Raw genomic sequence first — 57671 nt, forward strand, 5'->3', positions numbered from 1 at the left:
ATATATAACATTACCAATCATCTTATACCTTTCGATTATCACTTTTTAAGTTGATTGCTTTAAACACAAAAAGAGAGCCTATTCAATAGATGCTTCCATTGAATAGACTCACTATAATACTACAATCTATCAATCTTTATTTAGAGTAAATGATAATCTTTAAGCAACGTTTCAATATATGTGCCTTTTATTTTTCTTAAGAAACCACTCAAAGCTACTTTTTGAATTTTACTATTTTCTGTGATTTCTTGTAGACTTTTACGATCATTTAATTCGTATGCCGCATCCATTAACACGCGCAAATCAAATTCAGAAGCTATGACTTCTGGTACCCCTCTATCAATATCTAATAATTGATAAACAGCTTCCATTGCTGTTCTAACCGAATATTCTGTTGTAAATACAGTATCTCTTTCAGTTTCTGCAAAGTTACCGATAAAGGCAAGGTTACGTGATTGATGTGGCACAACTAATGGTCTGTCACCTACTGCTCTTGGCATAAAGTAAGATGTAATATAAGGGAGATACGCAGGTATTGTATTTGCTTCTTCAGTTGCCAAGTATTCAATTTCTTCAGTAGGGACACCCATGTGGTAGAGCCATTCTTGACAGATTTCACTACCACTACATTCTGTAATTGGTTTTTTAATATAATCGCCATCAACATCAGAGTATAAAGCATAGATCCAAGTACTCACTTGATCATCAGGTTGACTTTTAAATTGTTGTTGACGGTTAACCGTAAAGCTCATTTGCCATGATGAGTCATTAACAGTAATAATACCACCTGTTACTGTTTTATGAGAAAGCGGGTCACGTTTACATAGTCTTTCAATGGCACCGATGATTTTTTTATTGTTTGTTGTCGCAGTCGCAGAAATGAACCAACTTCTTTTTGGTAAATCTTTATAGAATTTTTCTGGATTACCAAATTCTGGACTTTGCTTTGCCAAGTTATTCCATAATAACCAGCTACCACCAATGTCATCTGTAATAGGTGCAGGTGTGTCATTATCACCATAAGTTGAACTTTCTGTAATACTACCATTCGTTACAAACACTAAATCATTAGGTGTTAATTGAATGACATCATCTTTGCCATCTCGTTTAATAAGAATTTCTCGTGCTAATTTTTGAGAAGTCGTAACGTCTACTTTAATGTCTTCTACTTTGATATTATATTCAAATTGAACATCATGGGATTTCAAATATTCAACCATTGGTAATACGAGTGATTCATATTGATTGTATTTTGTAAATTTAAGTGCGCTAAAATCTGCAAGGCCGCCAATGTGGTGAACAAAGCGCATTAAATAACGACGCATTTCCATAGCAGAATGCCAAGGTTCAAATGCGAACATTGTTTTCCAATAAACCCAGAAATTGGATTTTAAGAAATCTTCAGAAAAAACATCTGTGATTTTGACATCATCTAAATCTTCTTCATTCATTAAACATAAATCTAAAATTTCTTTAATTGCTTTTTGTGTAAGCGTAAAATCGCCATCCGTATCAACACGGTGTCCTCTATTTTCAATCATTCGACAGCGTGAATAGTTTGGATCTTCTTTATTCAGCCAATAAAATTCATCTAAAACTGAAGCATTTTCGACTTCTAAAGAAGGAACCGAGCGGAATAAATCCCACAAACATTCGAAATGATTTTCCATCTCTCTACCACCGCGTACGACATAACCTTTATTAGGAAGTTCGTCACCATCAAGACTGCCGCCAGGCTTAGGTAACTCTTCTAAAATATGAACTTGTGAGCCTTTCATTTGTCCATCTCTAATGAGAAAACAAGCTGCTGCTAAAGCGGCTAAGCCAGATCCCACTAAATATGCAGATTTGTTTTCTACATTTTCAGGTTTTCTTGGGCGTGCAAATGCTTCATAATTACCTTTACTATAATACATAGTAAACACTTCCTTTTTTGGATTAAAAATCAGTATAATAAAAGACAAACAGGAAAATAAATGACTTCCTTCATTTTAAAATTCCCTTCAATATTATTATATCAACAGACCACATCCAATTAGGCGCCAATATTCACTATTTGTAACTTAAATGACAAAATCAAGAAATTGTTCGATATCTGAGGTGTTAAAAGATGAATAAACAGGATTTACGCGTAATTAAAACGCAAAACGCACTTATGAATGCATTTACGGAATTGTTAAAAGTAAAAGAATTTGAACACATTACAATACAAGACTTGTGTGACTACGCACTTATCCGTCGTTCAACATTTTATCGACATTACAAGGATAAGTATCATCTATTGAATCATGCGATTGAAAACGTCTTGAATCGTTTTAGACAAATTCATTTATCCGATATTCGTTTTGAAGACCCGAAGCCTTTCCTTGAGCGTTATATCCATGACTTATTAACCTTTATTAATGACAACAAAGTAATAGTCAACAGTGTAGTAACGCATCATTTATATGATGAAACATCACGGATTATTTATGAACAAATTTATCAAGCCATCAATAAGCAAACTCAATACGATATTCAAACTGGGGCCAGATTGGACGTAGATCCAACAATTTATAATCATTTTTTAACGGGTGGGGTGTTAAGTGTAGTCTTTAATTGGTCTAAAGAGACACACGCTGAACAATCACTCACAAGAGTTAAAAGTGATATTGTCAACTTGATATGCGGTATGAGAGAAACACACTTAAAACGTATCAATTAAGGTTCACAAATAGATGTTCTTTGTCACAAATCGCTTCCATTACAGTAGCTTGCATACGTCGACTTTGACTTGAATCATAAAAATTCATATTCATTGATTAAGGGGTGCCATTTGCATCTTGGTAAGTTTGATTAAACAGCTTATAATGAACATATTTTGAAAGTTCCGCTGACGCCGTAAGAACTAAAATTGTGTCATTCCCCCCGACTGTCCCCAGTACTTCGTTTAGCTCCATTTGATCAATATAATAATTAATGCTCTGTGCAAAACCCGGTGCTGTTTTTATAATTAAGTACGTGTCTTTGATTACGACAGAGGCGATTTCATCTTTATAAAAATTAATTAATTTCGCTTTGGCATCATTTTGCGCATTTTCATTATACTTTTGATAACACCGCTCTTGATGCGTGGATGGCATTTTATAAATCTTCAATTCATTTAAATCTCTACTAATTGTCGCTACACTATACCTTATTCCAAAATGTTTTTCTATATAATCCACAATTTCTGCTTTTGAATGAATGTCATGCTCTTTTACAATCATAGATACTAAGTCTAATCTTTTTCTTTTTTTCATGCATTTAAACTCCTTTGCCTCATAATCCCGCTGACAAATAACTGTGTATCTCTACCATAACAAAACATCTCATTGGTAAATGTGAAGTTTCTGACATCTCACATGAACCCTCACACGCTGTCAAACATTTAAGTGGCTTCATCTTCTTACAAAAAATCAATAAACATCTCTTTTCAAAAGATTGATGATTATACATACACATTTTTGAATAAAGAATAATATTATACATATCTCTTAATTTAATATTAACTTATTATTCATAAATACGCATGTTAAAAGGGTAAAGTATGCATAAGTTATCAGTATTGTGTATTGAATAAATCATTTGTATGAAGTTTTAGACATTTACATTGAGAAAACATTCACAGCTGGATAACTGAAAGCGTTTTATACTTTGGATGTAATCAATCAAAGGAGGAATAACAATGGAAAAAGGACCAATCCAAGTGAATAGTGAAATTGGCAGATTAAAAACCGTTTTACTCAAACGACCAGGCAAAGAATTAGAAAACCTTGTGCCTGATCATCTCAGCGGCTTATTATTTGACGATATTCCTTATTTGAAAGTCGCGCAAGAAGAGCATGATAAATTTGCGCAAGTTTTAAGAGATGAAGGGGTTGAAGTGGTTTACCTCGAAAAATTAGCCGCAGAAGCAATTGCTGATAAGGCTGTACGTGAACAGTTTATTGATGATATTTTAGCTGAATCTCAAAAAACAGTGCTCGGTCATGAAAAAGAGATTAAAACGCTATTTGAAACATTAAGCGATCAAGAACTTATAGATAAAATTATGTCAGGTGTACGTAAAGAAGAGATTCAATTAGAAATGAATCACCTTGTGGAATATATGGATGATAGATATCCATTTTATTTAGATCCTATGCCAAACCTTTACTTTACAAGAGACCCTCAAGCTTCTATCGGACGCGGTATGACGATCAATCGAATGTATTGGAGAGCACGTCGTAGAGAATCTATCTTTATGACCTATATTCTTAAACATCATCCACGTTTCAAAGATGCAGACGTTCCTGTTTGGTTGGATCGAAATTCACCATTCAATATCGAAGGTGGCGACGAATTAGTCCTTTCAAAAGAAGTGTTAGCCATCGGTATTTCAGAACGGACTTCGGCACAAGCCATTGAGCGCTTGGCACGCCAAATTTTATTTGATGATCAATCAACTTTTACAAAAGTATTAGCTATTGAAATCCCGAACAGTCGTAGTTTCATGCATTTAGATACCGTGTTTACAATGATTGATTATGACAAATTTACAATGCATGCTGCGATTTTCAAAGAAGAAAATCATATGAATATTTTTACAATCGAAAAAGATGAAGCAACAAACGATATTAAAATCTCACATTCAAGTCAACTTAAAACAACATTAGAAGACGCTTTACATGTCGATAACATTGAATTCATTCCTACAGGTAATGGCGATGTTATTGACGGAGCACGTGAACAGTGGAATGACGGCTCAAACACATTAACCATTCGCCCTGGCGTAGTCGTCACTTATGATCGTAACTACGTTTCAAATCAACTACTAAGAGATAAAGGAGTCAAAGTCATTGAAATCACAGGTAGCGAACTTGTGCGTGGTCGTGGCGGCCCTAGATGCATGAGCCAACCTTTATTTAGAGAAGACATTTAAGCATTCATTATCAAATTAAGAAAGGATTTTTTAAAATGACAGATATTCAAAAACCATTAGATTTAAAAGGTAGACATTTACTTAAAGAAGACGATTTTACTAAAAAAGAATTTTCAGACTTAATTGATTTTGCGATGACTTTAAAATCTTATAAACAACAAGGCATCCCACATCGCTATTTAGAAGGTAAAAATATTGCTTTATTATTTGAAAAAACATCAACACGGACACGTGCTGCATTTACAGTTGCTTCTATCGATTTAGGTGCACATCCAGAATTTTTAGGTAAAAATGACATCCAATTAGGTAAAAAAGAATCTGTCGAAGATACGGCAAAAGTATTGGGTCGTATGTTTGACGGTATTGAATTCCGCGGTTTCTCTCAAGACACAGTGGAAGCATTAGCAGCGTTTTCAGGTGTCCCTGTATGGAACGGGCTCACTGATGCTTGGCACCCAACACAAATGTTAGCAGACTATATGACGATCAAAGAAAACTTTGGTCATTTAGACGGTATTAAACTCACATATGTAGGCGACGGCCGTAACAATGTCGCAAATTCTCTTCTAGTCGCAGGTCCAATGTTAGGTGTCGATGTTACAATCTGCTCTCCTAAATCTTTATTCCCTTCTCAAGATTATATTGATATCGCTGAACGTCGTGCTAAACAAGACGGAGGTTCAGTAACAATTACCGATAATATTGATGAAGGCGTAAAAGGTGCTGACGTTATTTATACTGACGTTTGGGTTTCAATGGGTGAAGAAAGTGAATTCGAATCTCGTATTAAATTATTAAAAGATTATCAAGTGAACAAAGCTTTATTTGACAAAACAGGTAAAGACAGCACAATTTTCTTACATTGCTTACCTGCTTTCCACGACACAAATACAGAATATGGCCAAAAAATTAAAGATGAGTATGGCTTATCCGAAATGGAAGTCACAGATGAAATCTTTAGAAGCAAACATGCGAAAGTCTTTGATCAGGCTGAAAATCGCATGCATACCATCAAAGCTGTAATGGCCGCTACATTAGGTTAATTCAATAGATATGATATGATACAAAAGTCCAGTTATTCTTATCATAATAAAATACTATTAAAATATTTTAAAATAAGTTTTATGCCGGACTTTTTATCTATCTAAAGGAGACATGACATATGGGTGGAACAGATGAAAACAAATTAAATAAAACCTCCTTAATTGGTTTAGTCATTGGCTCGATGATTGGCGGCGGTGCATTTAACATCATTTCAGATATGGGTAAAGAAGCTGGCGGATTAGCTATCATTATTGGATGGCTGATTACTGCGGTCGGTATGATCTCACTTGCCTTTGTTTTTCAAAACTTAACCAATGAACGCCAAGATTTAGATGGTGGGATTTACAGTTATGCCCAAGCAGGATTTGGTGATTTTATTGGCTTTTCAAGTGCTTGGGGCTATTGGTTTGCTGCCTTTTTAGGCAATGTGGCTTATGCGACGTTGCTCATGTCCGCAGTAGGTAACTTTTTCCCAATGTTTAAAGGAGGCAATACCCTACCTTCTATTATTATTGCCTCAATCTTATTGTGGGGCGTGCATTATCTTATTTTAAAAGGTGTCGAAACTGCAGCATTGATTAATAGCATTGTGACCATCGCGAAATTGATTCCGATTTTACTAGTACTTGTGTGTATGATTGTCGCTTTTAACTTTGACACTTTTAAAGCAGGTATTTTTGGCATGACAAGTGGCCCATCACATATGTTTAGTTGGGGAGACACGCTTTCTCAAGTTAAAAGTACAATGCTCGTCACTGTGTGGGTCTTTACTGGTATTGAAGGCGCTGTCGTCTTTTCTGGACGCGCTAAAAATAAAAAAGATGTCGGTTCCGCAACCGTCATTGGTTTAGTTTCTGTGTTGGTCATCTATTTCTTAATGACCGTATTAGCACAAGGCGTCATCCAACAAAATCATATTTCAGAACTCTCTAACCCTTCTATGGCAGCAGTGTTAGAACACATTGTCGGTCATTGGGGATCTGTTCTCGTTAATATTGGCCTCATTATTTCAGTATTAGGCGCGTGGTTAGGTTGGACACTTTTAGCTGGTGAATTACCTTTTATCGTTGCGAAGGATGGCCTATTCCCTAAATGGTTTGCCAAAGAAAATGAAAACAAAGCACCTGTCCATTCATTACTCGTTACTAATATATTAGTTCAAATCTTTTTAATCAGTATGCTTTTCACACAAAGCGCTTATCAATTTGCTTTTTCACTTGCTTCAAGCGCCATTCTTGTTCCTTACATGTTGAGTGCTTTTTACCAAGTGAAATATACAATTCAAACGAAACATCGTGCAACAACGAAGCAATGGATGATTGGTATCATCGCTTCTGTTTACACAATCTGGCTCGTATACGCAGCGGGATTGGATTACTTCTTATTAACGATGCTGCTTTATATTCCAGGGCTCATTGTTTACACGATTGTACAAAGAAATAATCAAAAACCATTAAAACGAGTCGATTATTTATTCTTTGTCATTATTATCATTTTAGCCATTATCGGCATCTTGAGATTATTGAGCGGTGCCGTCGACGTATTTTAATGAGGAGTGAAATTTTATGCATAAAAAAATTGTAATTGCTCTAGGCGGAAATGCCATCCAAACAACAGATGGATCTGCAGAAACACAAAAACAAGCTATACGTAAAACAATGCAAACACTAAAGCCTTTATTTAATACAGACTACGATATTGTCATTTCCCATGGCAATGGACCACAAATTGGCAGTCTTTTAATTCAACAAGCGACTGCTGATAGTCCACAAACACCTGCGATGCCTCTGGATGTCTGTGGTGCGATGACACAAGGAATGATTGGCTTTTGGATTGAAACGGAAGTCAACCGTGTTTTAGCAGAGGTTAACAGCAATCGGAAAGCGGGTACAGTGATAACACGTGTGGAAATTGACGAAAATGATCCAAGAATGTCAAACCCGACAAAACCGATTGGGCCTTTTTATACAGAAGCTCAAGTTGAACAACAAAAAGCACAATATCGTGATTCGGTCTATAAAGAAGATGCGGGTAGAGGCTATCGTAAAGTCGTCCCTTCCCCCCTGCCTATATCCATTTTAGAGCATGAATTAATTAGTACTTTAGTTGAAAATAATAACATTATTGTCGCTTGTGGTGGTGGCGGTGTTCCTGTTGTTAAAAGAGGCGACACTTATGAAGGTGTGGAAGCTGTTATCGATAAAGATTTTGCAAGCGAACGTTTAGCACAACTCATCGATGCCAATACCCTTATGATTTTAACAAACGTTGAAAATGTTTATATTAACTTTAATAAACCTAACCAAGAAAAACTCACTGATATCGATGTCGAAAGTTTAAAACGCTACGCACAAGAAGGTAAATTTGCAGAAGGCTCTATGTTACCTAAAATTGAAGCGGCTATAGATTTTGTTGAAAACGGAGAAGGACGTCGTGCGGTCATCACGAACTTAGATAAAGCCTATGAAGCCTTTAAAGGAGAAGTCGGCACACAAATTTATAAGTAGCTATGAGGTGGTGGATTTATGGGGCAAAACCCGTATGATCACTCAACAATTGATAACTCACTCATTAAAAACAATGTGAATACCTATCTCGAGCAGTTTGCTGCCTTTATCAATATACCCACGGTTGCATTGCAGCCGTATAAGAATGAATTTATCGTCAGACAATACAATAAAGGCCAAGTGATTTACTATTCTTCTGATGAACTGACACATCTATATTATTTAATCGATGGTTATATATTAAGAGAGCATTACAGCGTGAATGGGGATGTCTATCGTGTACTAAATAAAGGCGAACATCTATACCCGCTTCACAACCTTTTTCAAGATAAAACAACAAATGAAATGTGTACTGCACTCACCGATAGCATTGTCATGGCCGTACCGATTGAACTGATAGAATATATATGTCGAAATCACGATAAAGTGTTTATTCAAATGTATAAATACCTTTGCGAAAATGAAAAACAATTAACAGAATATAACATGGCACTTAGTGCAAAAAGCGCTAAAGCACGTGTAGAGAAAGTACTCATTTATTTATGCCATACAATTGGCGAGGACCATGAAGAATTTTATGAGATTAAGCAATTTTTAACAATTCAAATGGTCAGCGATCTAGCTAGTGTTTCCCGAGAAACGACAGGGCACATTGTAAACGAACTAAAAACACAAAACCTCCTTTTAAAAGATCAGAAGAATTGGATGATTAGTAAAGCCATCTTGAAATAATATTTTTTGCATGATAAATCAATGGAATGGGATAAAAATTATTTCAATTTCTGTTCCATTCCATTATAAGCGTCTCTCGGTTTACATGAATCCCAAGAACGTATACAGCGATATATAAATCAGATAACTACTTCTTTTATGATTTTATATAGTTCAACTCATGGAATAAGCCATACATATAACGTTACTTTCATACGTTAAACGTGTGAAAGTAACGTTTATTATATTTGAAATGAATATTCTTATACGTCATCAATAACCACGTATCCTGCTTTAAAATAACAAAACTTACCTTTATATTTACGTACATCAACTAAAAAATAAAAATTTTGAAAATGTAGCACCTTCTTATAGATTGAATATAAACTAATATTAAATACATAATTTAAAACCCTATTTGAAATGCCAAAATACTTAATCTAGAAAAAATAAATATGTATTAAGCATATTTTTTATCATTTTAACGCACAAACTAAACCGTTTATTATAAATATAAACGTAATTTTAAAAAATATATACGAATAGACAATTTGTCTAGCCCTACATCAAAAGTCTTCGTCTTGCTTAATTCCGCTTTTCAACATCTTAATCATATACAATCTCTTTAAATCTTATATTTATGACATCTAAAATTTTTATATAAATCGATAATAAACAATCGAATATTGCAACAGTTGATTTTTAAAAATTTTAGAAATTTCACTATACAATTCTATTCTAATATTGTAGACTTATATCAAGCGTTACAATATATATTTTATATTTTAAGGGGTTGTAATCAATGGAAAACAAAAACTTTTTTAGTATTCGTAAACTTTCTATCGGAGTAGGTTCTTGCTTAATCGCGAGTTCTTTACTTGTAAACACACCAACTTTCGCTGAAGAATCAAACAATACGAATACTGCTGAAGATCAACAAAATGCTTTTTCTGAAGTAGTTAACTTACCAAATCTTAATGAAGATCAACGTAATGGCTTCATTCAAAGCATCAAAGACGATCCAAGTGCAAGTCAAGATGTGCTTAACGAAGCGAAAAAATTAAACGACAGTCAAGAGGGTTCTCAACCTGCGCCTGACCATAGCGAAGCACAACAAAATGCATTCTATGAAATTGTAAATTTACCTAACTTAACTGATGTGCAACGCAACGGTTTCATCCAAAGCCTTAAAGATGATCCAAGTGCAAGTGCAAATGTATTAATTGAAGCAAAAAATACAAACGTTGCTCAAGCACCAACACAACCTGCACCAGAGTTAAATGAGGATCAACAAAATGCATTCTACGAAATCTTAAACTTACCTAATCTTAAAGATGACCAACGTAACGGTTTCATCCAAAGCCTTAAAGATGATCCAAGTGTAAGTAAAGACGTGCTTGCTGAAGCGAAAAAATTAAACGACAGCCAAGCTGCTCCTGACTTTAGCGCAGAACAACAAAATGCGTTCTACGAAATCTTAAACTTGCCTAACCTTAGCGAAGATCAACGCAACGGCTTTATCCAAAGTCTTAAAGATGACCCAAGCGTAAGTAAAGACGTGCTCGCTGAAGCGAAAAAATTAAACGACAGCCAAGCTGCTCCTGACTTTAGCGCAGATCAACAAAATGCGTTCTATGAAATCTTAAACTTGCCTAACCTTAATGAAGAGCAACGTAACGGTTTCATCCAAAGCCTTAAAGATGATCCAAGTGTCAGCAAAGATATTCTTGCTGAAGCGAAAAAATTAAACGATATCCAAGCGAAACCAGATTATAGTGCAGAACAACAAAATGCATTCTATGAAATTTTACACTTACCTAACCTTACTGACGAACAACGTGATGGTTTCATCCAAAGCCTTAAAGATGACCCAAGTGTCAGCAAAGATATTCTTGCTGAAGCGAAAAAATTAAATGACAGCCAAGCACCTAAAGCTGAAGATAAAGGCATGCACAAAGATGACAGCAAAGCTGGAGACAAAAAAGCTGAAGATAAAGGCATGCACAAAGATGACAACAAAGCTGGAGACAAAAAAGCTGAAGATAAAGGCATGCACAAAGATGACAACAAAGCTGGAGACAAAAAAGCTGAAGATAAAGGCATGCACAAAGACAGCAAAGACATGAAAAAAGATAAAGACATGGGCATGGCTAAAGACCAGTCTGGTAACAATGGCATGAATCACACTGGCAACAAAATGATGCCTAATAGCGAAACGCATGTTGTTCAACCTGGTGATACTTTAGATAAAATCGCAAAAGCAAACCACACTACTGCCGATAAAATTGCGAAAGATAATGGCTTAGCTGATAAAAACATGATTATGCCTGGTCAAAAACTTGACATGGATAAATCAACAATGATGAATGAAAACAAAGCTGCAAAAGCGAATAATGAAATGAAAGCTTTACCTGAAACAGGTAGCGAAAGCGATGACGCATTATTCGGTACAACACTTGCAGGTGGATTGAGCTTAGCATTAGGTGGTTTCTTATTAAGCCGCAGCAGAAAATCAAACTAAGTTTTAAAATTTCCAACACATTACACAAAATATAAAACCAACTTAGAATATAAATAAACGGGATAAAAAAACTGTGCATGTCGTCAAAGTGGCGACTTCACAGTTTTTTTGATTTTCATCGATAAAATTGCGCTTCTACTTTTGATTGATTACAACGGGATACGCATGACATGCCCGCTGTTTATTGAGACCGTTTGATGCTAAAAAATTGTAAATACGTGGCTACTCTCAAAATATACTCAATCGGTCCATATTGAAAAAATCTTAACCAAATCATTGAAAAAATCATTTGCACAATCAAAATCACAAGACATGCAATGCCTGTTTGTGCAAACGTTAATGTCAAAAATTGACCCGCTACAATAATAAGTAACGTATTCATCAAATAATTGGTTAACGCCATTTGTCCATAATACTTCAATGGTAACAAGATTTTTTTAACCGTATCGTATTGTAATAAATAAGTTAACAATAATACATAAAACAGTGAAATAAATGGTGCTGTAAAAACGATAAGATCAGAAAATGTATTGTATTTTTCAACATACGCATTGAGGCTAATCTGTGATTTCGCCAATTCATACGTTGGAAGTACATTATGCTGATGCAGTACGACCATCGAAATAATAAAGCCACCAAATGATAGCAGCAATGCTACTATTAAAGATTTTGGACGATTGTAAATATTTTTGTGTAAGTCAAATTGGCCAATCGTGTATCCTAGAATAAACAAACCGGGGACGAAAGCGATTTTGTTCTCACCAAATAAAGCGACGAAGAGTAAAGCTAACCCAATAACAAGATTGAGTTTTTTATTTACAAAAGTAAAAAGTAATAGCGGTAGGCCAATGATGGCATAAAAAAGCAATGCTTCACCTGGTTGGAAGATTTGATGTATAATACCTAGCAATAGTAAAAAGAGGATTCTCCTCAAGTATAGAAAATATGGATTAACGTCTTTGCATTTGGCGCTATTAAAGAAGATTGAAAAGCCTATCCCGAATAGTAATGAGAAGATTGAAAAGAACTTCGCTTCAACGAGGATGTTTAAATATTTCATATAGTCAATATCAATTTGCCCATGAAAACCTTGAATCTTTAAAATAGGAATGATGTTCGCAAATATAATGCCTAATAAAGCAAATCCTCTCATATAATCCAATAACTCTATTCTCTTTTTTGTCGGTTCCATAAAAAACTCCTTTATTTAGTATACTGCTATCATAAACACTCATATACCATCTATCATGCGGCTCAAGGCGTATTGTCACTCGGGCAGAAGTCCATAATGCTTTTTATACATAACCACACAGCCCACATAAATTGAAAAAAGTATCATTGAAATCCATACACAGTCTCATTTCATTCTTTATTGACAACATATTTTCTAAAATCTATCTTTAAAATGCGCCCCCTATCAATGGTATCAAATTGAGCTGTAAATCGATTTAAATAATATTTATTGAGAATATTTTCACATGATAATATACTAAAAGTAGACATATCAACAGGAGGTCCTTAAGTTGACTCAAAGACAAATCGGTCTGTTATTTTATACTGGCATTATCGGAGGGCTGCTTTCCGGTATTGTCAAATTAGGTTGGGAAGTCATGTTCCCGCCCCGTACACCAGAACGCAATGCGACCAATCCACCGCAACAATTGTTACAACAACTCGGATTCAGTCATGATTTTACCCATCAAACCTACACATTCTCAGGCATGTCATTGCCTTGGGTGAGCTTTATCGTTCACTTTAGTTTTTCTATTGTCATTGCCATTATTTACTGTTTCTTAGTGAAGAAATATGCCTATATGGCAATGGGCCAAGGCGCTGTATTTGGGATTGTGATTTGGGTGTTATTCCACTTGATGATTATGCCGATTATGCATACCGTTCCTGCGCCTTGGGATCAACCCTTCCAAGAACATCTTTCTGAATTATTCGGTCATATCGTTTGGATGATGACCATCGATCTCGTTCGACAACTTTTTGTCCATCGCTATCAATTAGATTAAAACAAAACCGCTCATTTGTGATACACATGCATCACACGAGCGGTTTACTATTTTTAAAAATCACTGTCATTCAATTTTTTATTTTGTTTTAGAATCTTTACGAAATTGATAAAATGCAAAACCCATAAAAGCAATATTTAAAACGATGAACAAAGATAATGAAATAGTAAGATATTGTGTTCTTGAGCTATTTTGTGTTGTTAAAAGCGCAACGATATTCGGTAAGCAAACTAGAAATAAAATGACTGCATAGATTTTTTGTTTCAAAACGACACAGATGAGCATAACTAATAGGAGCAATATCACACCCGTTATATTACTTTGTTGTTGAGTCAATGTAACAATCTCATACAGTGGAAAGGTGTGTGCCAAAAACGCGCCAAATAAAATCAATCCAAATATCAATATACCGCCTATCGCTGCAAAAATATATGTTTTTTTACTATCACCAAAGGTTAAAATCAACTTTCGTATCATATATAAGCCAAGTATCACAGTGATTAAAAAAGTAAAAATCACATTTAAAATATCACTTGCTGTTAAAGTATAAGATTGTTCAAATAAATCGGGTATCGTAAATAAAGCAAGCAAAAATAGGACAAAGTATGCAACGTATTTTGTCAAATGATTGATAAAGGGCAAATGCTTTGAAAACTTGTCAGCATAGGCTTTAATCGGCATATCAATAATTGCCTGGACATCTTCACCTTGTTGCTCAGCAGTTGCTAAATGATCTCTTAATTCTTCTTCTATTTCTTCAATTTCTTCTTCCTTTTTACCCCTAAACAAAAGTTCAACTCTTAGCTTAACTAAAAAATCTTCCGACTGTTTGCTTAACATTTCTTACACCCTCCCAAAAAGATGATTCATACCTGTATTCAAATCACGCCATTTTGCTTTGAATTGTTCAAGCTCTTGTTTTCCACTTTCTGAAATCGTATAATACTTCCGCTTCGGTCCACCATTATCCGATTTTCGTGTCGTCGTATGGACATATCCCTTTTTGCTAAGTCGTAATAAGACTGGGTATATACTGCCATCACTAATTTCAGGAAACTGGTTTGCCTTCAACTTTTCTAAAATCTCATAACCATAAGTTTCACCTTGCGCAATTAAACCGAGTATCGCGCCATCTAAAAGCCCCTTCATCATTTGATTCGATACTGACATCGCAATCCTCTTTTCTATCAACTACCTTATAATATAAGATAGTTGAAAATTTAAAGTCCGTCAACCCTTTACAATAAATAAGGAGGTATTGACGGGTGTGATACATCACTTTCAAATTTAACGTCATACATTTTTGTATGTGTAAATGGTACATTTGTACTTAAACAATAAAAAACGGGGCTAGGCATCATGACCCAACCCCTCTACTTTTCGATTACGAATGCAATTATAAGATTAATAAATAAGGATTCTCAATATAACGCGCGAGTATTTTTAAGAATTCTGCTGCCCCTGCACCGTCTAAGATTTGGTGGTCAAAGGTTAAACTTAACGGAATGCGTGACACTTGTTTGACATTGTCATTTTCCAGTACGACCTCTTGGGTTAAAGCGCCCACGCCTAAAATACCCGTTTCACCTAGATTTAATATCGGTGTGAAGTATTCAATACCACTCGCACCCATATTCGTAATTGTGAATGTTGCACCACTGAGTTGCACTGCATTTGTATCGCCCGCTCTCACTGCTTCTGAAGCTGCTTTGATTTCTTTTGCGAGCGCGCCAACACTTTTCGTATCTGCTTGCTCAATGACAGGTACCATCAAGCCATCATCTAAAGAAGTCGCAATACCTAGGCGCACTTCATCATATTCTGTAAGTTCACCTTGCTCATAACGTGCATTCATTGCGCCATAATCTTTGAGTGCTAGAACGACTGCTTTTGCGAGTAAAGCAGTCACTGTGAGTTTAATGGCTTTATCTGCGTCATTAATTTCCTCTGATAATCTATTTTTAAAGTCCAATAAGCGATCGGCATCTACTTTGCGGTGTAGCGTTAATTGCGCTGTATTGTCTAAGCTTTGTCGCATATTTTGCGCGATACGTTTACGCATTGGATTTAAACCATCGCCAATTTGTTCTGCTGAGACAGCTTTAGGCGCAGTGGCTCCATTCGTTTCTTGTTCAAGGTCATAACCTTGTGATGCGACTCGTAAAATATCCAGTTTTGTAATACGCTGATTGCCACCTGTTCCTTTAATTCGTGTCACGTCTAAATCTTTGTCTTTAGCCATACGGCGTGCCAATGGCGATATAAAGATGCGTCCTTGATTTGGCGTTGCATTTTCAGAGCGTTTTATCGCTGTCTCTTCTGATGTATTTGATACCTCATCATCAGTTGGTTTTTCATCAGATTTTTCTGCATTTGAACTTTCCGATTGCGCTTCTTCGCTAGACGCTGCGTCAGTGTCTACCGCTTCATCTGGCTCACCGATAATACCTAAGACACCTTTGACCTCTGCTTCTTCACCCGCAGCGACTTTTATTTTGAGTAAAGTCCCACTCGCAGGTGCTTCAACATCTTGTGTCAGCTTTTCAGAGCTTATTGTTAAGAGACTGTCGCCTTCTTTTACTTCATCCCCTTCAGCAACAAACCATTCTTCCACTGTGCCCTCTTTCATCGTCATTCCGAGCTTTGGCATGATAATATTTTGACTCATATGTGTCCCTCCTTTCTATGATTTAACCTTTTTTAAGTCTTCAATCAGTTCTGAAGCGACATCAAGCACTTTATCTACGTTAGGTATATACGCTGCCTCTAAATTCGCCGCAAATGGCACGGGTGTATCTGGTGCAGTCACTTTTTTAATTGGACCATCTAAATAATCAAAACCACGATCTCCAATAACAGAAGCAACATCACCCGCAATATTACATTGAGGATTGGATTCATCTATAACGATGAGGCGTCCCGTCTTTTTCACTGACTCTAGGACTGTTTCCTCATCCCAAGGTGACACTGTACGTAAATCGATGACTTCAGCAGAGATACGATCTTCGGCAAGTTGATTAGCCGTTTCTTCTGCGACAGCAACCATTTTACCGATGGCGACAATCGTTAAATCTTCGCCTTCTCTAACCACACGTGCTTTTCCGATTTCAACTGTATAGGGTTCTTCTGGAACTTCACCTTTTTGTCCAAGCAGTGTTTTATCTTCTGAAAAGACAACTAAGTTATCATCTTGAACTGCTGCCATAAGCAAGCCTTTCGCATCATATGGGTTAGACGGAACAACAACTTTCACGCCCGGTATAGCCGCAAACATGTTGTAAAGTGATTGTGAATGTTGCGCCGCCGCACCAGCGCCTGCACCATGCACTGTTCTTACAACAAGTGGAATTTTAGCTTTACCCCCAAACATATAACGCATTTTAGCGCCTTGGTTTAAAATCGGATCTAATCCAAATCCAAGGAAATCATTAAACATCAGTTCTGCAATTGGACGTAATCCTGTCGCAGCCGCACCCACAGCTGAGCTGATTGTAATATGTTCTGCAATCGGCGTATCAATGACACGTTGACGGCCATATTTTTTAGCAAGTCCTTTCGTTACGCCAAACACGCCACCAAACGTATCATCATCTTTAATATGTTCAACGCCTGCGCCCCCTGACACATCCGTACCGATAAGGATCACATTTTCATCTTGCTTCATTGATTGGTCTATTGCTTCATTAATCGCACTCATAAATGTTATCTTACGTTTTTCACTCATGACGATAGCCTCCTTCTATGCAAATACATCTTTGTATAATGATTCGACATCTGGTAAATCACTCTCATCTGCAAACGCCACTGCATCTTCAACTGCTTGTTTGGCTGCTTCTTCTATTTTTTTCGCTTCGTTAGCTGTTAACCATTTTTCTTTAATCGCACGCTTACGAAATGCTTCAGTCGCGTTTTTATCTGCATTGCGATCGTCTGGAGATTTTACCTTTTGTTCGTCGCCTTCAAAGTGACCGTATTTACGATACGTATCGCACTCAATTAATGTTGGACCTTCTCCTTTTTTCGCACGTTTAACCGCTTTTTTAGTCGCTTCCATCACTTCAACAACATCCATGCCATCGACACGTACACCGGGCATATTATATGCTGCTGCACGTTCAGCAATCGTTTCAGAAGCACTCGCATAACGATGGGTTGTGCCTTCTCCAAACTGGTTATTTTCACAGACAAAGATGACTGGTAAATTAAGAATAGACGCAAAGTTCAGGCCTTCATGGAAGTTCCCTTCATTGGCCGCACCGTCTCCAAAGAAACAGACTGCGACATTTTCTTTACCTTGATTCCGAATAGAAATACCTGCACCTGTTGCTAAACCAAATCCACCACTTACAATACCGTTAGCCCCTAACATGCCTTTATCAATTTCGGCGACATGCATCGAGCCCCCTTTACCATGACCGAGACCGTCTTTTTTACCCATAATTTCAGCCATCATGCCATTCAAATCGCAACCTTTCGCGATGGCATGGCCATGACCGCGGTGTGTGCTTGTAATATAATCATCATCTTCAAGTTGTGACATCACACCTGTCGCAACCGCTTCTTCACCTACATACAAATGAACAAATCCAGGAATTTTACCATCACTAAAAATCTTATGCACCTTTTCTTCAAAAGCCCGAATTTCATTCATCGTTTTATAAATCCAGCGTGCTTGTTCTTTTTTCATCATAGATTCCTCCTCTAATCATTTGTCATTGTTGCTTGGAGCAGGGTAACGGTATTCAAATATCTCTGTTCTGCTCCGAGTGTGAATCGGTATACATCCTTAAAATTCGTGAATCGCTTTGTTAAAATAACTATCGGCGCTTTCACCAATGCCTTCTAGTAAAGCAGGATGGGGTTGAATGACATCTGACAATTCATTTACTGTTCCTTCTGACGCCATGACACCGAGAATTTCGCCAATTAAATCGGTCGCATGAGGCCCTGCAATAAATGCACCTAATAGTTCTTGATATTGCGTGTCAATGACCAACTTGACGAAACCTTCTGCCTCACCTTTAATCAGCGCTTTCGCATTACCTTGAAACTTCGACGTAGTGACCTTTACTGTATAGCCACGTTCTTGAGCTTGAGCTTCAGATAACCCTACCGAAGCCGCTTCTAATCTTGTATAAATGCATCGTGCCACTTGGTCTTCATTCACTGGATGAGGTTGTTGACCGGCAAGATGTTCTGCCACATAAACGCCTTGTGCACTCGCGACGTGAGCCAACTGATACCCAGGAATCAAATCACCAATCGCATAAAGATGTTTGACACTCGTTTGAAAATGTTCATCCACTTGAATCCATTGCTCTTCGCGTTTTAAATTCAATGCTTCCGCAAGTGCTACATTCGGTTTACGACCTGTTGCGACAAGTAATTGATCGAAATGGATGGCCTCATCTGAAGCCAAATGAATTTTATCTTTTGTGACTTTTTCAATCTCTGCTTGTGTGATGATACGAATGCCTTGGTTTTCGAGATGGGCTTTTAATAAAGTGCGCACTTCGTCAATTTCAGTGAGTAAGATATCTTTTGCCACTTCAACAATCGTCACTTCGACACCTAGATCAGCCATTGATGACGCTAGTTCAGTCGCAATGACACCACCACCTATGACAACGAGTGATTTCGGTAATTTTTTCATATCAAAAAAAGTATCTGTCGTATCAAAATCCACTTTATCCAATCCTTGAATCGGTGGAATAAACGGACGACTTCCAGTAGCTAACACAATATCTTTCGCTTTAAGTGTGTCACCATTCACTTCTACATGAAGATCTTTATGAAGTTGCGCTTCTCCTTCTATATAAGTGACTTTATTTTTCTTCAGTAATTGTTTGACACCCCCTGTTAACGTTTGGACGACTTGGCTTTTTCTAGAAGTGAGTTGTTTCACATCTAGCGAGAGGTCAGATGACTGAATGCCCCACGCGCGTGCAGTTTGAATATCGTGTACCTTTGTCCCATGTTCAAGTAATGTCTTAGACGGGATACAACCGACGTTCAAACACGTACCACCAGCATTAAACTTTTCAATAATGGCCACTTGCTTGCCTAATTGCGCAGCCCGTATCGCCGTCACATAACCACCTGGCCCAGCACCGATTACAATCAAATCATAAGTTGTGCGCATAACGATCCCCCTTTACTTATTGAATACTTCACTGCGAAGTATTTGCTTATATTTAACATAGAAGCAAGAAAAACAATTAATTGTAAGCGCTTTCTTGTTTCTTTATTCTTATTCTACGCCTCATTATTTGAATATTCAACTAATTTAAATCTATATCTTTTAATTAATTTATATAAGAGGAATATCAAACGATAGAATAAGACGCACTTTATACAGTTGAACTTTATAAAGTGTTACTATATAATTTAACTATACAGTTCGACGATATAGTTAAAAGGAGTGACAACATGAAACGCTATCCGCTAGTGCCTCTATCTGAAACGATGCATTATATTCTTTTAGCCGTCAGAACACCCATTCATGGCTATAAAATCATGCAAATCGTCAAAGAAAAAAGTGAGGGAGAAGTCAATATCGCAGCAGGGACATTGTATGGCGCACTTGAAAACTTAAAAAAGCACCAATACATTGAATTAATCAGCCCACCGAAAGAGCGAAAAAAAGTTTATCAAATTACTGAATTAGGCGAACATATTTTAGCAATAGAAAACAAAAGATTATTAAGATTGGCCGAAATCTACAAAAAAGGAAGTGAGAAGCATGAGGAAGTTTAAAATCTTTATGAATCCTATTAAAGAAGAAGCATGGATTAATGCACAACTAGAGAAGGGTTATCAATTAATATCGCATAGCTCATGGGGGCTCACCTGCGCTAGGCTTGTCTTAATGATTGGCATCTCAGACTCGCTTGCCTAGGGGCCTCGTCTCAACTAACCACCGCTTGATTGTACTGTTACATAGTTGAAGCGTTGGTGGATTTTCGACTTCGGCTAATCCCTCAGGCGTCTCGTTTAGATTGACAATCATGAGACTGAGCCTATGTTGTATGGGCGGCTGTTCGTGATTGAATACGATACACATCCCTTTTTAACAATGATGAAAAGTCATAGGTACTGATTTTTGTCTCCTGTGTAATGCAATTCCAATCTATATCACAATTGATTAAAAGCGGCATACTTCAACATTCCCTTCTTTATTTTAATAAGTGATAAACCAACATCCCAGTATCATTCAAGCAATCAATACTGGCAAAAAGAAAAAGAAGGTCAGGATGTTTTATTTTCTGACATCACATCACAAATCCATTATTTCAAACGACTACAGACCTTTTATTTGTCTATATTGCTTCCTTTTTTCTTTATCCTATTTTTCTACTTAAAAAGTGGCATATTCCATTTATTTTTAACACCTGGTTTGTTTGACATGCCTTTTGACCTGATGTGGAAAGCAATATTATTTGAACTGCCATTTGCGCTACTTAGACTCCTTCCACTTTTAGTCTTGATTTATATTGGGTACCTCATCATTAAAAACAGCATCAAAATCAAAGCCATGGAAAAGCTTATATCATAAAAGAAACGGGGCAGAAATCGATTTATTTTCTGTCCCGCTCTTTCTTTATTCATTCTTCTACTTTTAAACAGTTTTATCAAAGTTCATCATATTTTCTATTACTATTTCTACTCAAAGACACTGGATATTTTTGTACATTCTTTTCAATTTTTTGTTCAATAATTTCTGAGATATCAAAATTTAAGTTATCAGCTAACATAAAGCAGTAGATTAATACATCTGCTAATTCTTCCGCTAACCTTACTTGTTTATTTTTAATCACTTCTTCTGAACTTTTCCACTGAAATAGCTCTAATAATTCAGCAGATTCTAATGTTATTGATAATGCTAAGTCTTTTTCATTATGAAATTGTCTCCAATTTCGTTCATCTCTAAACTGGTTTATTTGCTTAACAATTTGGTTTATTTCATTCATAATTTTCACCCTTTTGAAGCTTTTTGTAGTGCCTCTCTAAGTTCATCATCTACAGCGTATATATAAAGGCCATTTATACCTCGTGTCATTAATACGTTCAGTTCGTTTTTTAGCAAAGTTTCTGCAAAGTTTTGTTTTGATTTATCGGATAAAGTTCTATTTTGTACTGCTTTACTATTCTTACTAGCATTTTTATCAAATATTATTTTTCCATTTCTATACTTTACAGATGGTCCTATAATTACACCAGCATAGTTTAAATCAATTCCTTGAATAGTAAAGGTGGAACCAACTTCATCTATAGTATTTGTTCTTTCAACCCATGGTAATTTATTTTCACCTTTAATTGGTTTTATTTGCTTATTCCAAGGCATAGACCAGTTTCCTATTTCAACCCGCCAATAATCTCCATCATCAGGCTTTTTATTACTGTTGAATTTCCAATCAAAGCTAGCTATAATCCTAGAGATACCTGACTCAGTGTATTCTGCTTTTTCTCTTATCGCTTGTTCTAAAGATAAAGGGTCATTAAATATTTTAATTTCATACCCTTTCCTATCATGGGGAATGGGATCAACAACCTGATTATCAACCATATTTCTAATCCAGTTTACAGTTTCAATACTGCTATTTATACGGAGTTGGTTTTTTAATTGAATTAAATTGTCATTATCTTCGACACTGGATATTAGTTGATCTAATGAATCATATTCCCATACTTGCTCACGAGATAGAATTTGCTTTCTGTCAAACACGGTGACGACAACTTTAGCTCTATCCAACAAATCTTTCAAATGTCCTTCTCCCTTGTATGACATCTTCCCTTGAGTTAATAACAAATGTGCTTCATCTACAATAACTACATCAACCTTTTCACTTGGTTCTTGATTCAAGATAAAACTAGTAGGCTTATTTATAATTTTGCCATTTTTACTTGTTAAGCCTAATTTATCAGCGATACGAGTATAAATCATAACGTGTTCATCGTGATTGACTAAAAGATGCACATTAAGCGGAGATGTGTAGTTATCTCCTTCAAGTCCATACTTTTTAAGTTCATAAAACAATGTGCTCATAAGCACGGTTTTACCAGAACCCGCTTCACCTTCCACCATAATTAATTGACCTTCTTTTTTCTCAAAGATTATAGACTTTATTTTAGAAATTATCTCTTCCTTAGCAGCTATTTGTTCATCTGTTAACTTATGAAAAGGAGAGGCTTTAAAAATAGCTGAGTCTCTAATTTTGTTTTCGATTGGAAATAGATCTTTATTTTTCTTATGTAATGCGCGCCATACATCCGTAAAAATTTCATCTAATTTATCTGAGGTAAAATATTCATTTTGTTGATTCGTTCGACTATTGAACAGAGTATCAACCTTATCTACACTTGATAAATATTGCATAAGGCGGTTTTCAATATCTAAAGTAAGTGACTTATTAAAATAAGTATGACCAATGATATACATACTAGATGTGTTGGATATAGAAAAATCATTCCAATAAGGCTTATATTTGGAATCTTCTTTTAAATGTTGTTTTGTTCGATTTTGTATGTTCGCTGTTTCACCAACATAAACATTATAGTTATCTTCCTGGTTCTTATCATTAATAATATATACGGTCGGGTATCTTAATAAATATTTAGAATCTTTACTTATAGACCAATTGCTCGTCATATTTTGAAGGTTTTCAATATTATAGCCGATATGTTCAATCTTACGTTTTTGAGTCATTGTAATCACCTATGTCTCTACTGGTAAAATTATTTAACGTTTGATAAGAATTATTGGAATTTGAAATAAAAAACTACACTAACCTCTAATATTTCACTTATCCATTCTTCGTTAATTATACATTATTTAAATTTATGTGGTAAAATCTAATCTTTTTCTTAATTTTTGTTCTACATTCTTCAAAGCCCTTAAAAACATATCTACTCCATTTCAGAATAAAACTGGCTTTAATTTTTAAGATTGTGCTATAAAAACATTCTACTTCCTAACTCAAAATGAATAATTTAGTATAAATTCTATAAAAAAAGCAACCTACGATAGAATCGTAAAGTTGCTTAATATAAGAAATAGCTGTGTCTTGTTTATCATTCACTAACAAGTTGTTATCATTTCCTAATACCATATTCTAGTTTTTACATGTGCGCATAATGATATTTCACCAAATCAAAGAATTGATGCATATCATATCCCCATCTTGCATAATACGCTATCGGGTCAACGTGTGTCGTACCGCCCCAATATTTTCGAACGGCATTGTGACTAATGACAGAACCCACGCCCTCTTGATCATCAGCGAGTGTGGGTGTTAAATGATTTCGTTTTAACATATACGCTGCGAGCCACGCTTGGTTATTGACCGATCTTGCAAAATCATCAAAAGTATACATTCTGACAACTTCGATTTGGTAAAAATACGGATTGGCTTGTTTGCCTGCTCCCCAAACGTAATATTGTGATGGCGCAGTGAGATGAATTTCTTGATTGTCTACAAAGGCATGTACAAATGCTCTTTCATACGTAGTGTACATTCGATCGACCCATTGTTGAAGTGTCCGATTATCTTCACCCACTTCGTGAATCACCACTCCGATATAGGTTCCATATCGATATGGTAAATGGGGCAAAGTATTCATTCTTGGGTCTTTTACAATTTTTGAATGCGGAAGATGATGTTCTATTATATATTGATTAACATTGGGGTAATAAAAGGGAGGTAATGTGCGATTCTGTTGATCTTGATGCGCAGCTTCAGTTGCAGGTGCATTGTTTTCAGTCGAATTTTGACTTGGGCTATCCTTCTCATCATGATTCATTAACATCATTGTTGGGGCCGCTTGAGCAACGGTTGAAGAAGGTAACGGTCTGGAAAATAAACTTCTGGCATAAGTCGTAGGGGTAAAAACCATTGGCATGAGCAACAATGTGAGAGACGTCGATAACACAGAAAACATTTTCAGCATAAATACCACTCCTTCATATTATTTTTTAATAATTAATAAATCATATAACTTATTTATATTAATTATATTACGATAAAACAATATAAAGTCAAGTGTTTAATGATTATAAAAGTGTAATTTTTATGTGTATTCATCTATGCGTAATCGTTTAATTTAAAGATGCTAAAATACGATTTAAAGCGATTTCCAATTGTTCGACACTCTTTTTCACTTTTTTGATTTCGCCATGTACTTTAGCATCTGTGAAGATATTATCCCACCAAACATCATACAGTTGATCTTTTTCACTATTTGAAATCGCTAATACTAAATCCTCATCCATATCTTTAAGCATGGGGACTGTATTTTGCAATTGCGTTTGTAATTGCGATAGATGCGTATTCATTTTTTTAATCTTTCTTCTTTTGAAATAGCTATGGATTGAACTATTTCCTAACATATCAAAACCACTCCAAATACGGACGTCCTTGATTAACTTTTTTACTTTTTGTACCTCTACCAATGCGTCCTTCACTGCATTCTTTACTTCCACAACTTCATGTTGTTTCATATGAAACACCCTTTCTTATCTGCTATCTTTCTACAATTCACTATTAATCAAATCATATAATAATCCACTTTATTTTGACAATAAGCAGTCACACTTCACACTGTTATTAAAAAGTGCAAAATGTGACCGCTTCAACATTTGAAATGATTGAAGTTGTGTCAATGGTCGTTGCGCGCTGACCTACATAAAGATGATTATTTCAGTAATGTCGCAACATCGACTTCAATCAGTGGCGTTTGTGTACAGGGCGCTACTTGGCAAAGTTGAATCATCAAAGTATCTTTAATCTGTGTTTGAAATGCGACAGGTTGTCCGTGAAAATATAGGGGTTCTAATACATTATTTGTCACAACACCTTCTGATAGACCTTTGCCTGTCAGCTTGGCATAGGCTTCTTTTTGCGTCCAAATCATATAAAATTGTGTTTCGTTATCAATCCATTGTGATTCTTCATTTGTAAATTGCATTTTCAATCGTTGCCATTCAATCGGGCTGAGATTTTCAATATCTAAGCCAATCTCACTTTGATCAAATGCACAAGCGACATACGTGCCGCTATATGACAAACTGACAAATACCGGTTGTGGTGTGTCAATATAAGGCTTACCATAGGCACCAAATTTAAACTGCCAATCTAAAGGATCAAGTTGATACATCGTTTTTAACCCATAATGCACGAGTAATTCGCCAATACAGTGCTGATTTTCATTACTTTTATAGTGGTGTTTCGTATGATTTCTTTTAAACAGAAATTGTTTATGCGCAAGTTGTTTCGTTATGGCTGTGGTCGTCTTTTCTAAGTTAACAATTAATATCATTACATTTCACCTACTTGAATGTGTCGTTAAGTCTTTGTTGCCAACGGGCTAACCATACTTCTGATAGTTCTGACCAGCTTAAATCCAGTGCGTTCATGACAGACTGTGTAAAATCTTGCGTGATAATGGCAGGTTTCAGCTTATCATCGTGATGCATTAAACCCACCCATGCATAATAACCTGCATCATGTACATATTGATCAAATGTTGCGTCATCCACCACTTTAATTGTGCGATTGGTTAGCTTTTCGAGCATCGATTGCATTGTATATTCATGGTTATTCGTAATATGAAAGATGTTGTACGTGCTTTGTTGGATTTCCGCGAATTGTACAATCATCTGTGCCGCTTCATCAACAAACGAAAATGAAATTGGTGTTTGTGCCACAGATACCCCGATCTTATCGAGTTGAAGTAAGTCATGCATAACGATAGAAAAGCGATTTGTTCGCATATTTTTCATAGTAATGTTGCCATGTCTACTGCTTGTTAAGTTTCCTACACGCATCATTTTCGCCTTTAATCCTTCTCGCATGGCTTGTAATACTTCAAGCTCGGCATAAAATTTACTTCGTGCGTATGGTGACGTAATCTGTTGGTTTTTAAAAATAGCTGTTTCTGAGAATTGCGTGTCTTCTTGCTCTTCAGAAAAGGCACCTGCCACACTGAGTGTAGAAATGTAAATCAGCTGAGCTTGAGCTCGCTTGGCTAAGGCGATTAGCTGTGCTGTACTTTTGACATTAGCTTCATAAAAGTCTTCATCTTCGCCAAAATGGTCTGTTCGCGCCGCCGCATGAATAATCGTGTCGATAGACGTAGCTAACTGTGTGAAATCTTGGTTTGTGTCGCCATATATGATGTCAACGTTGTGCATCATTTTTTCGCACGTCGATGGCTCAAAATAATGATTCAAATTGTCGATTAAACGGTCACGGGCTTGTGATTCGCTTTCTGCCCGAATAAGACAATGTACACGTTGTTGGCGCTCAGTTATTTCATAAAGTAAATAAGCACCTAAAAATCCTGTAGCACCTGTCAGTAACACTGTTCCTAAAGATTGTTGTGACACTTTTGACAAAGGCGTTTGATTGGTCGCAATCATCATTTGCAAGGCGTCTATATTTCCCGGGACATTTAATTGTGTCGATTCGCTTTGATTTAACAACGCACGGATGGTTCTGTATTCATAAATAGCCTGCATCGACGTTTCAATTCTTTTGTTTTTCAGCAACATCACAACTTTCATCGTCGCAAGTGAGTTACCACCGAATTCAAAGAAATCATCATCAATGCCAATCGGGCTCACATTTAATACTTGTTCGAATACATCGATATATTGCTGTTCTTGTTCATTTCGTGGTGGGGTCAACGTACGGACTTGTTGTGAATCCGCAGCAGGTAAAGCTTTCGTATCTAATTTGCCATTAGGTGTTAAAGGCAATTGATCCAATTTGATGAACACCTGTGGCACCATATACTGTGGCAACTGATCTGTGAGTGCACGTCGTATCACATCAGCTTGCTCTGTTTCAGCTACATAATAGCCCACTAAAAATGGATGTGCACGCGTACGATCCACTGTGACCGCACTATCCAAAACACCTGCGATTTGGTTCATTTGATTTGTAATTTCTTCTAATTCAATACGATAGCCATTCAGTTTTTGTTGTTGATCAATGCGACCTAAAAACTCAATCTCACCATTATTTAAATAACGCGCTAAGTCACCCGTGCGATATAATTGTCCATCGCCCCAAGGATGCGGAATAAATGCTTGTGCATTGACTTCAGGACGGTTTAAATAACCTTTTGCTAAACTGTCACCCGCAATACAGAGCTCTCCAGGCACACCCACGCCACATAGTCGTCCTTCAGACATGATATACACTTGTACATTCGGGAGTGGTCGTCCAATTGGGACACGTTGTAATACAGAATTGCCGTCATCCATCCATGCCGTTGTAATCACTGTGGATTCAGTTGGCCCATAGGCATTGACATACATTTCACAATGCGGTCGAACCCTATCAACAAGTTCTGGTGTGCTCACAGAACCTCCTGTCACTAAGCAACGTAAATGATAGTCGTTCATCATCATGCACAGTTGTGCGGGGATTGAAGCAACAGTGACATGTTGTGTACGGAGACAGTATTCTAAAGCAAAAATATCCTTTCTTTCTCGTTCAGAAGCAATCACTAAAGGACATGCATTGAATAATGCACAATAAATCTCCATCACAGACGCATCAAATACAATATTGGCGTATTGTAATAGCACATCTTGAGACGTCAGTTGTATATGTTGAGACCAACCTGTGACTAAGTTCATTACATTACGATGTGTGATTTGTACGCCTTTCGGTTGACCTGTCGTTCCAGATGTATAAATCATATACAATACATCGTTCGCTTCCACATGTTCACTTGATTGAATCACTTGCGCATCATCTTCTCGTATGACACAACTTCTCACATCCGAAGTGGTCACAGTTGTAGAGTGTGATGGCGCATTCGTTAAGATATGTTTCACTTCCGCATCTTTCAAAATAAAGTCAATCCGTGATACCGGATAATCTGGATCAATCGGCACATAAGGACAACCCAGCCATGCCGCAGCAATCATACTTTCAATCATTTCTGGGCCCCTTGTCACGAGAAGCGCCACACGGTCTCCTTTACGACAACCTTGTTCGTACAAATGACGCGCAATAGCTAATGCACGTCGATATAACCTATGCATCGAATGATGTTGGTTGTCAAAAATCATAGCTGTAGCCTCTGGTTTTTGTAGCGCCAACTGTTCAATTCGGCTGCCGACAGTCTCCTGCTCAGGATACGCCATCGGTTGTGGTATCACATGTGTTTCAACCCACTGACGCATGTTGGGTTTCGCAATTGGCAATTGGCCAATGCGTAATAAGTCTTGATCCAATATTGTCTGGATCATCACTGCAAATTGATCACACATATGTTGGATTGTTTCTTTTTGAAACAGATCTGTCCGATATTCAATATTCCAAACAAATTGATGATGCGCTTCTTCAATAATGAAAGACAAATCAAACTTCGCTGTGGTACTTTTCAGTGGTTGATGTGTGAGTCGACTATGGCCAAAATGCGCATGATGCGCTTCATTGTTTTGACGCACAACGATGACATCAAAAAATGGGCGTCGTGATGCATCACGTTGCGCGATTAATTCATCAACTAAGACAGAAAATGGATAGTCTTGGTGCGCATAAGCCGCTAAACTCATCGTTTTCATTTCATCTAAAAATGTCAGCCACGGTTTATTGTGTGTCGGTTGACCTTTGAACACAACACTGTTCGCGAACATCCCTAACATGCGTTCCGTATCTGGATGTGTCCGCGCACTCATCACACTTCCTAACACAATCTCCTCTTGACGACTGTATTGGCTTAATAAAACCATAATGACACTCATAAAAAACATAAAGTCAGTCACATCATGTTGTTGGACATACTGTCTAATTTTGTGGCTTAGCCCTTCATCTAACTGCCATTGATACATATCCCCCTCTGTTGATTTGACGTGAGGTCTTGGATAATCCAGTGGGAGCTCTAGCGTTGGAGATGTTTCTGCTAATAATTGATGCCAATACGCTTGATGGTCTGTCATGTCACGTTGTTTGAGCCATTCACTGTAATCTTTATATTGATGCGTCATCGCAGGCAATGATTTATCTTGATATAGTTGACTCAGCTCATCTAATATGAGGGTCTGACTCATGCCGTCGTTAACACTATGGTGCGTATCCATAAATAAAAAGTCATCTTCTGGTGTTTGAATATAACGTATACGTAAAAGCCGGCCATGTTCTAAATCAAATGGCTGTACCATACGTTCTACCAATACTTGAGGATCGTGCTCATCTAATGTGACGACTTCAAAGTCAGGTGTATAACAGGCTTGAATATATTGATAGACTTGTTGATTTTCCATTCCAAATTGTGTTCTTAAAATTTCATGCCGTTCAATCAATTGGCTCACCGCATGGCGTAATTTCGCAATATCTAGCGGGGCACTTAATTGCCATATAAATGGAACGTTATAAACTGTATCATCCGGGTTCAACTGCCATAAGAAATACATGCCACTTTGCGCCGCACTCGCAGGATACGCCTGCTGATTCGATGTGACGATGGGCATTGCTTCTGAATGTGTTTCGGACACGTCTTCTAAACGCGCTGATAATAAGGCCACCGTTGGATATTTCATCAAATCGCCTACTGTCACGGACTTATGCAATTCACGTTCGATTCGGTTCACGACTAAGGTTGCCTTTAACGAATGTCCTCCTAATTCAAAAAAGTGATCGTGAATGCACACACGTTCAATATGCAACACTTCTTCAAAGATTTGACATAAAACTTGTTCCATTTCATTGCGAGGCGCTACATAATCACTTTGAAGTCGCGTTTCGGGATCAGGTAAGGCTCGCGTATTCAATTTTCCGTTAACAGTCATCGGTATTTGATCAATGCGTTGAAAAGACAACGGCACCATATAACTCGGCATTTGTGCAGAGAGCGTGGGCGTCATCGTATGATTCGAAATTTCTTGTTCTCCTTCATAAAATGCATAGAGCTGTTTATCCCCTTCTATCTCACGTGTCACGACAACCGCTTTATTAACGCCATGGATACGCTCAATGGCACGTTCAATTTCTGCTAACTCGATACGAAATCCTCTTATTTTAACTTGTTTATCTAGTCGTCCTAAATAATCGATTTCACCATCAGGTTGTAAACGAACCAAATCGCCAGTTCGATACAATTTTCCAGTGCCAAACGGATGATCGATAAAACGTGATGCTGTTAATTCGGGGCGATTGAGATACCCTTTCGCTAAACCTACGCCACCGATACATAACTCGCCCGGGACACCGACACCACAGCGCTGTGTTCCTTGTAAAATATACAGATCCGTTTCACGTATAGGCTTTCCAATGGGTATGCGTGCAGGAATGATTTCAGGCATTGCATAGGTCGTTGTAAAGGTTGTACTTTCAGTAGGGCCATAACAATTAATGATTTGAGGATGCTTTGGTCGCTGATGTAGGAGCTGAACCCACTTCCGCGTCAGCGCTTCACCCCCAACTAATAAATAGGAGAGCGGTTCAACTGCTTCAACGTGTGTACTCACAGTCGCATTAAAGAGCGATGCCGTTAGCCACATTGTATTAATCTCATATTTCCGAATCGCTTGTCCGAGCGCTTTTGGATTTAACAATTGATCTTTAGATAAGACGACCAGTTCACCCCCATTTAATAAGGCACCATAGATTTCAAATGTCACCGCATCAAACGCAATGGTTCCAGATAACAGAATTTTTGTCGTTTCATCTAATGTGACATAATCGACTGCTTTAACAAGACGATCGACACTCTGATGCATAATACGTGTACCTTTAGGTTGACCTGTCGTCCCAGACGTATAAATCACATACACATCATCATCACTATGATTAATGACAGGTACTGCAGCATCACTGCCAACCTGCAAATCTTTCAATGACACAGTTGGCACCGTCGTATTCAATTCGACTTGATGTAATACTAATAAAGCCGGTTGCACATCTTCTAATATATATTGAATCCGTGCTTCAGGATAATCCGGATCAATCGGTACATACACAGCGCCAGACTTCACAATACCCAAAACCGCTACAATCATCTCCATACTGCGTTCTGCCATCACCGCGATATAGTCATTAGGCTTCACCCCACGCGCACGTATTTGACGTGCGACTTGGTTCGTCAGCCAATCAAGTTGTGCATACGTTAAGCTGTCGTTTTCAAATCTAACTGCTATTTTGTCGGGATGACGTTGGACTTGTTCGGCAAACAACTCAGGTACCGTCGCAAAAGTCGCAGATTCTGTTCGCAACAATTGTTGTAATAGCGCCTCGTCTTGGTCTGTCGTCATTAACGAAAAGGTGTTCATTGGTACTTCTGAATACGCCACACCTTGAAGACATAAATGACGAATCAAATTTGCATACGTTTCAATTGTTAAATCATCATACTGATTGCGGTTATATAACATCTTTACGACATAGCCGCCCTCGACTTCTTGAACATATACATCGAGCGCTGCTTCGGTCTCCATCGGTTTTAAGCGTTCAGCTTCACAAACTTCACCTGCAATTTCAAATGTATAATGAATAGGTTCTGAATGAATTAACGTTTCAAACGGAAAGCCGGTACGCGCCTCGATTAAATCTGTTAGATGTAGTACCTCTTCATCAACAATCGTGTTCATTCGACTGGAAAGCTGTGTCTTGAACTGTTGATAAGAAAGAGTACGGTCAACATGAAAACAACCCGGTAAAATCCGTATACGTGGCCCAATCGCCTTCCCTTCATCAAATGATGGGGTTCGTGTTGTCGTTAAACCGACATGAACATCATCACTACGCCCAATAAAGTGATTCGCAAGTATGATACCGCTATAAATATCATCAAGATTCACTTCATCATGTTGAATCTTAACCATTTGCCATTGTGTATGGTGTTGATCCGTTAAACTTTGAACAGGCATATAGGCATGATACGTATCTCTTACACCTTGATGACTTTGCCATCGTTGCAGTTGCATCTGAAACGATGGCAATCGGCGTAATTGATGCATTTGTTGAATCAATTCAGTAAAACTTTGGGTCAAAGTGATCGATTGAAAAGGTTTTTCATAATAGTGACTCAATTGACTTAAAAAAATAGGCATTGAAGCCGCATCAAAAATAAGTGGACTCACATTAAATTGGAGTAGTGTACAATCGGTCAAGCAAATGATTTTGAAGGTGAAAAGCGGGGCAGTTGTAGGAAGTGTTGAATCAAATGGATTTTGTTCCAAATCACTTTCAAGGTCTAAATCTGATGAAACACGATCTTCATGAACCACTTCAATAAATGGCGCAAATTGACGAATCTGATATTTCAACTCACCTTCTACATACTTAAAAGAGGCCCTCGGTAATGATTGGGTTTGTACTAACTGTGTCAACGCATATAATAATCGTTGCACTTCCATACTTTTAGGTAAGTGCACCACATACGTATGTGGTGGTATAGATGGGTCTCGATTGAATAAATCTGGCCCATAATGTTGTGTGATCGATGCATTTTCATAAAGCACCATAAAATCCCTTCTTCCTCAGTGATATGAAGCCATAAAATGGATTACATTGGTATCATAAAAACTTTATGTCACATTTACAATTCAAAATAAATAATTTTATATAAATTTAAAGTAAACGAAAAATTAAATTAAAATTCTATACATAACGATAACATAGTTCTAATTGCAATCTTCATATGGTTGACGCTCTAATATTTCTCAAGTACATTGAGTTTATAATGAAAATATGCACTAGGGGTGTTTTCGAACTGAGATGAGTCTTCCTCAAACCCTTTGAACCTGAACGAGCTTAAACTTGCGGAGGAAAGTGTTATTGATATGTTATCAAATGTTTCTTTTTTACGGAGATAAATCGTTTGATGTAACTTTCCTTAAGGTGAAGATTGCGTATTTATCTTAAATATAAGGGACGTGTTTTTATGACAAGAACTGTATTAGTAACAGGAGGCGGACGTGGCTTAGGCTCAGTCATAGCAAAGACATTAGGTTCGAAAGGCTTTAACGTCATCATCAATTACAATCAGAGTCGCATCGTTGCAGAACAACTTGCTACAGAAATCGGTTCAGAACGTGCAATCGCACTTCATGCTGACGTTACTAACCGCGAATCAGTGAATCAACTCGTAAAAAAAGCAACGACGCATTTTGGGAAAATTGATGTTGTCGTCAATAATGCGCTCATTCATTTCAAATTTGATCCAAATGCACAAAAAGCTTTTAAAGATTTAACTTGGTCAGACTATCAAACTCAAATAGATGGAACACTAAAAGCTGCTTTTAACGTGGTTCAAAGTGTCATTCCTCAATTTATTAAACGACAATCAGGCACTGTAATTAATATTGGAACCAACCTCTATCAAAATCCTGTCGTGCCCTACCATGAATATACAACCGCAAAAGCCGCTTTAATCGGCTTTACACGAAATCTTGCTGCTGAAGTAGGTCAATACGGCATCAATGCAAATGTTGTCTCAGGAGGACTACTCAAAACAACGGATGCGAGCGCTGTAACAACCCCTGAGGTATTTGATTTAATTGCAAAAACGACACCTTTAAAACGGGTGACAACACCTCAAGATGTTGCCAATACCGTCGCTTATCTCGCATCTGAAGAAGCTTCAGGGATTACAGGACAAAACTTTACTGTTGATGGTGGTTTGACTATGAATTAAGAAATTGGATAGTTACAGTGAGGTCCTCACAGCTCACAGTAGCATACAAATAGTTGTATCACTCATTGGGGATTGGCATCATCAAATGAGATGTATAAAAGAACCATCCCCTCAACATAGAACGCGAATAAATATTGAACAAAAAACTGGGCACACGGTTGCCCAGTTTTTATTTTTATATTTTATAGAAGATGGCTAAAACGCAACATCAACATATCAAATCAAACACAAAGCTTTCTGTATGGCTATTCTCTCATTGATGATGATCTAAAAGAAAAACTTTTTGTTTTCAATCTCTCGTCCCCTTTTGTACGGGGCTCTATCTGATTTCAAACGCTAAAAACATTACAACAGATAAATCAACGTTCTCGTCCCCTTTTGTACGGGGCTCTATCTGATTAAATTTAAATGGAAAAACAAAACAATCAAATCAACTCAGTTCTCGTCCCCTTTTGTACGGGGCTCTATCTGATTTGTTAATATTAAAATAACAAAAGAAAAGGATTGATGGTTCTCGTCCCCTTTTGTACGGGGCTCTATCTGATTAGTCAACTGTATAAATCCATATTTTACAGTCATAGGAGTATAAAATACTGGTCCAAAAGATGGGCTTAACCTCATTGCCATAACACAATGATGTCCACTTTTAGGTCATTATATTTAAGTTACATTATCTCCATAATAAATTATACACTACTTTTATAGAACTAATCTTGTTACGAACTTAAGATGTGTTCATCAGTAATCAAAGAGTTTATTAAATATAAATCTTATTGCTATACATTTCTATTTTTTTCTTCTCTTTATAATACTATACTTACCCATGCCTAAGCTGGTTTTTACTCCTACACCTGAAAGCTCACCATAACTTAATAAAAAATGTGTTAACTGCAAAAATGGCAATGGCCCAGTAATATTTAGAGTGAATTCGCCCATAAACGAAGGTATTTTCACCTTTTCTAAATGAAAACGAGTGCTCTTTAATCTGTAATCAACGATCTTTATATGATTTCCCATGAAATCCAATGTCTCTTTATCATACATTTTGTAATTATCGAAAAAGCTATCAAACTGTATCATTATACTTCTAAAAAATTTGTTTATGTCTGGAAAAATTAAATTTTCATTTTTTGATTTAAATGATATCGGTGTTTCTACTTTGATACTAATAAATCGATCTAAATTATCTTTTTCTAAAAATCCATTCATTATATCTTTGATATCAAATTTCTTTATTGTAAACTCTTTTAATTGAATATGGGTTTTATAATGCTTTAAAAATAACTTATCGTGTGTACAAAATAATTCGGTTAATTCTTTAGAAAGTTTATCATCCATACTCACAATTTCCCATATAACAAGTTTATTATGAAAGTAAACACGCTGTTTTAATGGACTATAAGCAAAGTTATGATGTAATTGTTCAGCAATTTCTGTAGAAATATTATCCATTATTACACCATGTAGAATACTTCCTAAGTAGATTGGCTTTATATTGGATGGTAATGAAAGTTCAATTGTTATTTTATTAATCATAGTAACTCAATTAGTTCCTTATTCTTCTCTTCAAGATAATTAAAATCTATTTTATTTATTTCTGGATATACGATAGTTAACATGTTTTTAATTGATTCTACTGACAATTTAATTTTAGTGTAATTCTTATTACTATCCAAATTCAGCGAATCCAAATGATGAGCTATAGAGTTTCTTAATCCATTTATATCGTTTACTGTAAGCGCCGCTTTTAACAATGATGACTTAGGATTTAAGACTTTCAAAATATCTATAAAGGCTGGTAGACTTAAAATCCTTTTAGGGTCATAACTTTTATATTCCCTTTCCAAATGACTTCGATATTTGATTAAAAAGGACATATTATCATTAGTATTCAAATAAGGTTTGCCCTCTTCCTCAATTATTATGTTGGCGTAATGAACGTCAATATAATTTTTAATAATAAATTCTGCTATTGATTTCACTCTAATTAAAGTTTCGGCAACATCTTGTCTATCATACCTCATTTTTAATAAAAGATAATGGAATAACGCTTTTTTAAAGACTTGTTTTTATAACGAGATTGTAGTTCTGGAAAGATTTCGTGCGTTTTAATCTGTGTTGTCATCGCAAAAAGTTTTTTGCGTAAATTTTTAGCGTTTCTAAAAGATTTTTGCTCACTAATCAATGTAAGAGCTGCTTCATAATCATAATTATTTATTAATCCTATAATTTGTGAACGCACCATGGCTTCTCTAAAACTAATAATGTCTATAGAATTACTCCTAATTTTTGAATTCTCCTCATTTTTATTCACAGCTTGTAACTCTTCTACTTGATAATCAGGATTAGCAAATGCACGCTTAACATTTTTTTCAGGTTCGGGTGTTGCTACTTGAATACACTCTTTACGATTCGGGTATGTTATGTATTCTAAGCACAATGTTGATTCCATTTGCGGTGTACCGCTTGTCACATTTAATAATATTTCTGCGTTTGGATGCTCATTTATAATCTCTGAAATGTAACTATGGAACAACTCTTTGTAACTGTCGAAATCATGTTCTTTTAGCACTTGTTCAACTTTTATTTCCACTTTTGTATGAGGCGATACAGTAGAAATAATTTTGTTCCAATTAAAATTTTTACGCCCTGACATATTCTCATTACCATTCCAGATGCTCTCTGTAAAAAATAAGACAACTTTGTCGGGACGATAGTTTCTAACAATATGCAACATTGCACCGTCTCGATGATTGCTCCAAGGATCTGTGTTTCCTATTGGACTAAATAGTATTTTCAAAAGTGTCACTTCCTTATTACTTGCTATTAAACGAAATAATACACATACCCTGTTGGTAACTTTCCTTTTTATTTTCATTTATAGTTCCCTTTAATGCTACTGGTACATTGCTAGGTATTTCTTTCATTTTCCGATATGTTTTAGAAAACTTCTTTTTTAATATTTCAAAAGTATCTTTTTTAGCTTGCGATCTATTTTTCAGTTGATAATGTGTAGTTTTACTCACAAATCCTGTGCCAGCACCAAGATACAACACATTTTTTCCAATTAAATTAGGTACGCCACCATCTATTGAAAAGCGTCTGCCACCATTTGTTTCCTTAAAGCCAATTAACCATTCATTGTAGTAATTTTTATAGAATGATTGAATACATTCTTCTATGTCTTCGATTGTAAATACTTCATCTTCAAGTGATAGTGTAAATCTAATTTCAGTATTAGCCTCAATACATTCTCTATATAATGGCATAGGTTTTTCAACTTTGTTAATATCTATTTTTTGATATACTGCTAAGTGGCATGCATCAATAGGTTCTGAATCACTTACTTTAATTTTACTAAAAATATCTTTCTGTGCTTCATTTTGATACTTAGATATGATAGCAGTTTTTAATGCCCCCTTAACCGAGCTACCAGGTATATAGACTTGATTTTGTCCATCTCTAACCATTAAATGAATATCATTAAGTGGCTTAGGTCTATATGAACCATGTTTTTTTCCTTGATTAACATGTTCAGAAAATTTGATAAAAGATTTCCACTCTTCTTGTTTAATACGATGTGCGTCTAAATAATTCTTTAATCCACTCTCTCTAGGATTTTTTGGCGGTCGTCTTAAGAATTCTTGATAAGAATCTAATAAACCTTTGTTCTTTAAAAATTTAACTAATTTTGCCCCGTTAACTATATGTACTTTGGATTTATGAAAGTCATAGATATAGTCTTGTTTTCGAATGGTTTGACCACAACCTATATGGACAGGACCTACAGTCTTTATTGTTGCCTCATACACTTTAATACTCATATATTAAACCTCAAGCCACAGTGGTTTCGCATATTGATACACTGGATGTTGACCATCAACACCCACATTAAAAATACCACCTTCAAAAGAGTTGATAAAAACCGATCCCGCAGCAAAACTATAAAAATTATTTTTCTTAACAATATTATCTGAATAATTAATTGACTGAATAAAACCTGAACGCTTCTTCAAAGCGTATCGCGCTTCTTCACAGGCATCTTCAATTTCATAATCTTTTGCCATAGCGCTTGATAATAATATGTGTTTGCTTCCCTGATTACTTAAAAGCTTATTTATACCTTCATGATTTGTAGTTTCTAGTTCAAATCTTCCAAGTCCAGAAAAACGTTTGCCTCCAATTCCAGAAAATTGCAAAGCATTCATAACTAGCTTCAAGTATTCTAACGCCTTATTTGATCCTTTAGCAATAAAGTATAGTCCTGCATTCTCTTCAAAGGTGAATGTACCTACAGAGTAAGGCTCACTATCTGCATTAGGATTATTTTCTTGGTTAATCAGTGCGACCTTTGTTTGCAGTGAGAAATGACCAATATTAAAAATTTCGTTCAAATCTTTAGCATCCTCAGCATGTAAATGACCTTCAATGTAATCTAAGTAATGATAAACTGGGATGTACTTTAATTTTTTGAAGTCCTTATGATTTCCTTCATCTTTTGACTCAATTTTGATAAGTGGCTTAGGCAAATAGTATAATTCTGATTCAAAAGGAAAAGTATCGCTTATAACTATATCGTTTAATAACCAATTTGTATCTATTCCTAATTGCAATGATTCAATAAAAAGTGCGCTGAATAAAGTGTCGGCTAAAATTGTCATCTCACCATCCGACAGTCTTTTTTTTCCGAAATGGACAGGTGTTTTAAAATGCAACTTAAATATTTCAATATTCATACAATCTCACCTACTTTATTCTAAGTTTAGAACTGTCATAATCTCCTACTACCGTTTCAATACTGATGTCTTTGAATAGAATCCGACCATTACCTCGAGTTCCTCCACCTCCAAGGTAATCATTTTCTAACAAAGATAATGCTTTTTCAATATTTTCAAAATCTTTTTCAACTTCTCCTTCATCATCTACGTTATAAATAAATGTAAAATCAAACTCAGAACCTCTTGTAACCCTCTCAATCTGTCTTGGATTAGCTACTGCAGTTAAGCGATTGATTGTATTTTCAAACTTTGTTTCCGTAAAAGAAATGTCCTTTTCAGCAAATGTTTTTTGAGTTTTATCTGAATAAAATGCATCTGATATTTGTAATCTTGCTCTTTTAATGTTACCTTTTTCACTCGAACCAAATAGTCTTAAAACATGTTCATGATCATCATTATGACTCTCTTGCTTTATCTTTAAACCACAGTTTTTAGCAAGAAGACTTCTCATCTTACCTTTTATTGAACTTCCAGGAATAATTGGTAGTTTCGTCTGTAAATCTTTAACAACTGGTGAATCTACTGCACCAATCATACTTGATTCACCACCACCCCCTATATGCAATCCTGTGACAACTTCAATCGTTCCTGTAATTTTAATTTTTGAATACATATTAATCCTCCTTTTGATAATATTTAGCAAAAGCAACTAGTGCTTCGAAATATTTACAATAGTCTAAGAAAAATTTTCGAGATTCTTTTTTTATAACTTTATCTATTATAGGGAACATGAACGTTTTCTTTAAAAATTCATCTACGCTTTTTTTCTCTTCCAGCTTCATAATAAAATTTGACTTTCAGATATTCTAATTCGTCCAAAAATTTTTCAGACAACTTATCTTCATTAGAGTTAAATGCGATAGTGTGGAGTCTATTGACTTGTTCCATTAAATTTCTCAATTTACTTGTCGTTAACCCATCAAACAATTCTTCTTTGTTCTTTCCTTGCTTGTTTTTACTTTGCTTTACATTATTTTTTATTACTTCATGTGCAAAATTCAAATCGATAATAGTACCACTCTTAGTTTTAGCTAAAATCATTATTATTCGACCTCCCTTATTTGGTAAACATAATATTCTAAAGCTGTAATCAATTCAGCCTTATCCTGTTCATCTTGTGCCCATTTAAAAATCAAAGAACTGAATTTATTGGGCATTTCACTTCTTGACAATAAGTATGCTAGTCTCGCGATATTTATGTAATCCTCATTTCTTAAAAGTGAAAGTATTTTATAAATAAATGCTTTACCATGCTTATCAGTATCTTTAAATGCTTGCTGTATAAGCATTAATTTTTCTTTTAGTATTTTTTCTTCTAATTCTTTCCAACTGTATACTTTTTCATCTATCCACAAAGCCACCTGATTTTTTTCTCCGGTTTTTGCAGCTTCTTCTAGTAGCCCGGTCTCAAAAGCCATCTTAGAAACAGGATATTTAGCACTGAACATTCCTATCCCAGCCGATATTGTCAGTTTTCCTAGTGTAAACTCGCTGAATTTATTATTAATATGGATGCTTGCTGTGATAATATCGTCCCACGCTCCAATCAGAAACAAATCGTCTCCACCTGCATATATTGCTGTAATTTGATAACCTTTTAATATATTGATGAGTTCATATTTAAAGAATAATGATAATTGTCTAGACAATGTGGCTGTTCGAGATAGTGAATTATAAATTTCTGGTATCCCTGAAATGAATGTTGTTCCTAAATTATCAATATCTGCACGTACTACGCCTAATCGTCTAATACCTAAACTTCTCTCGGTATAACTACTGATTCCACTATGTTTCATTTCCTCATGTTGACTAGCATAATCATAATCACACATCCATAGATTAGTCGAGATATCTTGACCAACAAAAGGCTCATTCTTACTGTAGATCTTCGTATTCATTTTTTGATTCGCTAATTTTTCAGCTTCATGATGATTCAAAACAGATAAATACTTATTAAATGGCATCTTTAATTTTCCTGACTCTGACACAATGAAAAAAGACTTATCTCTTAAATCATTAGATATATTTATAATCCCTTCACAAACCGAGCATAATCCTTCTTCATTAATTTCAATATCGCTTCGTAAACATTCTTTACACTCCCTGTCTCCATGTGAATGTAAATTATTAAAACTAAGAATATCTTTGGCCGTATATTTTTTCGCCTTCATATCTGATAGCTTACTACTGACATTACGCCAGACTGCTTTATAATTACCATTCGAATTCATTAAATCATTACCACTACAAACTTCATAAGCAATTGATAATGATAAATCCGCTGTAAACTCTTGTATAAACTCTTTTTTTATATCAGTTTGAAACTCATCAATTTTTTCTCGAACATATATTGTATTAGGCAATAATAGATATGCATGTCCCCCTCCTGTGTAGAGTAAATTTGCCCTACTCAGATTAATCCTATGTAAAAATTCATCAACGATAACTTCCAACATTATTTCTAAATAAAAACTTCTAGATCGTAAACTTTTTAAAGCTTTTGATCCGCTTATATTGTAAATAAATTCTTGTATTCCACTCATATCCATACTTAACAATAAAAATGAGTTCTTATCATAAAAATCTTGAGTTTTCTTATAGTTTGAAAAAAGCTCATTTTGAAAATCATTTATTTCTTTTTCTGCTAAGTAATCATAAATACATGAAGCTACCGCACACGTAATACGACTGTGATCATATAAAGAAATATCTACCAGTTGATTTTTATTGGTTGAACTTGGAATATATTGCCATAAACTTTCTGTCCACTGTAAAAGGGAGGGGAAATAATCTTCATTGATTCTTATTTTCTGCATTAAATCTTGTTTCATATCTTCCATCAATTGTGTATAATTCCCACTTGTATATTGAATCTCTTCTTTTTTAGGGTATTCTATATGACTGGCTTTACTAAAGCTAAATTTTCCTTGTGTTTGGCCTTTTTCTTGTGAATTTACGATATTAAAAACACTAAATAATGGTGTGCTTTTATCAAAACTAAAAGCATGCTTTTCATCTTGTTGATCACCTTCTTCCACAATATCTCTACGATCAACACCGCTCGCGATATTATCAGCGATGTAAGTAATATATGCCAAACTATCTTTATCTAATTTGGCTTTTGATAGTTCTTTATAGTGATGATATGAAATACAGTCTAAAATTTCTTTATTATCTTTGAATTCAGAAAATTTCGATACAAAAAGTCTTCCTAGTTTAGAATGTGTCCCTTTAGCAAATGGATGATTATTGCTTCTATAAATAATCTTCCCAATATCATGTAATAACGATCCGTACATTAACAAAGTTTTCTTTTTCATAATATCCTCCGTCTTATAAAACAATAAGTTTTGGCTCTCTTTGCCTGATCAATTCCACATTTTTGCCGAGTATCGTAATTTGATTATCATTAACTTCATCTGGCAACATATAAAGTGTAATTGAGCCAGTATCAGGTATTTCTCTTTGGAGAATTTCTAATAGCTTATCTTTTTTCTGAGCCGTGCTTATATATCTCTCATACAAGCTAAATTGTTTCATACTAAAGCCTAACTCTAATAATCTCTCTCTATATTTATTCGCCTTTTTTCGATCAATTTTGGTTTCTCTTGACAAATCAAAGCAAACTAATAAAATCACTAATTCCCCACCTCAATTAACTTGGGCAAAAGTAAATGCGTTGGCGTATTTTCTTCGCAGCATTTTATTAAAGATTGAACTGTTATTTTAATTCCATCTGTCAGCCTTACGATTTTCTTATCTATTAAACAATTTTCGTATAAAATTTGTAGCATCATCTTCTTTTCTGTAACACCAAAATTTGTAATATGTTTATTGAAAATTAAATCGTATGTCATACTATCTACGAAAGGTCTATAACACTCAATAATATCATCCGCTAAATTAAAGGGATTCTCAGTGGAATGATGCTTGATTCCTAAACTCATTTCAAAACCGTGGATAGCAAGTTCTTTTTTTATGAAAGATCGAAGAATAGAATATCCATAATTAAGTGCTGAATTAATCTTATCATCATATCTTCCACGCTTAAATTTCTTTCCAAACAAATTTTGAAAATACAGTCTTGCTGCAACAGATTCACGATTTGTTCGATCAGATGGCCCCACATCTTTAGAATATTCATATATAGCCTTTGCAACAGGTATATTATTGATATTATTTTCAATACATTTTGCTTGATTCGCTATTTTATTTACTACTATCTTTTCCAGATCCTATCTTTTGTCTTACTTAAAAGTTGTAATTGATGTTGAATCCGTTGTAATCGATTCAACATACCAAAGTTAGAAATAATTTCAGTTGTTGGTGAATGCTTCAAATCACAAAATAAGATGAGAATATTATACTCAATACATTTAATAATTAATTTTTGAGATAAATAACTTCTAGGCATATCAAATATCAAAGCTTCAATCTCTTCCAATAAATAAAATTTTTCATTCTTTTCAACAACATTTTTAAACTTAATACTTTCATTCTTAACAGTTACAAAGTAATGATTTTCTACGTAAATAATATCTTTCAATAATTATCCCCACCATTCACAAATAATTAATTAGAAAAATCACCTCTCAATTAGAATGATTGAATATAAATACTTGAGTCTAACAAAAATACTCTTTTCAACGACGATTAAAAAGAATAATCTGGTTGATATCTATCTACTAAGTGCCTAAATTGTCTGCTTCGCAAATTTTGAAATCGCTTCAATTAATTTTTTTAATAAAAATCCCCTTTTCCATAATTTTAGTAGTAACTGTCATTAACATTGGTTAAAACCATTTATAGGTAATTAAAAAAATTTAGATTTATACAATATTAATTATACACTATTCTTATCAACTTATTCTACTTTAACTAAGAAAAAAATTATAGATACTTAAAATTGAAATAGGTATAAGCAAAAGTACCTCATTAATACATTTTTTATTGCCTTTAAAACTACCTTTAGAAACTATAATTAAGAGTGATTTCAAATTCTTACACGACTAAAACCTGAAATATTTAATATGAGTAACATAAACCTTTCTATACATGATGTCCTTTTTATTAGTTTCATGTTCTATGGAATTCAATTTCAATAATTCTTCAACACACTGTCTTTTTACATTTTTAATCGCATACTGCCTAAACTAGATTTTATATTTAAGTATTAGATTAGTTTAACTATTTTTCAAAAATAAGAAGATGACAATACAGGAATTCTAATGAAAATGAATCCAATCGACGCTGCTGCAGGTGATTATCAAACGGACTTAACGTGAACTTTAACAGATGGACCTTAATTATAAAGATTATTCAACCCGAGGTATTTCCATGCCTCGGGTTTTCTTTTATACAAATATACATCTTCACATTATCCTTCCCAACATAAATGATGACAAATGTCATGATGCAGTGATGACAATCCTCACTAACAATAGATCCCTTACTTTTTTACAATTAAGTTAACTTATTCAAAGGATGTGCAGGATTATGATTCAAATCGAACATATCACGAAACAATATCAGCAACAAAAAGCGGTCAATGATGTTTCTTTTACGATAACAGAAGGCATTTGTACTGCATTAATTGGTCCGAATGGCTCCGGTAAATCCACACTAATTGATTTATTGATTGGTGATCGACACGCCGATAGTGGCATAATTAAAGATCCTTCACACTTATTACATCCCGAACGGTTAGGCGTGCTTTTTCAACGTACAACCTTCCCTGAACGTATGAAAGTCATAGAGCTTTATCAATTGTTTTCAAAATTATATCCTCAGTCGCTTTCTTTGGCAAAATTCCAAGACATCACGCGTTTTAACGATGCAGAGTTACAAAAATTTGCGACTGAACTATCAGGTGGACAACAACGTATTCTAGATTTCGCTTTAACTATGATAAGCAAACCACGATGCCTTATTCTTGATGAGCCTACAAGTGCGATGGATGTCCAAATGAGACAACATTTTTGGAAAGTCATTTCGCAATTAAAAGTAGAGGGACTGACGCTCTTTTACACGTCTCACTATATCGAAGAGGTAGAAAGAATGGCCGATCAAGTGATTGTACTCAACAAAGGCCAAATTGTATTCAATGATTCCCCGGGAAATATTAAACAGCAACAACATTTTTCGATGATTGATATTCCAGTACCCCAAATACCACTTGAACAGCAATTTCCACATGAAACAATAACGCGTGTGCAACAACGTCTACACATTAAGACAAATCATGTCCAACAAATTCTTGAAAAGTTACTTGCTTTAAATGTGAACCTTGATGATATCGAAATTCGCAAAAATTCATTGCTTGAGATTATTTTCAATGAGGACAAACAAGGAGAGGATCAATGATGCGTTTTGCATATTTATTATCAGAATTACGTTTACTATTCCGTTTTAAAACAAGATTGATACTATCGATTTTTATACCTTTAGCATTTTACTTATTATTTACATCGATCATCCAAGCACCTGAAGCTGAGATGGCTGAAATTAATAAAAATGTTATGTATAGCATGACGACATTCAGTTTAACGAGTTTCTGCTTATTCTCATTTCCGCTTGAACTCATCGATGAACGCAAAAAAGGTTGGTATAAAAACCTCATGACTACGCCACTCAAACCCTTTGACTATTTCAGCGTAAAAATTATTAAAACAATGTTTCAGTTTGTTTTAGCCATTTTTATTATATTCGGGACTGCTGCCTTTTATAAAGGCGTTCATTTATCCCTCAGTCAATGGATTTTATCAGGCGTCGTTCTATGGATTGGCGCAAGTTTGTTTCTATCACTTGGCGTGCTATTAGCACAAATCAACGATACCCAGAAAGCGAGTGGAATCGGTAATATTCTATATTTAGGTTTAGCTGTCTTAGGTGGTCTCTGGTTTCCGATTGACACCTTCCCATCTTTTATGAAACCGATTGCTCACCTAACACCTACATATCATTTAAAAAAATTAGCAACCGATTTAGGACAAAACGATTCTTTTGCGATTAGCGCTTTCATTATATTACTTCTATATAGTATGATTTTCTTAAGTATCGCTTTATATATTCAAAAAAGAAGAGATGTGTCTCAATGAAAAAACTAGATTTAGACGCGGGTCATTTATCCAGCTTAATCTATTTGTTATTTCCATTTCTTGCCTTATTTTTAAATCGTAATCAAGGTAATACCGTGTTCCTAATTGTTGTTTTTATCATCTTTAGTATTGTTTATACGACGTTGATTATCGGTCATCGCGCTTTAAAACCATGGATGTCTTATTTTTTACTTGTCCTACATTATTTAGGGATTATTTATTTTGTTTATGCAATTAATCCCACGTCGTCCTTATTTTTATTTTATAGTGTTTTTGCGCTTCCTTTAACTTTTCGCGTCAAGTTATGGTCTAAAGAATATTTCACCTTTTTAGCAACCATGCTCCTCTGTCTTATCGTGACGTTTCTCTATTATTCGGAGCCATTTTATATTGTGATGTTAATCATTTATTATTTTGTCATGAATTTAATTATGTTCTCAAATTTTAAACGTGTGACAGAGCAAGCGTACCAATCAGAGATTAACGCACAAAATGAGCATATCAACGTATTAATCGCTGATCAAGAGCGCAATCGCATTGGTCAAGATTTGCACGATACATTAGGTCATGTTTTTGCAAGTCTGAGCTTAAAATCAGAGCTTGCGATCAAACTCATCGACCGAGACCTTGAACAAGCCAAAGCTGAAATGATAGAAGTCAATCAAATTTCAAAAGAGGCCTTAACTCAAATTAGAGAGATTATTCATAACTTAAAGACACGCTCGTTCGTTGAAGAAGTGACCGCATTAGAAACACTCTTAAAAAATGCGAATTTGGAATTTCATTTTGACAATGCCAGCTTATCTCAATCATTGCCACCAACGAAACAAGCCTTATTAACGATGATTCTTCGAGAAGCCATCAACAATGTCATTAAGCATGCTGAAGCGACAAAAGTCAGTGCCTCATTATCTCGTCGTGATAAAGAGATTGTGCTAACAATTCATGATAATGGAAAAGGAGTCACTGATACTAATGTGCATTTAGAAAGTATCGAAGCCCGAGTTGCTTTATTAAGAGGAGCTTTAGAAGTAGAAAATCAGGCTGGCTTGCATATGACAATTTCAATACCTCATGGGGGAGGATTTCTATCATGATTCATGTGATCATCGCTGAAGATCAAACAATGTTAAGACAAGCCATGGTTCAACTCATTGAAATGCATGAACACATTCATGTCATTGCAGATGTTGGAGATGGTAAAAGCGCACTCAAAGTAGCGCAAGAAACAGAGGCTGATGTGCTTATTTTAGATGTTGAGATGCCAGAATTAACAGGCTTAGAAGTCTTACAACAAATCCGAGAAAAGAACATCCCTATTAAAGTCATTATCGTTACGACATTCAAACGACCGGGTTATTTCGAAAAAGCCGTTGCTTATGATGTTGATGCTTATGTATTAAAAGAACGCTCAATCGATGAACTCATCCATACGATTAATAACGTCATGTCAGGTCAAAAAGAATATAGTGAAGCGTTGATGACAACCATCTTTTCGGAACGCAATCCACTGACAGAAAAAGAACAATGTGTGCTAAAAGAAATTGGTAAAGGGCTTTCAAGCCGTGAAATTGCCGAAACTTTATATTTATCTGACGGCACCATTCGTAATTACACATCGACAATTATTGATAAATTGGAAGCTGACAACCGCTTCGATGCTTGGAAAAAAGCACATGATAAAGGATGGGTATAATGATGACTTTAACATCTATTTTAAGACATACATTTCGTCTCTTTACAAAGTCAACATGACATCCATCCTTTCATCTCGTTTCAACACTTCAATTTTGATATTTTTTAATTAAATGTTGTGGAATATGACAATAATCATGTGGAAACTTATCTAAATGATCTTGATGAATCTCAGCACTGGCAATATAGTTGGATAGCGGTTTGACCTCTACCGCAATACGTGCATGGTCTGGTCGGCGTGCAATAAATTGACGTGCACACTCTAAATGCTTGACCTCTTCACTGTAAACACCCGTCCGATATTTGGGACCCCTATCTTCACCTTGATGATTGACACTATATGGATCAATCACCTCAAACAAATAGGTCATCAGTTCCGAAACATCGACACAATCCGGATCAAATGACGTCTTAACGCACTCCGCATAACCATCGTACGGACCATCAAGTGTTTGCGTCCTCCCATTTGCACGCCCAGCTTCCGTTGCCACAACGCCGGGTAATGTTTTAATAAAAGCTTGGACGCCCCATAAACAGCCTCCTGCTAAATATATCGTTTCCATTGTACCCCTCCACATCCTCACTATATATTCTATAACATGCGCCACTCATCTCGTGAGTGCCTAGATTTTAATGATTTCTAAAATTTTGATATTAAAGTAAATCTCTATTTGAATACTGTCATATTTAATAATCTATTAATAGACTCTCTTTTAAATTTCACATATAATGCTTGTGATATAATAAATTTATTTGAAAGGAGTCGATACTTTTGAAAGATCATCCTGAAAATCAAGAGGTTCACGAACAAAAAGACGCAAGTCAACAAAGTGAACAACCACTTGATGCGCCTCAATCGCATACCAAAGAACAACACCATCAAGATACAGAAACCATTGAACAAAAAACGATTGATAATATTAGCTTAACACAAGAATTCAAAAATTTATTTAATAACACAACGCGTTCTATCGGTAAACTTGCGGGAAATGATGAAGTTTTAAAAATCAACCTCGCCGATATGTTTTCAGAAGTATTCAAACCCCACACAAAACAAGAAATGGACGAGGTTTTCATTGCGGGTACTGAATATACGACACCACAACTCGATGAAGTATCAAAAGAATGGGCGAAACCTTTCCTGTTCTCAAGAATATTTCTTGGTCTTGCCACTGTTTTTGCTTTGTTATGGATAATGGTCGCTTTTTTTGGAAATCCTAACGGCATAGGTGGTTTAATTTTTATCGGTGCACTTACTGTGCCTCTTCCTGTATTAATTTTCTTTTTTGAATCTAACGCATTTAAAAATATGAGTATCGCCATTGTCTTTAAAATCTTTTTCATTGGTGGCGTATTGTCACTTATCAGCACTTTAACGTTATACGAATTTGTGCCAGTTTCTGATGATATTACTATTTTTAGTGCCATTCTTATCGGTATTGTCGAAGAGTTGGGCAAAGCGATCGTGACGATTTATTTCATTCAACGCATGAATACATACAAAATTTTAAACGGGTTATTAATTGGTGCTGCTGTTGGAACAGGATTTGAAGTATTTGAATCAGCGGGTTACATTTTTAGATTCATTCCTGAAGGATTTGACGTCATGACGCAAGTGATTTGGTTACGCGCTTGGACAGGTATTGGTTCACACAATGTTTGGACCGCTATTGTTGGCGCTGCCGTCGTCATTACTAAAGGGAGTCAAAAATTCAATTGGGCACATCTCGCAGATAAACGCTTCCTCTTTTTCTTTGGCGCAGCTGTGACCTTGCATGCAGTATGGGACATGCCCATTGCAGAAGACGGTATCCTCAAGTCAATCTTACTCATTACATTAGGTTGGTTACTGACTTTTATCTTAATGAAAGCCGGTCTAAGCCAAGTGACCCAACTTCAAATGGAAGCCATGAAAATGAACGAAGCCCATCAGACACAAGCGCAGGAATAATTTGGGTCACACAACAATAAAAATGAGCGATACCGTTAACTTTCATAATAAGCTCTTTTCATAGCAAGTAAAAAAGACTGAAGTATACGTTTTCAGTCTTTTTTACTTTGCCCGCCTCATTTTGACAAAAGCTTTTTCTAAATTTGAAACAAGCCCTAAGAATGGATTACGAAATCAAATATGCCTATTCCGTGTCACTTCTCTTAAACCCTTTACATTAAAAATAATGCGCGTTACGATATTATTAAACGAAACGTTTCGTTTAATAATGACGTCTTAAGGAGGCGCACGTTCATGTTTGGGATTTCTTTAACAAGTGTCCTACTACGCTTTTTAATTGGGGGCTTTGCTGTTGCTTCAGCCTCCATAATTGCTGGAAAAGCAGGTGGAAAAATTGGTGGTGTCATTGCGACAATGCCAGCCGTCTTTTTAGCTGCAATCATTGCGCTAGCGATTGATCATCGTGGTGAAACACTAGTGCAAATGTCGATTCATCTAAGTACCGGAGCCATTTTAGGTATTTTATCTTGTATCGTAACTGTTGGCCTCACTGCCCTTTATATTCATAAACATGGCTTTCAAAAAGGCACTGTTTTTTCAGTTTTGTGTTGGCTCGTCATCTCTTGTGCATTGTTCGGTCTACAACATCTCATTTAAGGAGCGCGAAGAATAGTGAAATCGGCATTAATTAAGTTTATCGTAGGTGGCTTTACAGTCGTATTAAGTTATATCGTTTCACAAGTCTTACCTTGGAAAGAGTTTGGTGGCATTTTTGCTACATTCCCAGCCGTTTTTCTTGTATCTATGTATTTATCTGGAATGGAATTTGGCGACACTGTTGCCGTACATGTCAGTCGGGGTGCAATTTTTGGTATGATGGGCGTCCTGGTTGATATTGTTGTAACTTGGGAAATGTTAAAAGTGACACATCTCTGGTTGATAAGTATCGCAGTAGGATTTGTTGCGTGGTTTATAAGTGCAATGATAATATTAGAAATTGTAGAATGGATAGGACATAGAAGCAGAGGAGGTCATTATGGCCGGAAGACCCAAAGATCCCACGGTTAATCAAAAAATTTATGCAGAAATTGAACGGTTACTCGTCGACTATAATTTAAACCAAATCACAGTCGATCAAATAGCAGAAAATACAGGCGTCTCCAAAGCAACGATTTACCGTCGTTGGTCTGACAAATCATTTATCATTATGGATTTATTTTTAGAACGTGCTGAAACATTTCATCCAGCGTATTTAAATTTATATGATGATTTGTATCGCTTTCTCGTGACAATGATGAACATATATAAGACACCTATTGGCACTGCTGTAATTGAAATTTTAGTCAGTCATCACGATACAGATGCGAAAGGGCGCTTTATGGAAGAATATTTTTTGAAAAAGCGTGCCATCTTAAAATCAATCATTGAACCACACATTCATAGTGAAGATGAAGATATGTTAATTGACCTTATTTTCTCACCCATTTATTTTAACATTCTAATTAAGCCAGATATTCTTAATGAATCGTACATCGAAACGATACTTACGAAAGTATTGCAAGCCTATGATTTAATATAAAACGGAGCTAGGACATCCGGTTTTAGTTTTCAAAGAAAAGCACCCCAAAAATCTTTAGAACAGATTTTGGAGTGCTTTTCTTGTTTTTGAACGGGATACGTCTCAGCTGCTATATGTTTTAATTGTTTAAGAATAAGTGACCGATCATTAATTGAAAGTATATTGCGTATGATTGCCACAATGAACGAGACGCTTGAGGGGATGAGTGAAAAAACCAAAACTTGTCTACCTATTCTAATCGTGATTCATGTTTTACGCAGTGGCTGTCTGACTTCACATGAGCTCAAAACTCGCTTTTGTGAAGTCTAGTCAGCTTTGCGGGGGCAATACAACGAAATATTTGTTGCACATGATATTTCTATATTGCACCCAAAATCCAATTGGGCTTCAGCAGGTTTCTGTATCAATTAAGCCAAATTTAGTTGAGACTTCAGCCCCTAAGCAAGCGAGTTCATGGAGGCAAGTTCATCAATGATTTTTATATGATACCTCTTTTAGAACGCTATCTCATTTCATTATTCGTTGAGAGCAAATGACATACTACATTTCACCCCATAAAAATTGGATGATTTGATCGGCAACATCACTATTTTCATGTAATTCACTGTGCTCTGCTTCTTTCCCTTTGTATTCTAATTCTTTGTATGATTTCGGACTATCGCCTATTAGATATTTTAAAGATTTTGCAGAGCTTACGGACACACTGCCGTCAGAGTGCGTGCCGTCTTCCAAGTCACCATAAATATTTAATACACCAATATCTTTACCTTTATAAATCGATTTCAATTTAAGTAGCTTTTGATAAGGTGGATTCATTCGACTTGGTTTACCCTCTTTATCTACACTAATTTCATTAACCTTCTCATTAACATTAATGACGCCATTAAATGTTCCTGCTATATTGACTTGTTTATTCAATTTCGGCAAGGACTGATCTTCACCATATAACAACATATAGTGCGCAAACGACATATTCGCCATTGAATGACCTACAAAGTTGAATTTTTTAATATCGTATTCATCTTGCAGTTTTTCGAGCACATTTTTAAACCATTTTGCATTTTCTACTGGATCTTCGTTTTTATTATCAGCAAATTCAACTTGTACAATTGGGTTTATTGCGTCTTTTGACCATTTCCCTTTTAATGTGACATCACCTTTGTCAGAGACCTGTGCTCTCATCACATCATCTGTGACACCTTGATTTTTTGCCTCTTTAACCATAAATTTTTCAGAATTAATGCTACCGCCATAGCCATGTAAAAATAATGTGGGTGTCTGATTTTTCACAAGCTTCGTGTTGTGGTAATTTTTAGAGTTAGCCTGATGGCGATTAAACGAAACTGCAACAAACAATCCAACGATTAAGACAACGATTAAAACAGCGGTGCCCCAAACCCATTTCTTTTTCATTGCATAACCTCTATTCTCTCTTTTTTATTAGTATAAAGGAACTAGCTCAAAAAAGCCTCAGATTGGCTTTACACATTTTTATTCCCTTTTTAATTTCATCCTATTCTACGCTTTTCGCTTAAAAATTACATATTTGTTAAAATGAATATATTATTACCGTAATGTATTAAAAACAAATCTACGGAAGACTTTAATGAATTGGAGTGAAAAGGTATGGATGAAAATATTGCGCAATTAAAAACGATCATTAATCAGTCTCATAAAATTGTTTTTTTCACTGGGGCTGGTGTCTCTGTAGCAAGCGGTATTCCTGATTTCCGCTCTATTGGAGGTTTATATGATGAAATTTCTAAAAAAGGATATTCTCCTGAATATTTGTTGAGTGCGGATTATTTACACAGTGATCCAATTGGATTTATGGATTTCTGTCATCAATATTTATTATTTGCGGATAAAGCGCCTAATCCTGTCCATCAGTGGATTGCACAATTAGAAAAAAAGAAACGTTCACTCGGTGTGATCACTCAAAATATCGATGGATTGCATACAGATGCAGGTAGTCACCATGTAGATGAACTGCATGGGACGTTAAATCGTTTTTATGCGGTAGAAGGCAATGAAACTTATACGAAAGAAGAGGTCATCGCACAAAATTTATATCGGAGTAACAGTAATGGTAGTCCGATTCGTCCTGATATCGTGCTTTATGGCGAAGCACTGGATCAGTCTACTTTATTAAATGCGATTTTTAAAATCAAAGCAGCGGACACACTCGTCGTGTTAGGGTCATCACTTGTTGTCCAACCTGCAGCAGGTTTAATTTCCGAATTTGAAGGAGAAAACCTTGTGATTATCAACAGAGATTCTACCCCTTATGACAGTCGTGCTAACTTAGTCATTCACGATGATATGGTAGGTGTCATTGAAGCGCTACAACAGTTGGACTAAGTGGCAAATAACCATTTTAGACATAACTGCGTTATGATGATTAAAGCGATGATAACATGTATGCCTAAAATAAATCATTAAACCGATGAAGGCACTCGATCTCGGCCTTCACCGGTTTATTTTTTATGAATAAACGAGAACTTGTGTGATTAACATCGCGCCTCCAAATACGAGTACGAATAAGACAACCGGCCAAACAAAACGTAACCAGTGTGAATATTTCATATCAAGCATTTGTAGTGTTGCCATAACCAGTCCTGTTGGTGCTAAAAATAGCATCGCATACTGACCAAACTGATACGCTGTCACCATTACAAATCGTGGTATACCGACAGTATCCGCAAGTGGCGCAAAAATGGGCATTGAAAGTACAGCAAGGCCAGATGATGAAGGCACAATAAATCCTAAGAAAAAGAAGATGAATAACATAATGATAATAAATAATGGACCATTCACATGTTGCACGAGCGTCGATGAAAAATGGAGTATCGTATCTGAAATGAGTCCTTTATTCATGACTAAGTTTATCCCACGTGCGAGACCGATAATGAGTGAAACACCCACTAAGCTTGATGCCCCGTTCACAAAGGCGTCGACGGTTCCTTTTTCTCCTAATCCGTGCTTACCTGTACCCGCAATAAACATAATAATAATCGTCACTGCAAGGAACATAGAAGCCATAACAGGGAACCACCAACCTTGTGTCATGACACCCCAAACCATTAATGGGAACGGAATCACAAATAAGATTAAGATGATTTTTTTACGCCAAGTAAAATGATCAGCATGTTCGTCTTTCCCCATAACAGACCATTGTTCATTAAACGCTTCTCGATCTTCGTATGCATAAGAAGCTTTTGGATCTTTTTTGATTTTTTTAGCATACCAATATAAATAACCGACAACAAAAATAGCCCCGACGATACAGCCAGCAACACGCCAATAGAGTCCCTCTGTAAAGGTAATCCCTGCTGCATTTGAAGCAATGACGACTGAGAATGGATTAATCGTAGAAAAGGTCGTCCCTATCGAACTGGCTAAAAAGATTGCTCCGACACTGACGATAGAGTCATAACCCATCGCAATAAATATTGGTACCAGTATTGGATAAAAAGCGACCGCCTCTTCTTCAATACCACAGAGTGTACCACCAAGTACCATCAAAATAGAAACCATGAAGATAAGTAAAAATTCATGCCCTTTTGTTTTTTTCGTTAATGCCAGCAATCCGGATTCAAAAGAGCCACTGGCACTGACAACGCCTATTAAGCCACCGAGCACAAAGATAAAGACCATAATATCGACCGCTTCAATCGTTCCTTCGACCATTGCATTTGTGATTTCACTCGGTCCTGCTGGTTTTTGTTTAAGGCGTTCATAAGTATTTGGAATAGAAACAGGTTTGTTAATCGAACCAGATTTAAACTGTTCGATTTTAATTTTTACACCCATTTGATCTAATTGTTGTTGCGTTGCTGGCACTTTCTTAACTTCTTGATGTGGGTTTACAATTTTGAGTTCTTGTGAAGAAGGTTCATATGATAATTTTGAATAAGCCCCCGCTGGAATCATCCACGTCGCAAGTACAGCCACAACGGTTAAGATAAATAAAATCACAAATGCACCTGGCATTTTGAGTTTAAATTTCTTTTTATGTGGCGTTGCATCATGATCATGTGGTTGATTTTTGTCTTTCATGTTCACAGGTGGATTCGTATCCTCCATGATGGTCATCTCCTTTTGACAAGATGCCGCAATGCGGCGATAAAAATAGAATTCAAACACTATAAAATGATGAAGATTCTATGTTGTAGGAAGATGATAAAATAAGACAATCCGTAATGAATCGACGCTTTTGCCTATCTCAATATGAAAAATAGATACAGCAAAACGCATATACAGACCCTTTCTTTATATTTACATTATGGCGCCGTTCAGAAATGGGAAGTAGACGATGCGTTGATTCGAGTCATCTTTGAACGATAGACGTGTCGGTGTGATCACCTATTCTACGCCTTTGCATATAGCGCTTGAATCATTTGACTGCATACATTTAAAGTCCTATCTACTTATACCCTAACATGTCATTTTTCAATAAATTAGATTATCCTCACGTTAGGCTTTTAAACAATTCCTATGTTTTGACACTAAAAAAGCCTGAACACGTTGTGACAATGACGGTATTGTACAAACGGTTCAGACTTGTGCGGTTGTGCATTCCATCGCGCATCTTACGGTCACAAATTTATTTTTTTATGACTGTGCCTACTTGCCCGTTTAATGCGTCATCTAATCGTTCTAATGACGTAACAATCACTTCACCTTTAGGGTTATTTTTAATAAAAGCTAACGAAGCTTCTACTTTTGGAAGCATACTTCCTTGCGCAAAATGTCCTTCGTTAATATGATATTCCATTTCAGAAACAGTCACATTTTTCAATGCCTCTTGGTTCGCTTTACCATAGTTCAAATAAATATAATCGACTGTCGTTAAAATGACGAGCTGATCAGATTGTAACTCGGCTCCTAATAAGGCACTTGATTTATCTTTATCAATGACAGCATCCACCCCGTGAAGTGTGCCATCTTGATCTTTTACGACAGGGATGCCCCCGCCACCACTTGAAATGACGAGATTGCCTTGATCAATTAAAGCAGCAATACTTTGTAGTTCGACAATTTCAATTGGTTCAGGTGACGGCACAACGCGACGATAGCCTCGCCCAGAATCTTCAACAAAAGTATAGTGCCGTTCTTTAGCAATGGTCTCTGCAAGCGCTTTGTCATAAAACATGCCTATTGGTTTTGTTGGATGGCTGAATGCTACATCATCTTTGTTAACCAATGTCTGTGTCACCACCGTAACGACAGGTTTGTGAATCCCCAGTTGGTGTAGTTCATTTTGAAGACTTTGTTGAAGTTGATATCCAATATAAGCTTGGCTCATAGCGCCACATTCTGGAAATGGGAAAGGTGGCCCTTGTTCATGTTCTGCGGCATAATTCAATCCGAGATTAATACTGCCTACTTGTGGTCCATTGCCATGACTAATCACAACTTCATTGCCTTTTTCAATCAAAGCAACCAATGATTTCGCAGTATTTTTGACCAATTCTAATTGCGCTGCTGGGGAGTTTCCCAAAGCGTTACCCCCTAGCGCGACTACGATTTTAGCCATACCGTTAGACCTCCCTTATCCAATATTTCCTAAAGTTGCGACCATCACTGCTTTGATCGTATGCATACGGTTTTCGGCTTGTTGGAAAACAACTGAATGTTTGCTTTCAAATACTTCGTCTGTGACTTCCATTTCTTTGAGACCGTATTTTTCATAGATTTCTTTACCAATTTTCGTGTCCGTATTATGGAATGATGGCAAGCAATGTTCAAAAATGACATGTTTATTGCGCGTTTTTTCAATAAGTTGTTGGTTAACTTGGTAAGGTTGTAATAGTTCAATACGTTCTTTCCAAACTTCGTCAGGTTCGCCCATAGACACCCAAACGTCTGTATAAATCACATCTGAACCTTTTACGCCTTCATCGATATCATCTGTCACTACAATTTCGCCACCATTTTCTTTAGCGAGTGCTTTACAACGATTTAATAATACATCTGTTGGATTTAATGCTTTCGGACATACTAAATGGAAACGCATGCCCATAATCGCTGCACCTGCCATTAAAGCATTGGCTACATTGTTGCGCCCGTCTCCTACATAAGTAAAATGCATGTCATGATAAGGCTTTTTCAAAACTTCTTTAGCTGTTAAAAAGTCGGCTAATACTTGTGTTGGATGATCTTCATCTGTAAGTCCA

General features: G+C 35.9%; 50 protein-coding genes, 1 pseudogene and 1 riboswitch (1 of these 52 running past the window's edge). Of the genes and pseudogenes, 20 read left to right on the plus strand and 31 right to left on the minus strand.

Features of this window, described 5'->3' with window-relative positions; translation table 11 throughout:
• Positions 1 to 140: 140 nt before the first annotated feature.
• Entirely contained in the window at positions 141 to 1916 is a 1776-nt protein-coding gene (locus tag C1H58_RS03205) for an oleate hydratase (protein WP_165545302.1), read from the minus strand.
• Between the two features lie 194 nt (positions 1917 to 2110).
• Here C1H58_RS03205 and C1H58_RS03210 point away from each other — a divergent pair, with 194 nt between their 5' ends.
• Entirely contained in the window at positions 2111 to 2704 is a 594-nt protein-coding gene (locus tag C1H58_RS03210; protein ID WP_165545303.1) for a TetR/AcrR family transcriptional regulator, read from the plus strand.
• 97 nt (positions 2705 to 2801) lie between these two features.
• Here the strand turns inward: C1H58_RS03210 and C1H58_RS03215 are convergent, their stop codons facing one another.
• Complete coding sequence (locus C1H58_RS03215; protein ID WP_165545304.1) at positions 2802 to 3281, minus strand: arginine repressor; 480 nt, start codon at positions 3279 to 3281, stop codon at positions 2802 to 2804.
• A 425-nt stretch (positions 3282 to 3706) separates the two neighbouring features.
• Here C1H58_RS03215 and arcA point away from each other — a divergent pair, with 425 nt between their 5' ends.
• The 6 genes from arcA to C1H58_RS03245 all read left to right on the plus strand — a co-directional run bounded on the left by arcA (position 3707) and on the right by C1H58_RS03245 (position 11725).
• Positions 3707 to 4942: an arginine deiminase gene (gene arcA / locus C1H58_RS03220; protein ID WP_165545305.1), complete on the plus strand. Its 1236-nt coding sequence runs from the start codon at positions 3707 to 3709 to the stop codon at positions 4940 to 4942.
• 35 nt (positions 4943 to 4977) lie between these two features.
• Positions 4978 to 5985 carry an ornithine carbamoyltransferase gene (gene argF / locus C1H58_RS03225; protein WP_060829224.1) on the plus strand — a complete coding sequence of 336 codons (1008 nt, stop codon included), beginning with the start codon at positions 4978 to 4980 and terminating at the stop codon, positions 5983 to 5985.
• A gap of 119 nt (positions 5986 to 6104) precedes the next feature.
• Positions 6105 to 7535, plus strand: coding sequence for an arginine-ornithine antiporter (gene arcD / locus C1H58_RS03230; protein WP_165545306.1), 1431 nt, complete (start codon positions 6105 to 6107; stop codon positions 7533 to 7535).
• 16 nt (positions 7536 to 7551) lie between these two features.
• Positions 7552 to 8493 carry a carbamate kinase gene (gene arcC, locus C1H58_RS03235; protein WP_165545307.1) on the plus strand — a complete coding sequence of 314 codons (942 nt, stop codon included), beginning with the start codon at positions 7552 to 7554 and terminating at the stop codon, positions 8491 to 8493.
• 18 nt (positions 8494 to 8511) lie between these two features.
• Positions 8512 to 9225 carry a Crp/Fnr family transcriptional regulator gene (locus C1H58_RS03240; RefSeq protein WP_165545308.1) on the plus strand — a complete coding sequence of 238 codons (714 nt, stop codon included), beginning with the start codon at positions 8512 to 8514 and terminating at the stop codon, positions 9223 to 9225.
• Positions 9226 to 10006: 781 nt separating this feature from the next.
• Entirely contained in the window at positions 10007 to 11725 is a 1719-nt protein-coding gene (locus C1H58_RS03245; protein WP_165545309.1) for a B domain-containing protein, read from the plus strand.
• A 181-nt stretch (positions 11726 to 11906) separates the two neighbouring features.
• Here C1H58_RS03245 and C1H58_RS03250 read toward each other — a convergent pair whose 3' ends face one another.
• A complete protein-coding gene (locus tag C1H58_RS03250) occupies positions 11907 to 12917 on the minus strand; it encodes a DUF418 domain-containing protein (RefSeq protein ID WP_165545310.1) in 1011 nt (336 codons plus the stop codon).
• A 331-nt stretch (positions 12918 to 13248) separates the two neighbouring features.
• On the opposite strand from C1H58_RS03250, the gene C1H58_RS03255 reads away from it, so the two are divergent.
• Entirely contained in the window at positions 13249 to 13743 is a 495-nt protein-coding gene (locus C1H58_RS03255; RefSeq protein WP_060829218.1) for a YagU family protein, read from the plus strand.
• 78 nt (positions 13744 to 13821) lie between these two features.
• On the opposite strand, the gene C1H58_RS03260 is transcribed toward C1H58_RS03255, so the two are convergent.
• The 6 genes from C1H58_RS03260 to lpdA form a co-directional block, all read right to left on the minus strand.
• Positions 13822 to 14583 carry a hypothetical protein gene (locus C1H58_RS03260; RefSeq protein ID WP_165545311.1) on the minus strand — a complete coding sequence of 254 codons (762 nt, stop codon included), beginning with the start codon at positions 14581 to 14583 and terminating at the stop codon, positions 13822 to 13824.
• Positions 14584 to 14586: 3 nt separating this feature from the next.
• Positions 14587 to 14913, minus strand: coding sequence for a PadR family transcriptional regulator (locus C1H58_RS03265; protein WP_103356156.1), 327 nt, complete (start codon positions 14911 to 14913; stop codon positions 14587 to 14589).
• Between the two features lie 226 nt (positions 14914 to 15139).
• Positions 15140 to 16411, minus strand: coding sequence for a dihydrolipoamide acetyltransferase family protein (locus C1H58_RS03270; protein ID WP_165545312.1), 1272 nt, complete (start codon positions 16409 to 16411; stop codon positions 15140 to 15142).
• Between the two features lie 15 nt (positions 16412 to 16426).
• The gene (locus C1H58_RS03275; RefSeq protein ID WP_165545313.1) at positions 16427 to 17467 is read right to left on the minus strand and encodes an alpha-ketoacid dehydrogenase subunit beta; all 1041 of its coding nucleotides are present in this window, start codon (positions 17465 to 17467) and stop codon (positions 16427 to 16429) included.
• 15 nt (positions 17468 to 17482) lie between these two features.
• A complete protein-coding gene (locus C1H58_RS03280) occupies positions 17483 to 18430 on the minus strand; it encodes a thiamine pyrophosphate-dependent dehydrogenase E1 component subunit alpha (RefSeq protein WP_165545314.1) in 948 nt (315 codons plus the stop codon).
• A 99-nt stretch (positions 18431 to 18529) separates the two neighbouring features.
• On the minus strand, positions 18530 to 19885 hold the full coding sequence (lpdA, locus tag C1H58_RS03285) for a dihydrolipoyl dehydrogenase (RefSeq protein ID WP_165545315.1): 1356 nt from the start codon (positions 19883 to 19885) through the stop codon (positions 18530 to 18532).
• 287 nt (positions 19886 to 20172) lie between these two features.
• Between lpdA and C1H58_RS03290 the strand changes: the two genes are divergently transcribed.
• Both C1H58_RS03290 and C1H58_RS03295 read left to right on the plus strand, forming a co-directional pair.
• Positions 20173 to 20499 carry a PadR family transcriptional regulator gene (locus tag C1H58_RS03290; protein WP_165545316.1) on the plus strand — a complete coding sequence of 109 codons (327 nt, stop codon included), beginning with the start codon at positions 20173 to 20175 and terminating at the stop codon, positions 20497 to 20499.
• Positions 20486 to 20641, plus strand: coding sequence for a hypothetical protein (locus C1H58_RS03295; RefSeq protein WP_165545317.1), 156 nt, complete (start codon positions 20486 to 20488; stop codon positions 20639 to 20641). The genes C1H58_RS03290 and C1H58_RS03295 overlap by 14 nt, the downstream gene beginning before the upstream one ends.
• Before the next feature lie 733 nt (positions 20642 to 21374).
• On the opposite strand, the gene C1H58_RS03300 is transcribed toward C1H58_RS03295, so the two are convergent.
• The 6 genes from C1H58_RS03300 to ausA form a co-directional block, all read right to left on the minus strand.
• Positions 21375 to 21713 (minus strand): nucleotide pyrophosphohydrolase, encoded by a 339-nt coding sequence (locus tag C1H58_RS03300; RefSeq protein WP_050344994.1) that lies wholly within the window; start codon positions 21711 to 21713, stop codon positions 21375 to 21377.
• 5 nt (positions 21714 to 21718) lie between these two features.
• Positions 21719 to 23449, minus strand: coding sequence for a DUF2075 domain-containing protein (locus C1H58_RS03305; protein WP_165545318.1), 1731 nt, complete (start codon positions 23447 to 23449; stop codon positions 21719 to 21721).
• Between the two features lie 413 nt (positions 23450 to 23862).
• Complete coding sequence (locus C1H58_RS03310) at positions 23863 to 24690, minus strand: peptidoglycan recognition protein family protein (protein WP_165545319.1); 828 nt, start codon at positions 24688 to 24690, stop codon at positions 23863 to 23865.
• Positions 24691 to 24838: 148 nt separating this feature from the next.
• A complete protein-coding gene (locus C1H58_RS03315) occupies positions 24839 to 25240 on the minus strand; it encodes a hypothetical protein (protein ID WP_060829207.1) in 402 nt (133 codons plus the stop codon).
• Between the two features lie 194 nt (positions 25241 to 25434).
• Complete coding sequence (gene ausB, locus C1H58_RS03320; RefSeq protein ID WP_165545320.1) at positions 25435 to 26058, minus strand: aureusimine biosynthesis 4'-phosphopantetheinyl transferase AusB; 624 nt, start codon at positions 26056 to 26058, stop codon at positions 25435 to 25437.
• Between the two features lie 10 nt (positions 26059 to 26068).
• The gene (ausA, locus tag C1H58_RS03325; RefSeq protein WP_165545321.1) at positions 26069 to 33220 is read right to left on the minus strand and encodes an aureusimine non-ribosomal peptide synthetase AusA; all 7152 of its coding nucleotides are present in this window, start codon (positions 33218 to 33220) and stop codon (positions 26069 to 26071) included.
• 223 nt (positions 33221 to 33443) lie between these two features.
• A riboswitch (TPP riboswitch) is annotated at positions 33444 to 33543 on the plus strand.
• A gap of 96 nt (positions 33544 to 33639) precedes the next feature.
• On the opposite strand from ausA, the gene C1H58_RS03330 reads away from it, so the two are divergent.
• Positions 33640 to 34392, plus strand: coding sequence for a 3-oxoacyl-ACP reductase (locus tag C1H58_RS03330; RefSeq protein WP_165545322.1), 753 nt, complete (start codon positions 33640 to 33642; stop codon positions 34390 to 34392).
• A gap of 786 nt (positions 34393 to 35178) precedes the next feature.
• Here the strand turns inward: C1H58_RS03330 and cas6 are convergent.
• From cas6 to C1H58_RS12315, 11 genes and pseudogenes are all read right to left on the minus strand, one after another.
• Complete coding sequence (cas6, locus tag C1H58_RS03335) at positions 35179 to 35844, minus strand: CRISPR-associated endoribonuclease Cas6 (protein WP_242680998.1); 666 nt, start codon at positions 35842 to 35844, stop codon at positions 35179 to 35181.
• A gap of 80 nt (positions 35845 to 35924) precedes the next feature.
• A complete protein-coding gene (locus tag C1H58_RS12545; protein WP_165545324.1) occupies positions 35925 to 36416 on the minus strand; it encodes a hypothetical protein in 492 nt (163 codons plus the stop codon).
• 2 nt (positions 36417 to 36418) lie between these two features.
• Positions 36419 to 37192 carry a type III-A CRISPR-associated CARF protein Csm6 gene (gene csm6 / locus C1H58_RS12550; protein ID WP_165545325.1) on the minus strand — a complete coding sequence of 258 codons (774 nt, stop codon included), beginning with the start codon at positions 37190 to 37192 and terminating at the stop codon, positions 36419 to 36421.
• Positions 37193 to 37208: 16 nt separating this feature from the next.
• Positions 37209 to 38216 (minus strand): type III-A CRISPR-associated RAMP protein Csm5, encoded by a 1008-nt coding sequence (csm5, locus tag C1H58_RS03350; protein ID WP_165545326.1) that lies wholly within the window; start codon positions 38214 to 38216, stop codon positions 37209 to 37211.
• A gap of 3 nt (positions 38217 to 38219) precedes the next feature.
• Complete coding sequence (csm4, locus tag C1H58_RS03355; protein WP_165545327.1) at positions 38220 to 39128, minus strand: type III-A CRISPR-associated RAMP protein Csm4; 909 nt, start codon at positions 39126 to 39128, stop codon at positions 38220 to 38222.
• Positions 39129 to 39138: 10 nt separating this feature from the next.
• Positions 39139 to 39783, minus strand: coding sequence for a type III-A CRISPR-associated RAMP protein Csm3 (csm3, locus tag C1H58_RS03360; RefSeq protein WP_165545328.1), 645 nt, complete (start codon positions 39781 to 39783; stop codon positions 39139 to 39141).
• Position 39784: 1 nt separating this feature from the next.
• Positions 39785 to 40211: pseudogene (gene csm2 / locus C1H58_RS03365) on the minus strand (type III-A CRISPR-associated protein Csm2).
• A gap of 2 nt (positions 40212 to 40213) precedes the next feature.
• Positions 40214 to 42490 carry a type III-A CRISPR-associated protein Cas10/Csm1 gene (gene cas10, locus C1H58_RS03370; RefSeq protein WP_165545329.1) on the minus strand — a complete coding sequence of 759 codons (2277 nt, stop codon included), beginning with the start codon at positions 42488 to 42490 and terminating at the stop codon, positions 40214 to 40216.
• Between the two features lie 13 nt (positions 42491 to 42503).
• The gene (gene cas2, locus C1H58_RS03375; protein WP_165545330.1) at positions 42504 to 42809 is read right to left on the minus strand and encodes a CRISPR-associated endonuclease Cas2; all 306 of its coding nucleotides are present in this window, start codon (positions 42807 to 42809) and stop codon (positions 42504 to 42506) included.
• Positions 42809 to 43402, minus strand: a complete 594-nt coding sequence (gene cas1 / locus C1H58_RS03380) for a type II CRISPR-associated endonuclease Cas1 (protein ID WP_242680170.1) — start codon at positions 43400 to 43402, stop codon at positions 42809 to 42811. Before cas1 ends, cas2 begins: the two co-directional genes overlap by 1 nt.
• Positions 43390 to 43716: a CRISPR-associated endonuclease Cas1 gene (locus C1H58_RS12315; protein WP_242680155.1), complete on the minus strand. Its 327-nt coding sequence runs from the start codon at positions 43714 to 43716 to the stop codon at positions 43390 to 43392. Before C1H58_RS12315 ends, cas1 begins: the two co-directional genes overlap by 13 nt.
• 950 nt (positions 43717 to 44666) lie before the next feature.
• Between C1H58_RS12315 and C1H58_RS03385 the strand changes: the two genes are divergently transcribed.
• From C1H58_RS03385 to C1H58_RS03400, 4 genes are read left to right on the plus strand one after another with little or no spacing between them, the layout of a single operon-like run.
• Complete coding sequence (locus C1H58_RS03385) at positions 44667 to 45533, plus strand: ABC transporter ATP-binding protein (RefSeq protein WP_165545331.1); 867 nt, start codon at positions 44667 to 44669, stop codon at positions 45531 to 45533.
• Positions 45530 to 46267, plus strand: a complete 738-nt coding sequence (locus C1H58_RS03390) for an ABC transporter permease (protein ID WP_425353371.1) — start codon at positions 45530 to 45532, stop codon at positions 46265 to 46267. The genes C1H58_RS03385 and C1H58_RS03390 overlap by 4 nt, the downstream gene beginning before the upstream one ends.
• On the plus strand, positions 46264 to 47364 hold the full coding sequence (locus tag C1H58_RS03395) for a sensor histidine kinase (protein WP_165545332.1): 1101 nt from the start codon (positions 46264 to 46266) through the stop codon (positions 47362 to 47364). Before C1H58_RS03390 ends, C1H58_RS03395 begins: the two co-directional genes overlap by 4 nt.
• The gene (locus tag C1H58_RS03400; protein WP_165545333.1) at positions 47361 to 47963 is read left to right on the plus strand and encodes a response regulator transcription factor; all 603 of its coding nucleotides are present in this window, start codon (positions 47361 to 47363) and stop codon (positions 47961 to 47963) included. The genes C1H58_RS03395 and C1H58_RS03400 overlap by 4 nt, the downstream gene beginning before the upstream one ends.
• A gap of 88 nt (positions 47964 to 48051) precedes the next feature.
• On the opposite strand, the gene C1H58_RS03405 is transcribed toward C1H58_RS03400, so the two are convergent.
• Positions 48052 to 48525, minus strand: a complete 474-nt coding sequence (locus C1H58_RS03405; RefSeq protein WP_165545334.1) for a peptide-methionine (S)-S-oxide reductase — start codon at positions 48523 to 48525, stop codon at positions 48052 to 48054.
• 209 nt (positions 48526 to 48734) lie between these two features.
• On the opposite strand from C1H58_RS03405, the gene C1H58_RS03410 reads away from it, so the two are divergent.
• The 4 genes from C1H58_RS03410 to C1H58_RS03425 all read left to right on the plus strand — a co-directional run bounded on the left by C1H58_RS03410 (position 48735) and on the right by C1H58_RS03425 (position 51492).
• On the plus strand, positions 48735 to 49913 hold the full coding sequence (locus C1H58_RS03410) for a PrsW family intramembrane metalloprotease (protein WP_165545335.1): 1179 nt from the start codon (positions 48735 to 48737) through the stop codon (positions 49911 to 49913).
• A 294-nt stretch (positions 49914 to 50207) separates the two neighbouring features.
• Positions 50208 to 50570 (plus strand): DUF3147 family protein, encoded by a 363-nt coding sequence (locus tag C1H58_RS03415; protein ID WP_060829193.1) that lies wholly within the window; start codon positions 50208 to 50210, stop codon positions 50568 to 50570.
• 15 nt (positions 50571 to 50585) lie between these two features.
• Positions 50586 to 50981: a DUF3147 family protein gene (locus C1H58_RS03420; RefSeq protein ID WP_050329680.1), complete on the plus strand. Its 396-nt coding sequence runs from the start codon at positions 50586 to 50588 to the stop codon at positions 50979 to 50981.
• The gene (locus tag C1H58_RS03425) at positions 50950 to 51492 is read left to right on the plus strand and encodes a TetR/AcrR family transcriptional regulator (RefSeq protein ID WP_165545336.1); all 543 of its coding nucleotides are present in this window, start codon (positions 50950 to 50952) and stop codon (positions 51490 to 51492) included. Before C1H58_RS03420 ends, C1H58_RS03425 begins: the two co-directional genes overlap by 32 nt.
• A gap of 540 nt (positions 51493 to 52032) precedes the next feature.
• Here the strand turns inward: C1H58_RS03425 and C1H58_RS03430 are convergent.
• The gene (locus C1H58_RS03430) at positions 52033 to 52905 is read right to left on the minus strand and encodes an alpha/beta hydrolase (protein WP_165545337.1); all 873 of its coding nucleotides are present in this window, start codon (positions 52903 to 52905) and stop codon (positions 52033 to 52035) included.
• Between the two features lie 213 nt (positions 52906 to 53118).
• Here C1H58_RS03430 and C1H58_RS03435 point away from each other — a divergent pair, with 213 nt between their 5' ends.
• The gene (locus C1H58_RS03435) at positions 53119 to 53853 is read left to right on the plus strand and encodes an NAD-dependent protein deacylase (RefSeq protein ID WP_165545338.1); all 735 of its coding nucleotides are present in this window, start codon (positions 53119 to 53121) and stop codon (positions 53851 to 53853) included.
• A 123-nt stretch (positions 53854 to 53976) separates the two neighbouring features.
• Here C1H58_RS03435 and C1H58_RS03440 read toward each other — a convergent pair whose 3' ends face one another.
• The 3 genes from C1H58_RS03440 to argF (C1H58_RS03450) all read right to left on the minus strand — a co-directional run.
• Positions 53977 to 55551 (minus strand): YfcC family protein, encoded by a 1575-nt coding sequence (locus C1H58_RS03440; protein WP_060830484.1) that lies wholly within the window; start codon positions 55549 to 55551, stop codon positions 53977 to 53979.
• A 547-nt stretch (positions 55552 to 56098) separates the two neighbouring features.
• The gene (gene arcC, locus C1H58_RS03445; protein ID WP_165545339.1) at positions 56099 to 57031 is read right to left on the minus strand and encodes a carbamate kinase; all 933 of its coding nucleotides are present in this window, start codon (positions 57029 to 57031) and stop codon (positions 56099 to 56101) included.
• 15 nt (positions 57032 to 57046) lie between these two features.
• Positions 57047 to 57671 carry the 3' portion of an ornithine carbamoyltransferase gene (gene argF / locus C1H58_RS03450; protein WP_165545340.1) on the minus strand. 380 nt of this gene lie beyond the right edge of the window, so only the last 625 of its 1005 coding nucleotides appear in the window; its start codon lies beyond the right edge, outside the window; the stop codon is at positions 57047 to 57049.

It is taken from the genome of Staphylococcus sp. 191 (assembly GCF_011174885.1).
Taxonomy (GTDB): Bacteria; Bacillota; Bacilli; order Staphylococcales; family Staphylococcaceae; genus Staphylococcus; species Staphylococcus coagulans.

Excerpts from the sequence above, each read along its gene's own strand:
- C1H58_RS03245 (WP_165545309.1), top strand. The coding sequence starts at position 10,007 with ATGGAAAACAAAAACTTTTTTAGTATTCGTAAACTTTCTATCGGAGTA.
- C1H58_RS03295 (WP_165545317.1), top strand. The coding sequence starts at position 20,486 with ATGAGGAAGTTTAAAATCTTTATGAATCCTATTAAAGAAGAAGCATGG.
- arcC (WP_165545307.1), top strand. The coding sequence starts at position 7,552 with ATGCATAAAAAAATTGTAATTGCTCTAGGCGGAAATGCCATCCAAACA.
- C1H58_RS12545 (WP_165545324.1), bottom strand. The coding sequence starts at position 36,416 with ATGAGGTATGATAGACAAGATGTTGCCGAAACTTTAATTAGAGTGAAA.
- C1H58_RS03395 (WP_165545332.1), top strand. The coding sequence starts at position 46,264 with ATGAAAAAACTAGATTTAGACGCGGGTCATTTATCCAGCTTAATCTAT.
- C1H58_RS03415 (WP_060829193.1), top strand. The coding sequence starts at position 50,208 with ATGTTTGGGATTTCTTTAACAAGTGTCCTACTACGCTTTTTAATTGGG.
- C1H58_RS03315 (WP_060829207.1), bottom strand. The coding sequence starts at position 25,240 with ATGAAACAACATGAAGTTGTGGAAGTAAAGAATGCAGTGAAGGACGCA.
- C1H58_RS03205 (WP_165545302.1), bottom strand. The coding sequence starts at position 1,916 with ATGTATTATAGTAAAGGTAATTATGAAGCATTTGCACGCCCAAGAAAA.
- csm3 (WP_165545328.1), bottom strand. The coding sequence starts at position 39,783 with ATGTATTCAAAAATTAAAATTACAGGAACGATTGAAGTTGTCACAGGA.
- C1H58_RS03440 (WP_060830484.1), bottom strand. The coding sequence starts at position 55,551 with ATGAAAGACAAAAATCAACCACATGATCATGATGCAACGCCACATAAA.
- C1H58_RS03305 (WP_165545318.1), bottom strand. The coding sequence starts at position 23,449 with ATGACTCAAAAACGTAAGATTGAACATATCGGCTATAATATTGAAAAC.
- arcA (WP_165545305.1), top strand. The coding sequence starts at position 3,707 with ATGGAAAAAGGACCAATCCAAGTGAATAGTGAAATTGGCAGATTAAAA.
- C1H58_RS03210 (WP_165545303.1), top strand. The coding sequence starts at position 2,111 with ATGAATAAACAGGATTTACGCGTAATTAAAACGCAAAACGCACTTATG.
- C1H58_RS03280 (WP_165545314.1), bottom strand. The coding sequence starts at position 18,430 with ATGAAAAAAGAACAAGCACGCTGGATTTATAAAACGATGAATGAAATT.
- C1H58_RS03240 (WP_165545308.1), top strand. The coding sequence starts at position 8,512 with ATGGGGCAAAACCCGTATGATCACTCAACAATTGATAACTCACTCATT.
- cas10 (WP_165545329.1), bottom strand. The coding sequence starts at position 42,490 with ATGAAAAAGAAAACTTTGTTAATGTACGGATCGTTATTACATGATATT.
- arcC (WP_165545339.1), bottom strand. The coding sequence starts at position 57,031 with ATGGCTAAAATCGTAGTCGCGCTAGGGGGTAACGCTTTGGGAAACTCC.
- ausB (WP_165545320.1), bottom strand. The coding sequence starts at position 26,058 with ATGATATTAATTGTTAACTTAGAAAAGACGACCACAGCCATAACGAAA.
- C1H58_RS03310 (WP_165545319.1), bottom strand. The coding sequence starts at position 24,690 with ATGCTGAAAATGTTTTCTGTGTTATCGACGTCTCTCACATTGTTGCTC.
- lpdA (WP_165545315.1), bottom strand. The coding sequence starts at position 19,885 with ATGCGCACAACTTATGATTTGATTGTAATCGGTGCTGGGCCAGGTGGT.
- C1H58_RS03330 (WP_165545322.1), top strand. The coding sequence starts at position 33,640 with ATGACAAGAACTGTATTAGTAACAGGAGGCGGACGTGGCTTAGGCTCA.
- arcD (WP_165545306.1), top strand. The coding sequence starts at position 6,105 with ATGGGTGGAACAGATGAAAACAAATTAAATAAAACCTCCTTAATTGGT.
- ausA (WP_165545321.1), bottom strand. The coding sequence starts at position 33,220 with ATGGTGCTTTATGAAAATGCATCGATCACACAACATTATGGGCCAGAT.
- C1H58_RS03400 (WP_165545333.1), top strand. The coding sequence starts at position 47,361 with ATGATTCATGTGATCATCGCTGAAGATCAAACAATGTTAAGACAAGCC.
- C1H58_RS03425 (WP_165545336.1), top strand. The coding sequence starts at position 50,950 with ATGGCCGGAAGACCCAAAGATCCCACGGTTAATCAAAAAATTTATGCA.
- csm5 (WP_165545326.1), bottom strand. The coding sequence starts at position 38,216 with ATGAGTATTAAAGTGTATGAGGCAACAATAAAGACTGTAGGTCCTGTC.
- C1H58_RS03405 (WP_165545334.1), bottom strand. The coding sequence starts at position 48,525 with ATGGAAACGATATATTTAGCAGGAGGCTGTTTATGGGGCGTCCAAGCT.
- C1H58_RS03390 (WP_425353371.1), top strand. The coding sequence starts at position 45,530 with ATGATGCGTTTTGCATATTTATTATCAGAATTACGTTTACTATTCCGT.
- C1H58_RS03215 (WP_165545304.1), bottom strand. The coding sequence starts at position 3,281 with ATGAAAAAAAGAAAAAGATTAGACTTAGTATCTATGATTGTAAAAGAG.
- C1H58_RS03275 (WP_165545313.1), bottom strand. The coding sequence starts at position 17,467 with ATGAGTGAAAAACGTAAGATAACATTTATGAGTGCGATTAATGAAGCA.
- C1H58_RS03300 (WP_050344994.1), bottom strand. The coding sequence starts at position 21,713 with ATGAATGAAATAAACCAAATTGTTAAGCAAATAAACCAGTTTAGAGAT.
- csm4 (WP_165545327.1), bottom strand. The coding sequence starts at position 39,128 with ATGAATATTGAAATATTTAAGTTGCATTTTAAAACACCTGTCCATTTC.
- C1H58_RS03290 (WP_165545316.1), top strand. The coding sequence starts at position 20,173 with ATGAAACGCTATCCGCTAGTGCCTCTATCTGAAACGATGCATTATATT.
- C1H58_RS03260 (WP_165545311.1), bottom strand. The coding sequence starts at position 14,583 with ATGTTAAGCAAACAGTCGGAAGATTTTTTAGTTAAGCTAAGAGTTGAA.
- C1H58_RS03265 (WP_103356156.1), bottom strand. The coding sequence starts at position 14,913 with ATGTCAGTATCGAATCAAATGATGAAGGGGCTTTTAGATGGCGCGATA.
- C1H58_RS03430 (WP_165545337.1), bottom strand. The coding sequence starts at position 52,905 with ATGAAAAAGAAATGGGTTTGGGGCACCGCTGTTTTAATCGTTGTCTTA.
- C1H58_RS03250 (WP_165545310.1), bottom strand. The coding sequence starts at position 12,917 with ATGGAACCGACAAAAAAGAGAATAGAGTTATTGGATTATATGAGAGGA.
- argF (WP_060829224.1), top strand. The coding sequence starts at position 4,978 with ATGACAGATATTCAAAAACCATTAGATTTAAAAGGTAGACATTTACTT.
- C1H58_RS03270 (WP_165545312.1), bottom strand. The coding sequence starts at position 16,411 with ATGAGTCAAAATATTATCATGCCAAAGCTCGGAATGACGATGAAAGAG.
- C1H58_RS03385 (WP_165545331.1), top strand. The coding sequence starts at position 44,667 with ATGATTCAAATCGAACATATCACGAAACAATATCAGCAACAAAAAGCG.
- cas6 (WP_242680998.1), bottom strand. The coding sequence starts at position 35,844 with ATGGATAATATTTCTACAGAAATTGCTGAACAATTACATCATAACTTT.
- C1H58_RS03435 (WP_165545338.1), top strand. The coding sequence starts at position 53,119 with ATGGATGAAAATATTGCGCAATTAAAAACGATCATTAATCAGTCTCAT.